Annotated in this window: 45 protein-coding genes and 1 pseudogene (2 of these 46 cut by a window edge); 12 read left to right on the plus strand and 34 right to left on the minus strand. The window is 43.2% G+C overall.

What is annotated here, in order from left to right; all coding sequences use genetic code 11:
• On the minus strand, positions 1-305 hold the start of the coding sequence (locus tag AABM38_RS22090) for a sugar ABC transporter substrate-binding protein (RefSeq protein WP_423408306.1). 961 nt of this gene lie to the left of the window's left edge; only the first 305 of its 1,266 coding nucleotides appear in the window; the start codon lies at positions 303-305; its stop codon lies off the left edge, out of view.
• 460 nt (positions 306-765) lie between these two features.
• Between AABM38_RS22090 and AABM38_RS22095 the strand changes: the two genes are divergently transcribed.
• The 5 genes and pseudogenes from AABM38_RS22095 to AABM38_RS22115 all read left to right on the plus strand — a co-directional run bounded on the left by AABM38_RS22095 (position 766) and on the right by AABM38_RS22115 (position 10,243).
• Positions 766-2,937, plus strand: coding sequence for a glycoside hydrolase family 3 N-terminal domain-containing protein (locus tag AABM38_RS22095; RefSeq protein WP_423408307.1), 2,172 nt, complete (start codon positions 766-768; stop codon positions 2,935-2,937).
• A 320-nt stretch (positions 2,938-3,257) separates the two neighbouring features.
• A complete protein-coding gene (locus AABM38_RS22100) occupies positions 3,258-6,584 on the plus strand; it encodes a GH36-type glycosyl hydrolase domain-containing protein (RefSeq protein ID WP_423408308.1) in 3,327 nt (1,108 codons plus the stop codon).
• Positions 6,585-6,635: 51 nt separating this feature from the next.
• Positions 6,636-8,246 (plus strand): glycoside hydrolase family 13 protein, encoded by a 1,611-nt coding sequence (locus AABM38_RS22105; RefSeq protein ID WP_423408309.1) that lies wholly within the window; start codon positions 6,636-6,638, stop codon positions 8,244-8,246.
• Between the two features lie 61 nt (positions 8,247-8,307).
• Positions 8,308-9,272: pseudogene (locus AABM38_RS22110) on the plus strand (LacI family DNA-binding transcriptional regulator).
• A 218-nt stretch (positions 9,273-9,490) separates the two neighbouring features.
• A complete protein-coding gene (locus AABM38_RS22115) occupies positions 9,491-10,243 on the plus strand; it encodes an AAA family ATPase (protein WP_423408310.1) in 753 nt (250 codons plus the stop codon).
• A 72-nt stretch (positions 10,244-10,315) separates the two neighbouring features.
• Here the strand turns inward: AABM38_RS22115 and AABM38_RS22120 are convergent, their stop codons facing one another.
• Complete coding sequence (locus AABM38_RS22120) at positions 10,316-11,437, minus strand: plasmid pRiA4b ORF-3 family protein (RefSeq protein WP_423408311.1); 1,122 nt, start codon at positions 11,435-11,437, stop codon at positions 10,316-10,318.
• A 163-nt stretch (positions 11,438-11,600) separates the two neighbouring features.
• Entirely contained in the window at positions 11,601-12,260 is a 660-nt protein-coding gene (locus AABM38_RS22125) for a hypothetical protein (protein ID WP_423408312.1), read from the minus strand.
• 495 nt (positions 12,261-12,755) lie between these two features.
• On the opposite strand from AABM38_RS22125, the gene AABM38_RS22130 reads away from it, so the two are divergent.
• Positions 12,756-19,589: a pullulanase gene (locus tag AABM38_RS22130; protein ID WP_423410818.1), complete on the plus strand. Its 6,834-nt coding sequence runs from the start codon at positions 12,756-12,758 to the stop codon at positions 19,587-19,589.
• Positions 19,590-19,871: 282 nt separating this feature from the next.
• The gene (locus tag AABM38_RS22135) at positions 19,872-20,660 is read left to right on the plus strand and encodes an alpha/beta fold hydrolase (RefSeq protein ID WP_423408313.1); all 789 of its coding nucleotides are present in this window, start codon (positions 19,872-19,874) and stop codon (positions 20,658-20,660) included.
• Between the two features lie 52 nt (positions 20,661-20,712).
• Here AABM38_RS22135 and AABM38_RS22140 read toward each other — a convergent pair whose 3' ends face one another.
• From AABM38_RS22140 to AABM38_RS22180, 9 genes are all read right to left on the minus strand, one after another.
• Entirely contained in the window at positions 20,713-21,366 is a 654-nt protein-coding gene (locus AABM38_RS22140; protein ID WP_423408314.1) for a class II aldolase/adducin family protein, read from the minus strand.
• Between the two features lie 14 nt (positions 21,367-21,380).
• Positions 21,381-22,655, minus strand: a complete 1,275-nt coding sequence (locus AABM38_RS22145; RefSeq protein ID WP_423408315.1) for a TRAP transporter large permease — start codon at positions 22,653-22,655, stop codon at positions 21,381-21,383.
• Positions 22,655-23,143 (minus strand): TRAP transporter small permease, encoded by a 489-nt coding sequence (locus tag AABM38_RS22150; RefSeq protein ID WP_423408316.1) that lies wholly within the window; start codon positions 23,141-23,143, stop codon positions 22,655-22,657. The genes AABM38_RS22145 and AABM38_RS22150 overlap by 1 nt, the downstream gene beginning before the upstream one ends.
• 97 nt (positions 23,144-23,240) lie before the next feature.
• Positions 23,241-24,260 (minus strand): TRAP transporter substrate-binding protein, encoded by a 1,020-nt coding sequence (locus AABM38_RS22155; RefSeq protein WP_423408317.1) that lies wholly within the window; start codon positions 24,258-24,260, stop codon positions 23,241-23,243.
• A gap of 31 nt (positions 24,261-24,291) precedes the next feature.
• Positions 24,292-25,314 (minus strand): zinc-dependent alcohol dehydrogenase, encoded by a 1,023-nt coding sequence (locus AABM38_RS22160; RefSeq protein WP_423408318.1) that lies wholly within the window; start codon positions 25,312-25,314, stop codon positions 24,292-24,294.
• Positions 25,315-25,344: 30 nt separating this feature from the next.
• Positions 25,345-25,995 (minus strand): GntR family transcriptional regulator, encoded by a 651-nt coding sequence (locus AABM38_RS22165; protein ID WP_423408319.1) that lies wholly within the window; start codon positions 25,993-25,995, stop codon positions 25,345-25,347.
• Between the two features lie 20 nt (positions 25,996-26,015).
• Positions 26,016-27,374: a four-carbon acid sugar kinase family protein gene (locus tag AABM38_RS22170; protein WP_423408320.1), complete on the minus strand. Its 1,359-nt coding sequence runs from the start codon at positions 27,372-27,374 to the stop codon at positions 26,016-26,018.
• A gap of 15 nt (positions 27,375-27,389) precedes the next feature.
• Positions 27,390-28,658, minus strand: coding sequence for a ribulose-bisphosphate carboxylase large subunit family protein (locus AABM38_RS22175; RefSeq protein ID WP_423408321.1), 1,269 nt, complete (start codon positions 28,656-28,658; stop codon positions 27,390-27,392).
• 415 nt (positions 28,659-29,073) lie between these two features.
• Complete coding sequence (locus AABM38_RS22180) at positions 29,074-29,889, minus strand: REP-associated tyrosine transposase (protein ID WP_423408322.1); 816 nt, start codon at positions 29,887-29,889, stop codon at positions 29,074-29,076.
• A gap of 329 nt (positions 29,890-30,218) precedes the next feature.
• On the opposite strand from AABM38_RS22180, the gene AABM38_RS22185 reads away from it, so the two are divergent.
• Complete coding sequence (locus AABM38_RS22185) at positions 30,219-30,419, plus strand: hypothetical protein (protein WP_423408323.1); 201 nt, start codon at positions 30,219-30,221, stop codon at positions 30,417-30,419.
• A 47-nt stretch (positions 30,420-30,466) separates the two neighbouring features.
• Here the strand turns inward: AABM38_RS22185 and AABM38_RS22190 are convergent, their stop codons facing one another.
• Complete coding sequence (locus AABM38_RS22190) at positions 30,467-30,922, minus strand: chemotaxis protein CheX (protein WP_423408324.1); 456 nt, start codon at positions 30,920-30,922, stop codon at positions 30,467-30,469.
• 232 nt (positions 30,923-31,154) lie between these two features.
• On the opposite strand from AABM38_RS22190, the gene AABM38_RS22195 reads away from it, so the two are divergent.
• Entirely contained in the window at positions 31,155-32,795 is a 1,641-nt protein-coding gene (locus AABM38_RS22195; protein WP_423408325.1) for a C39 family peptidase, read from the plus strand.
• Between the two features lie 58 nt (positions 32,796-32,853).
• Here AABM38_RS22195 and AABM38_RS22200 read toward each other — a convergent pair whose 3' ends face one another.
• The 9 genes from AABM38_RS22200 to AABM38_RS22240 form a co-directional block, all read right to left on the minus strand.
• Complete coding sequence (locus AABM38_RS22200) at positions 32,854-33,534, minus strand: N-acetylmuramoyl-L-alanine amidase (protein ID WP_423408326.1); 681 nt, start codon at positions 33,532-33,534, stop codon at positions 32,854-32,856.
• 183 nt (positions 33,535-33,717) lie between these two features.
• On the minus strand, positions 33,718-35,484 hold the full coding sequence (locus AABM38_RS22205) for a methyl-accepting chemotaxis protein (protein WP_423408327.1): 1,767 nt from the start codon (positions 35,482-35,484) through the stop codon (positions 33,718-33,720).
• 249 nt (positions 35,485-35,733) lie between these two features.
• Positions 35,734-37,308, minus strand: a complete 1,575-nt coding sequence (locus AABM38_RS22210; protein ID WP_423408328.1) for an S-layer homology domain-containing protein — start codon at positions 37,306-37,308, stop codon at positions 35,734-35,736.
• Positions 37,309-37,595: 287 nt separating this feature from the next.
• Positions 37,596-38,339, minus strand: coding sequence for a DeoR/GlpR family DNA-binding transcription regulator (locus tag AABM38_RS22215; RefSeq protein ID WP_423408329.1), 744 nt, complete (start codon positions 38,337-38,339; stop codon positions 37,596-37,598).
• Positions 38,340-38,356: 17 nt separating this feature from the next.
• Complete coding sequence (locus AABM38_RS22220) at positions 38,357-39,277, minus strand: ribokinase (protein ID WP_423408330.1); 921 nt, start codon at positions 39,275-39,277, stop codon at positions 38,357-38,359.
• 16 nt (positions 39,278-39,293) lie between these two features.
• Entirely contained in the window at positions 39,294-40,265 is a 972-nt protein-coding gene (locus AABM38_RS22225) for an ABC transporter permease (protein WP_423408331.1), read from the minus strand.
• Entirely contained in the window at positions 40,262-41,767 is a 1,506-nt protein-coding gene (locus tag AABM38_RS22230; RefSeq protein WP_423408332.1) for a sugar ABC transporter ATP-binding protein, read from the minus strand. Before AABM38_RS22230 ends, AABM38_RS22225 begins: the two co-directional genes overlap by 4 nt.
• Before the next feature lie 76 nt (positions 41,768-41,843).
• On the minus strand, positions 41,844-42,926 hold the full coding sequence (locus AABM38_RS22235; protein WP_423408333.1) for a substrate-binding domain-containing protein: 1,083 nt from the start codon (positions 42,924-42,926) through the stop codon (positions 41,844-41,846).
• A 75-nt stretch (positions 42,927-43,001) separates the two neighbouring features.
• Positions 43,002-43,931, minus strand: a complete 930-nt coding sequence (locus AABM38_RS22240) for a sugar phosphate isomerase/epimerase family protein (protein ID WP_423408334.1) — start codon at positions 43,929-43,931, stop codon at positions 43,002-43,004.
• Positions 43,932-44,187: 256 nt separating this feature from the next.
• Between AABM38_RS22240 and AABM38_RS22245 the strand changes: the two genes are divergently transcribed.
• Positions 44,188-44,403 carry a DUF1659 domain-containing protein gene (locus AABM38_RS22245; RefSeq protein WP_423408335.1) on the plus strand — a complete coding sequence of 72 codons (216 nt, stop codon included), beginning with the start codon at positions 44,188-44,190 and terminating at the stop codon, positions 44,401-44,403.
• 36 nt (positions 44,404-44,439) lie between these two features.
• Complete coding sequence (locus tag AABM38_RS22250; RefSeq protein ID WP_423408336.1) at positions 44,440-44,658, plus strand: DUF2922 domain-containing protein; 219 nt, start codon at positions 44,440-44,442, stop codon at positions 44,656-44,658.
• Between the two features lie 143 nt (positions 44,659-44,801).
• Here the strand turns inward: AABM38_RS22250 and AABM38_RS22255 are convergent, their stop codons facing one another.
• On the minus strand, positions 44,802-45,005 hold the full coding sequence (locus tag AABM38_RS22255; protein ID WP_335376647.1) for a hypothetical protein: 204 nt from the start codon (positions 45,003-45,005) through the stop codon (positions 44,802-44,804).
• Between the two features lie 283 nt (positions 45,006-45,288).
• Between AABM38_RS22255 and AABM38_RS22260 the strand changes: the two genes are divergently transcribed.
• Positions 45,289-46,161 carry a hypothetical protein gene (locus tag AABM38_RS22260; RefSeq protein WP_423408337.1) on the plus strand — a complete coding sequence of 291 codons (873 nt, stop codon included), beginning with the start codon at positions 45,289-45,291 and terminating at the stop codon, positions 46,159-46,161.
• 129 nt (positions 46,162-46,290) lie between these two features.
• Here AABM38_RS22260 and AABM38_RS22265 read toward each other — a convergent pair whose 3' ends face one another.
• The 11 genes in view from AABM38_RS22265 to AABM38_RS22315 are tightly spaced (at most 53 nt apart) and all read right to left on the minus strand, a layout consistent with a single transcriptional unit that may run on beyond the window.
• On the minus strand, positions 46,291-47,637 hold the full coding sequence (locus tag AABM38_RS22265; protein ID WP_423408338.1) for a hypothetical protein: 1,347 nt from the start codon (positions 47,635-47,637) through the stop codon (positions 46,291-46,293).
• Between the two features lie 53 nt (positions 47,638-47,690).
• A complete protein-coding gene (locus tag AABM38_RS22270; RefSeq protein ID WP_423408339.1) occupies positions 47,691-48,773 on the minus strand; it encodes a tartrate dehydrogenase in 1,083 nt (360 codons plus the stop codon).
• A 12-nt stretch (positions 48,774-48,785) separates the two neighbouring features.
• Positions 48,786-49,547 (minus strand): SDR family oxidoreductase, encoded by a 762-nt coding sequence (locus AABM38_RS22275; RefSeq protein ID WP_423408340.1) that lies wholly within the window; start codon positions 49,545-49,547, stop codon positions 48,786-48,788.
• A gap of 17 nt (positions 49,548-49,564) precedes the next feature.
• A complete protein-coding gene (locus AABM38_RS22280) occupies positions 49,565-50,521 on the minus strand; it encodes an NAD(P)H-dependent flavin oxidoreductase (protein WP_423408341.1) in 957 nt (318 codons plus the stop codon).
• Positions 50,518-50,931, minus strand: a complete 414-nt coding sequence (locus AABM38_RS22285; RefSeq protein ID WP_423408342.1) for a PaaI family thioesterase — start codon at positions 50,929-50,931, stop codon at positions 50,518-50,520. The genes AABM38_RS22280 and AABM38_RS22285 overlap by 4 nt, the downstream gene beginning before the upstream one ends.
• The gene (locus AABM38_RS22290; RefSeq protein ID WP_423408343.1) at positions 50,928-51,938 is read right to left on the minus strand and encodes an NAD(P)-dependent oxidoreductase; all 1,011 of its coding nucleotides are present in this window, start codon (positions 51,936-51,938) and stop codon (positions 50,928-50,930) included. Before AABM38_RS22290 ends, AABM38_RS22285 begins: the two co-directional genes overlap by 4 nt.
• A gap of 29 nt (positions 51,939-51,967) precedes the next feature.
• Positions 51,968-53,158, minus strand: a complete 1,191-nt coding sequence (locus AABM38_RS22295; protein WP_423408344.1) for a thiolase family protein — start codon at positions 53,156-53,158, stop codon at positions 51,968-51,970.
• A 3-nt stretch (positions 53,159-53,161) separates the two neighbouring features.
• Positions 53,162-54,322 carry an acyl-CoA dehydrogenase family protein gene (locus AABM38_RS22300; RefSeq protein WP_423408345.1) on the minus strand — a complete coding sequence of 387 codons (1,161 nt, stop codon included), beginning with the start codon at positions 54,320-54,322 and terminating at the stop codon, positions 53,162-53,164.
• 16 nt (positions 54,323-54,338) lie between these two features.
• Positions 54,339-55,118, minus strand: coding sequence for an enoyl-CoA hydratase/isomerase family protein (locus tag AABM38_RS22305; protein WP_423408346.1), 780 nt, complete (start codon positions 55,116-55,118; stop codon positions 54,339-54,341).
• A gap of 12 nt (positions 55,119-55,130) precedes the next feature.
• Positions 55,131-55,976, minus strand: coding sequence for a 3-hydroxyacyl-CoA dehydrogenase (locus tag AABM38_RS22310; RefSeq protein ID WP_423408347.1), 846 nt, complete (start codon positions 55,974-55,976; stop codon positions 55,131-55,133).
• On the minus strand, positions 55,973-57,671 hold the 3' portion of the coding sequence (locus AABM38_RS22315; RefSeq protein WP_423408348.1) for a TRAP transporter permease. It continues 287 nt past the right edge of the window; only the last 1,699 of its 1,986 coding nucleotides appear in the window; the start codon falls outside the window, past its right edge; the stop codon is at positions 55,973-55,975. Before AABM38_RS22315 ends, AABM38_RS22310 begins: the two co-directional genes overlap by 4 nt.

The raw sequence follows: 57,671 nt of genomic DNA on the forward strand, positions 1-57,671 counted from the left end.
ATTTGCACAACATCAGGACCTTTTTTCGAAGCAACCGCTGTTAAAAGCTTATCATGCGCCTGATCCCAAGGAATCGCCTGCACCTTTACATCGATATCAGGATTTTCTTTTTCAAACTCGTCCGCAATCTTTGGAAGAGTCTTCGCTTCTTCCCCCATGCCCCATACAGTGATGACTTTCTTGCCGTCTTTTCCAGAACCTGAATCAGAAGAACATCCTGCTAGTGCACCAGATACAACCAATGTACCTACCATTGCTGCAGCTGCAAACTTCTTGCTGAATACATTAAACATTTTTCGGCTCATTCGTAAAACCCCCAAAATAATTTAATAAGTTCTTGCATTTACGTTTCCCGTTATAGCAAATCATTACTATATAACTCACGAACATCTACCCAAAATGGCACTTCGTTTGCGAAAACCCCCTCGCAGTGAAACGTTTCGAAAACAGTTAAAAAAATAATAGGTTAAAACTTGAGAAACGATTCAAACATTCTGGTCTCTTTTACCGAAAAGAAATGTTGGAAGCGATTGAAACGTTTCGATAGGGCTATTATATTTCATGGTGTAATCGTTTTCAAGTAAAAAATTGAGCTTGATTTTACTTTTTTTCTAAAATCCTTGCCATTACTGGTTTCGCTTTCATTTATCAATAGAAACGTTTCGATAATTCGTTGACTCTGAAAAAGAAAGCGCTTATAATGCAGTTGTATCTTTATTCGAAACGTTTCTATTACTTCAATATATTTCGGGGAGGTTCACCCATATGAACAGTCAGAAACTTACTTCTTTATTAAAAGAAATGACGCTTGATGAGAAAATCGCACAATTACTTCAATTAGCTACACCATTTTTCGAAGGCTCCAGTGATGAAGGACAAATTACCGGTCCCCTTGCTTCTATGAACATAACTGAAGAAAAGGTTCGCAATACCGGATCGGTCCTCGGAGCTTCAGGTGGAGCGAAGGAAGCGATCTGCATTCAGGAAGCCCATATGAAAAAGACCCGATTAGGCATTCCTCTATTATTCATGGCGGATGTCATCCACGGTTATAAAACGATTTTCCCTGTACCTCTGGCAATTGGCTGTTCGTGGGATTTGGACAAGGCCGAGCAGAGCGCTGAAATTGCAGCAAAAGAAGCTGCGGCTGCAGGCGTCCATGTGACCTTCGCACCAATGGTTGACCTAGTTCGCGACCCTCGCTGGGGACGCGTAATGGAATCGACTGGTGAAGACCCGTATTTAAATAGTGAATTTGCGAAGTCGTTTGTACGCGGTTTCCAAGGGAAAGACTTGAAAAATAATAAAGAATCAGTAGCTGCTTGTGTGAAGCATTTCGCTGCATACGGCGCTGGTGAAGGCGGCCGTGATTACAATACCGTCAATATGTCGGAACGCCAAATGAGAGAATCCTATCTCCCAGCCTACAAAGCAGCGCTCGACGAAGGCTGTGAAATGGTCATGACGGCATTCAATACAGTCGACGGCATCCCGGCAACTGGCAATGTAAAACTTATGCGCGACCTGCTCCGCGATGAGTGGGGCTTCGATGGCATCCTCATTTCCGACTGGGGCGCGGTAAAAGAAATGATCCCGCACGGCGTTGCAGAGGATGAAGCGGAAGCTGCCTACAAAGCGATCCAGGCCGGCGTCGACATCGAAATGATGACTTCTTGCTATGTCGATCATTTAAAAGCTCAGGTTGAAAGCGGAAAAGTAGATGAGAAGCTGATTGATGAATCCGTTATGCGCATTCTGGCTTTGAAGAATAAATTAGGATTATTTGAAAATCCATATCGCGGTGCGGATGTGGCGCTTGAGCAAGAGCTGATCATGAGCGATGAACATCGAGATGCTGCCAGAGAACTGGCTGTGAAGTCTTCTGTTTTATTAAAAAATAACGGTGTTCTTCCTATTAATAAAGAAAAGAAAATCGCGCTGATCGGCCCATTCGCGCAAAGCGGCGATATTTTAGGACCATGGTCATTCCTTGGTTCAAAGGAAAAAGCGGTTCAATTATATGACGGCCTGCTGGCGAAGCTGGACTCTTCCCTTCTTTTAACAGCAAAGGGCTGTGAAATTGAAACTGGTTCTGAAGAACAGTTAGCGGAGGCTGTAAAAATGGCTGAGGAAGCGGATGTAATCGTGCTTGCGCTTGGAGAAGCTTCCGAAATGAGCGGTGAAGCTGGCTGCCGTGCGGATATCCGCCTGCCAGTGGTTCAATTGGAGCTAGCCGCTAAAATGAAGGATCTTGGCAAACCAATCGTGGCGGTATTGTTCAACGGACGTCCGCTCGACCTGCACGGAATCTGGGACGAAGCCGATGCGATTTTAGAAGCATGGTATCCAGGAACAGAAGGCGGAAACGCTGTGGCTGACATCGTGTTTGGCGATGCGAACCCATCCGCGAAACTGACGATGTCCTTCCCTTATTCAGTTGGACAGGTGCCTGTTTACTACAACCATTTCAACACTGGCCGCCCTCAAGGGGCTCCGGATGCACAGGAACGATATGTATCACAGTATTTAGATATCCCGAACGAACCTTTACTTCCGTTCGGATTCGGGTTGAGCTATACGAGCTTTGAATATAGCGATGTAAAATTGTCCGATGGGACGATGTCTGCGACCAAGCCATTGACCGTTTCCGTAGAGGTTGAAAACACTGGCAAGATGGCCGGAGAAGAAATCATCCAGCTATATGTCCGCGACATCGCTGGTGAAATCGTAAGACCGATGAAGGAACTAAAAGGCTTCAAAAAAGTCGCTTTAGAGCCTGGTGATAAAGTGACAGTTACGTTTGAAATTACAGAAGAGCATTTACGCTACTACTACTCTGATTTAAGTTTCAAGAGCGATCCAGGAAAATTCATCGCTTTTGTTGGCCCTAACAGCAGGGATACGGTTGAATTGGGGTTTGAACTTGCTGCTGAGTGATTTTTGACTGAAAAAAGTTGAATTTCATTATGGTTTTGGCGATTAAATTTCAGTTGAAATCAGTTTAATATCAGTTCGGGGGGACCTTTAATACGAGGTGGGGTTTATTAACCAGTTTGGAAGCACTTTAAAAGCGGTTGATTGGAATAATGCTGGCTGAACACCATTTATTCACGGTTGAACCAACCTTATCACCAGTGGGGATTTTTTATGAGGTTAACCGCAATAAATGACTGAAATCCACTTTATACAGTTCACATTTTATAAAGATAACAATAGATCAGGTAATGACAATCCTAAAAGGAAAGAAGTTGACACCGATGACACAGTCAAAGTTCACCATTCAGGCAAATGACCTAAGCTTTACGTTTTTAAATAGCGGCGATGTGTATGAAATCGCCAACAAATCGACGATGATCAATCAGTGGCTATCGAACGAAATCGACGGCTCTTTAAATAACTTATTTTTACGCATTCATGGGGAAAAAGGAATTCAATTCTATCCCCTGCTTGGTTCGAAATCAGCAAGCACTGTCAGCCACAGTGACAATCAGGTTTTCTGGAAGGGTGAAGCTGCCGGCCTTAAGTATATGGTCACATTCTCACTTACCGAAACCGTTTGGTTCTGGGATGTAGAAGTGGAAGGAAACGGTGCTGAGATCGATGTCATTTACGGGCAGGATATGGGCCTTGCTGACAAAGGCGCTGTCCGCACGAATGAAGCGTATATGTCACAGTACATTGACCACAATGCTTTTAACGACGCGGAAAAAGGCTATGTGGTCTGCTCCCGCCAGAACCAGCCGATGAGCGGCGGGTACTTCCCTTACGTTCAACAGGGTTCGCTGACAAAAGCAACTGGCTTCTCAACTGATGGCTACCAATTCTTCGGCCTTTCTTATAAAGAAACGGACGTCCCTGAGATTCTAGCCAAGCAAACTCTAGCAAATGAAATCTATCAATATGAATTTGCCTATACTGCCCTTCAGTCGGAAAAAGTAACCCTGGATGGCAAAGCACAATTTGTATTCTATGGCATTTTTAAAGAGAATCACCCAACAGCGATTACGGAGCTGGAATTTACTGATGAAGTAGCGGCAGCATGGGAGAAAGTTCAGTCCCTTCAAGCCGATCAAGCTAATGACTTACCGCAACTTCAGCTTTCTGCTAAAATCGGCAAGCCATTAGAAACACTATCGATGACAAAAGAAGAAATTAACGAGCTGTTCCCGAATCGTCACCAGGAAGAGACAGTTGGGGATGCATTGCTGTCATTCTTCACGGAGCAGCATGAGCATGTTGTTTTAAAAGAAAAAGAACTGCTGGTTGAGCGTCCGCACGGCCATATTCTCATGACCGGTGGCAATGTCGATAACATCAAGAACGTTCTGACGACAACTTTATATATGTACGGAATTTTCAACTCGCACATCGTTGTTGGCAACACTTCGTTCAACAAGATGCTGACGAATGCGCGTAATGCGTTGAATGTAATGAAGACTTCCGGACAGAGGATTTATGTTGAAATCGAAGGCAGCTACCATCTGCTAACGATGCCATCGATGTTTGAGATGGGCTTCAATTATGGCCGCTGGTACTACAAAACGAATGATGACCTGATCGTCATCACGACTTACAGTTCTGTAGATTCGCCACAATTGCGACTTGAGGTTCGCTCCGCTAACGGAAAAGCGTACCGCTATCTCGTTACCAACCAGGTATCAATGAACAATAACGAGTACGCGCTGCCTTTCAATATGGAGCAGGACGGAAATGTCCTTACTTTTACCGCGGGTGAAGGAGCGGATAGCTCAAGCGTATTCCCTGACCTAAGCTACTGCATGCAAATCAATGGCAGCGAATTTGAAGTCAAAGATTCAAGCATGTTCGGTGAGAACATCGAAGCAGATACTGCATCGTTAGTGGTTTTAGAACTGAACGTGGCAACACAGTGGAGCATGGCTGTCCAGGGTCTGCTTGATGGAAAAGAAATTCCTTTCGCACATGAAAATGCACAAACCGAAATCGAAAAGTACCGCGAATTTTTCGCATCGACAATGAACGGGTTCAATTTGACGCAAAATGGTGCAACTACTGAAGAGTTAAGCAAGGTTAACGCGCTTGCATGGTGGTATACACACAATATGCTCGTCCACTACTCTGTGCCTCATGGCCTTGAGCAGTACGGCGGCGCTGCCTGGGGAACACGTGATGTGTGCCAGGGTCCGACCGAATATTTCATCGCCACGCAAAAATATGAAAATGTGAAAGACATCATCAAGACGGTCTACTCACATCAGTACTCTGATGACGGTAACTGGCCGCAGTGGTTCATGTTCGACAACTATTACAAGTTCCAGCAGGAAGAAAGCCACGGCGACATCATCGTATGGCCGCTGAAGGTCATCGTTGAGTACCTAAAAGCAACGAATGATTACTCAATTTTAAGCGAAGAGCTTCCTTATACTGAAAAAGGCAGTTTTGAATTTACTGAGGAAAAAGTGAGCCTGCTTGACCACGTGAAAAAGCAGTTGCAATATATCAAGGATCATTTTTTACATGATACGTACTTGTCATCCTACGGCGATGGCGACTGGGATGACACGCTCCAGCCGGCGAACGCGCAGCTTAAGCAGTATATGGCAAGCAGCTGGACGGTTGCGCTGACGTATCAGGTCGTAAGCCACTTCGCATCGCTTTTACAAAAAGAAGATGCTCAGCTTGCTGATGAGCTAAGCACGATGGCAGCAGGAATCAAGGAAGATTTCAATAAATATATGCTTTCTACAGAAACAATCCCTGGATTCGTTTTCATGGAGCAGTCAGACAAACCTGAATTGATGGTTCACCCTACCGATACAAAAACAGGAATCCAGTACCGCCTGCTTCCGATGACGCGCAGTATGATTGGCGAACTGCTGACGCCGGAGCAAGCGGAATCGCACTACGAAATCATTAAAGAGCGCTTGTACCATCCGGACGGCGTGCGTTTGATGGACCGCCCTGCTACTTATGCCGGCGGAGTCAGCACGAACTTCAAACGCGCTGAGCAGGCAGCGAACTTCGGACGTGAAATCGGATTACAGTATGTCCATGCACACATCCGTTTCGTTGAAGCGATGGCCAAGCTAGGTAAAACAGGTGAGGTTTGGAAAGGCCTGCAGACGATTAACCCGATCGGCATCCAGAAGGTCGTTCCAAACGCTGAGCTAAGACAGAGCAATGCGTACTTCAGCAGCTCTGACGGCAAGTTCAACACTCGCTATGAAGCAGCGGAGAACTTTGAGAAGCTGCGTGATGGTTCCGCACCTGTAAAAGGCGGCTGGCGCATTTACTCAAGCGGACCTGGAATCTATATGAATCAGCTGATTTCTAACGCCTTGGGCATCCGCCGAGATGGACAGGACCTCGTGATCGACCCTGTTCTTCCTGAGGAAAAAGACGGTCTGGAGTTCCAGTTTGATATTGATGGCAAACAAGTTACCTTCGTTTACCGTTTTAACAGTGAAAGCGGCGTGAAGATTAACGGTAAAGAGGCTAAAGCAGACAAGATTTCCAACCGTTATCGTGAAGGCGGCTACCGCATTAGCGCCGACGAGCTTGAGATGCTCACTGCTGAGAACAATACAATCGAAATTTATTTGTAAAATTGAGCGGCCTATTCGGCCGCTTCCTTTTTAAGAATTGGGGGTAGAAAAATGGACAGCAAATGGTGGCATAAAAGTGTGGTTTACCAGGTGTATCCTCGCAGCTTCCAGGATTCGAACGGCGATGGAATTGGCGATTTGAAAGGGATCATTTCGAAGCTTGATTATATTCAGGAGCTTGGCGCGGACATAATCTGGCTTTGCCCGGTCTATGCGTCGCCGAATGATGATAATGGCTATGACATCAGCAATTATTATCAGATTCATCCGGAGTTCGGGACGATGGAAGACATGGACCAGCTCATTTCAGAGGCGTTAAAACGCGGGATTGGAATCATGATGGATATCGTCGCGAATCATACTTCCGATGAGCATCCGTGGTTCATTGAGTCCAGGAGCAGCAAGGAAAACCCTTATCGTGATTATTATATTTGGCGCGATTCGGCAGATGGTGGGCCGCCGAGTGACCTGAAGTCTATTTTCAGCGGCAGCGCCTGGCAATTTGACGAAACGACTGAGCAATATTACTTACATATGTTCAGTAAAAAACAGCCTGACCTGAATTGGCATAACCCCTCCGTTCGCGAGGCAATGTACGATGTGATGCGCTTCTGGATTAAAAAAGGGATTAAAGGCTTCCGTTTTGACGTCATCGATTTGATTGCAAAGGAACTCGAGCAAGGAATCATCGACAACGGTCCCCTTCTGCATACGTATCTAAAGGAAATGCATCGTGAAGTCCTTGATGGTGCGGACATTGTTACGGTTGGCGAAACCGGTGGAGCTGATCTGGAAAAAGCGATTCTTTTCACAAGCCCTGAACGAAAAGAACTCGACATGGTGTTCTCATTCGAGCACATTGCTTTAGATGAACAAAAAGGCAAGCAGAAGTGGGATTTAAAGCAGCTGGAACTGTCCGATTTAAAAAGAGTGCTGTCAAACTGGCAAACAGGACTTGCCGGCAAAGGCTGGAATAGCTTATTCTGGAGCAACCATGACCAGCCGCGAATCGTTTCGCGCTGGGGAAATGACCAGGAATTCCGTTACGAAAGCGCGACAATGCTCGCTTCCCTTCTACACTTGATGCGCGGTACGCCGTACATTTACCAGGGGGAAGAAATTGGGATGACGAATGTGCAGTTTGCTGAATTGGACTTCTATCGCGATATCGAAACCATCAATATGTACAATGAGCGTTCAGAGCAAGGCTTTGCCCATGAAGACATCATAGAATCGATTTATGTAAAAGGCCGTGATAACGCGAGGACGCCGATGCAGTGGATTGCGGAATCTAACGCCGGTTTTACAGCTGGTGAGCCCTGGATTGAAGTTAATCCGAATTACTCAGCGATTAATGTTGAGCATGATAAAAATAGTGACAAGTCCATCTTTCAATTTTACAAGAAGCTGATTGAGCTGCGTAAAGCAAATGACCTGATTGTGTATGGCGATTACAAGCTTCTGGACAGTGAGCCGGAGATTTTTGCTTACGCACGAACCTATGAAAATGAAGAATGGCGTGTTATCTGCAATTTTACCGACAGAGAGGTTGAAAGTGAGCTGGTATGTGACGGAGAAATCGTCATCCATAACTATGACACCCCTGGTAAAAAATTGCGGCCATACGAGGGGATCGTCTATAAACTAAAAAATTCACTATAGATGGAAACGCTCACAAGGTATAATAGCAGTAGAGTTTACTGAAGAGACGGGAGAGAGAATCGTGGCAGGAATTAAAGATATTGCAAAGCGGGCAGGTGTCTCGATATCCACTGTTTCCTATGCATTGAACGGCAGCCCGAAGGTGACAGAAGAGACGGCAGCGAAAATCCTCGCGATTGCCAAGGAACTGAACTATGTTCCGAACGCGGCAGCCCGTTCTTTGAAAAAAGGGAAACAAAGATCATTGGTGTCTTCCTGACCAATTACGGCGGTGCCTTTTACGGGCAGCTCCTCCAGGGCATCCAGGACGCCCTCAGCAGCAAGGGATACGAGATGATTGTCTGCGGCGGGAAGGAATCGCACCGCTTTATTCCAGAACGGATGATTGACGGGGCCATCGTCCTCGACTTCTATTTTTCAAGCGAAGAGCTGCTAAAGCATGCGGAGGCCGGACATAAAATTGTCGTCATGGACCGGGAACTTGATCACCCTAATATCAATCAAGTGTTATTGCACAATACATCAGGCGCCACACTGGCGATCGACCACCTGATTGAAAAGGGCCACCGGAAAATCTACGCGGTAACGGGACCTGAGAGCTCATATGATGCGACGCAGCGGATCAGTGCAGCACGCCAGGCAGTTAATCGCTATACAGATATTGATTATCGTGAAATCCCAGGTGATTTTAACAAGCCTTCCGGCGAAAAAGCCGCCGAGCAAATCGTCAGCGAATACACCGAGCCAGTGGCCGTCTTCTGCCTGAACGACGAAATGGCCATCGGCATGTACAATTACATCGCAAAAACAAAATACGAGATCGGCAATCACATCCACATCATCGGATTCGACAACATCGAGCTCTCACAATACACAAACCCAAGACTCGCAACCATCGACTACTCCGAACAAAAATGGGGCGCTGTATCAGCAGAACACCTATTAAAACTGCTAGCCAACGAACCAGTCGAACACGAACGGATTTATGTTACCCTGATCCCTGGGGATTCCGTAGGAGAAGCATAGGGACGTTTCTTCTGCTTCATGATGGAGCAAGGGGACGTTTCTTCCGCTTCATGATGGAGCATGGGGACGGTTCTCCTGCTTCCTTCAGTCACCCATGCTAACCTTCCGTTCGGGGACTTAAGATAAGGTAAAGCAACAGACAGGCAACTTCCAAAAATCTGGATGACGCCTGTCTTTTTTATGTTATGATATTAAAAAACTTATCCGAGGTCATGACCATGAGCTACCTGAGCTGGCAGTATGTTAGACGTGTGAATTTAAAGCGTGAGGAAATCTCCTCTTTCAGGCACTACCCTTTCAATCTTCCTGCTCTAAAGACGTTTGAGGAGCTTGAATTGCATCCGAAGGTCACGTTTTTCATCGGGGAAAACGGGATGGGGAAATCGACATTGCTGGAGGCGATTGCGGTTGCACTGGGATTCAATCCTGAAGGCGGGTCGCTGAACTTTAATTTCTCGACCTTCAATTCGCATTCGGAATTGGCAGACTATCTTAAAGTCATTAAAGGGATTGAAAAACCGCGTGATGGATTTTTCCTGCGGGCGGAGAGTTTTTACAATGTGGCATCGAATATTGAGGAAATGGATCGAGAACCAGGGGGACCAAAGATCATCAACTCATTTGGCGGTAAGTCACTGCATGAGCAATCGCACGGAGAGTCCTTTTTTGCCACATTTATCCACCGGTTCCGCGGAAATGGCATCTACCTCCTCGACGAACCGGAAGCTGCCCTCTCGCCTTTGCGCCAGATGTCGATGCTCACAAGGATTCACGATCTGGTCAGCGAAAACTCCCAGCTCATCATCGCCACCCACTCGCCGATCATCATGGCCTATCCCGACGCAAAAATCTACGAGTTCAGCGTGGATGGCATTCATGAACGAAAGCTGGAGGAAACGAATCATTATATGATCATGAAGCAGTTTTTTGACGACCGGAAGCGGATGATTCATCGGCTTCTGGAGGAGTAATTGGAGCCAAGTAGCGGCTCCTTTTTTTCACAATAACTCCATGTAAAAAAGCCTACGTAATTAGCAGGCTTTTTACTTCAACAATCGATTAACCATCTCAATATCAAATTTCCGACGGCCCTGCATTTGTGCCCAACGACTTATTTCCCGATGCTCCGGATGCCCCGGGTCATTGATCACCTTAAGATACTCCGAGTAACCAGGTCTTCCCCCAACATCCTCGGGAGGAGTGTCCCCTTCGCCTTCAAGGCAAACGGGATGATAGGTATCATAATCACGGATGGCCTTCTCAACCTCGATGTAATGCTCCCAATTGTCTCCGAAATCGTAGACATATTTAAGATGCGTGACTCCCGGGATATACTCTGATAGTTTTACATGATGTTCAAGACGCCTCTCCATATCGACCGGGACGAGCAACGCTTCAGGACTGCCCACGATATTCAATATTGGCTCATAGCCTGCTTCGTGATAAGCAGGGTGATTAGGAGAAAGCTTCTTTTTGGTTTTTGGATTATATAAGTAAAAAGAATGCAAATGCTGATAACCCCAGCCGAATGAATGTTTAATCACCCCATGAAGCTCTTCGAACGTATTATTAAGCGGCACGATCACTCTGCGCCAACAAGGATGGTCATCCAGCTTTAATGAAATTTTCAGCTGAACAGCCTCTGTACCAAAAATCCTTCCATCTGTTAGGTTTTCAAGCTCTTTGAACATCTCTCTATAAGGATAGATATACTTATTCTTCCCTGCTCCAACAAGATCGCGGCTGACTTTCAAGCTAAGCTCCGTGTTTATGAGTGTAGTTGGATCAATATATTCTTCCAAAAAATAAACAAAATCACATGCTCTATTTAACCTTGAAACAGAAGAGCGGTCCTTCGATTTTGTAAAATTTACTTCTCCAGCAGCAGAAAGATATCTCTCTATCACATCTTCCTTTATCCCTTCAGCCAGCCAGATTTCACGAAGCCCATCCTTAATGAGCTCACCCAATCGCTTAAAATCTTTCGCCTTAAGCCCATACAAAATCACGGCATACCGATTTAAATTGTTTACGGCCACCACCATTTTTTTACGCTGAATCGTAAGCACATGCGCACTCCAGGAGAAAAGCGGCTCTTCTGCCAGCTCAGGGTCCGGTTTGATTTTCAGTTCATCTAAAAGCTTTTTTGAGCAGTGGATTAGCATGTTACTAAACTCCTAACAAGAACATAGGGACGGTTCTCATGTTCCACTTTTTTGAGACGAGAGAACCTTCCCCATGATACTTTTTGATTTAATAATAGTATTAAAACCAAGAATTTTCTAAATTAATAATGAGGTGCAGCAAACACCTCTTTTCCATTGCCCATTACCAGGACAACACAATCCACCCATTCTCTTTTTTGCTAATAGAATAAGCCTCATAACGATCAAATTCGACCATGACCTTAGCTCCGTTCTTATTTACAAAGTCGATATTCTCTATAACTCCCTCATATAAAAAGCCCTCACCGGAGTACAACTCTTTTAGCATCTCAACGTATTGCGGGTTGGCTGATACCACACCGGTACTCTTGCTGATGACCATTTCTTTTCCTTTAAAATAAGCAAATAAATCCGTACGCGGGACTGCATATAGCTCCGTTCCATACTTTTTGGCGATTTTAGCCTGACGCTGATATTTTGGTTCATCCATAATGTTGACATACAGCGAGTCTCCGTATTGAATGGTATTTTTTGATTTGGCAATTTCCTTTTTGGTTTTAACCTCTTCTTTTGGCTCAGTCACTTGATTCTTTGATTCAGTGGCTTCTTTTCCCGATACAACAGCGGCCTTATCTTCCGATTCAACACTTTCATTCATTAACTCTTCTTCACTATTAACCTCTTTAAGCGATTCAGCCTCTTTCTCAGCTATGTACGTTTTCCCAGAAGCCCCAGCTTCCTCAGGAGCTCCTTCATAGTAAAATGCACCGGCCGTGGACAAAAACAGGGCACCGAAGATTACATAAGCAAGTTTCGTTTTCATTTTGTGTGACTCTCCCCTACTTTTTACTATTTAGACGAAACTATGTTGGGAGAAGTTTATTTTTCATGAAAATTCGTTCCGGAAATATAACAGGAGTTTGTCACCTTTTAATTTAAATCAATAATCTGCTAATCCGCTATAGGCACCTTCCAATTCCACCAGGAGGCAACTATAACTATTTCAACATTTCGACACACAGAATGCATTGCCGTATTTCTCAAAATATTGTAAAATTGAAAAGTAACACTATTGCAACCGCTTGCACTTTTGAGTGAATATTTTTTTACCAATTTGTGCAAACGATTTCATTAATAGAATCACAGAAGAAACCTGCACCACATTAAAGCTTCACTGCACTGGGGGTCAGACCCCCGGCGCACTGATGCGTTAAAGCTTTAACTTGGCGGGGGTCTGACCCCCATCGCTTTGCAGTGATAAAGCAGAAACTCCTTCTGTGGTTCTATTGAACTAATAAATAAGGGGGAAAGTATGTCTATGAGTAGGAAGTCTAAGCGTAGTTTTTCTATTTTCATGACGGCGTTGATGCTTTTGAGTTTGTGGCTGCCTTTTGTGCCGGCTCAAGAAGCATCGGCTGAGGGTTCTTCGACTGGAGAATCGACTGCAGCTTCGTCTGATCGCAAGTTACGTTTTACCTACATTCGTGAAGACCAGAACTTTGGCGAATGGAATATCTGGACGTGGAATACTGGCGTGGCTGATGGCCAGGTTGATTTCACAACCAAGGAAGGCACTAAGGCAGTAGTTGACATCCCGGTTAGTGCCGCAACGACCCAAATGGGCTTCGTTCTTCGCAGTACTTATGACTGGAATACTGCACAGAAGGAATTCGGAGATCGTTTTATTCCGATTAATAAAAACGACACCCTCACCAAGGCTTACATAACAAGCGGTGTCGAGCAAATCCGCGTCGTTCCGGACGGATCTGCACCCGTAATCGATAATGGAAATGCAACTTTCTACTATCGTGATAAAGCTCTTTTCGCAAACGACCAAATGGACACAATCCAGAAGGTAGATTTGAAGTTTAACAATGAAATAACATCAATGACGTATGAGCCAGAGAATGAGAGATTCGTAGCGACTTACGAGAACATTCCTAATGGCAAGACGCCATATACGTATGTTGTAACCATGAAAGACGGCACGACTTCTGAAGTGAATGACCCTTACAACCCAGCTTCAGAAATCGACTTCCAAAAAGCAGAACTGACTGTTTCAGGAACCGTTACACCAGCAGCGATTGACTATAATGAAAACGCTGTCTTAAAGGTTGATATCCAAGGCTTGACTGAAAACGTGAAAGTCAGCAAAATCACTGCAGACATTTCTGGGCTTGGCGGATCTGACAAGCTTGAAGTCGATCCTTCTTTAAAAGCAATCACAATTGCAGTGGATTACAATGTTACAGCTGGAACGAAAGAAATCCCTGTGACTGTAGTAGATTCATATGGAAATTACTACAACGGAAAAGCATCAGTAGAGGTAAAAACTCGCCAGGCTGTCGGTGAAAATGATTTCGACTGGGATGAGTCGATCATCTATTTCATGCTGACAGACCGTTTCTTTGATGGCGATTCATCAAACAACGACCCTTACAACCAGAACTACGACGCTAAAAACGACCGCGGCACGTACCAGGGCGGCGATTTTAAAGGTATCACGCAAAAATTGGATTATCTGGACAAGCTAGGCGTGAACACAATCTGGATCTCTCCAATCGTAGAAAACATCAAGTATGATGTACGCCACGACAACCCAGAAGGACATTCATACTACGCTTACCACGGCTACTGGGCGAGCAACTTTGGTGCGCTGAACCCACACTTCGGGACAATGGAAGATTTCCATACACTGATTGACGCTGCCCATGAAAAAGGTATCAAAATCATGGTTGACGTGGTATTGAACCACACAGGATATGGCCTGAAGGATATCGATGGAGAAGCAACAAACCCTCCAGCCGGTTACCCAACTGACGCTGAACGCAGCACTTTCAGCAGCCTGCTTCGCCAGGGTTCAAATGTCGGCTCTGATGAGGTTGTTGGTGAATTAGCTAACCTTCCTGACTTAAAAACGGAAGATCCAGCAGTCCGCGAAACAATCATCAACTGGCAAACAGACTGGATTGACAAAGCCAAAACAGCTAAAGGAAACACGATTGACTACTTCCGTGTCGACACTGTGAAGCACGTTGAAGATGCAACATGGATGGCATTCAAAAATGTCCTCACTGAAAAAATGCCGACACACAAAATGATCGGTGAAGCATGGGGAGCAAGTGCCAATAACCAACTTGGATACCTGGAGACGGGTATGATGGACTCCCTGCTTGACTTCGACTTCAAAGGCATTGCGCACGATTTCGTGAACGGCCAGCTGAAGGCAGCAAACGATGCCCTGACTGCCCGCAACGGTAAAATTGACAACACTGCTACTTTAGGTTCGTTCTTGGGCAGCCATGACGAAGATGGTTTCCTATTTAAAGAAGGAAATGACAAAGGCAAGCTTAAGGTCGCTGCTTCCCTGCAAGCAACATCAAAAGGCCAGCCAGTCATCTATTATGGTGAAGAGCTTGGCCAAAGCGGAGCAAACAACTATCCGCAATATGATAACCGTTATGACCTTGCATGGGACAAAGTTGAAAACAACGACGTCCTTGAGCACTATACAAAGGTTCTGAACTTCAGAAGTGCTCATTCAGACGTGTTCGCGAAAGGTGAACGCGCAACGATTGGCGGTTCTGACGCTGATAAGTTCCTTCTTTTTGCTCGTAAAAATGGAAACGAATCAGCTTACGTCGGCTTGAATGTTGCTGACAAAGCAAAAGACGTCACGCTGACAGTTCCTGCAGGTGCGATTGTAACTGACCACTATGCAGATAAAACTTATACTGCATCAGAAGCTGGCGAAATCACATTAACAATTCCAGCAAAAGCTGATGGCGGTACTGTTTTACTAACGGTTGAAGGCGGAGAAATCACAGCTGCTGCAGCTGCTGGCTCTGGCGACGGAGATGGAACGGTAGAACCAATCCCTGCCAACCACATCCGCATCCACTACAAACGCGATGACAACAATTACAATAACTACGGTGCATGGCTCTGGAACGACGTAGCTTCCCCTTCTGCCAACTGGCCGACTGGCGCTACAATGTTCGAAAAAACAGACAGCTATGGTGCTTACATCGACGTAGAACTTAAAGAAGGCGCAAAGAATATCGGCTTCCTCGTGATGGATATTACAAAAGGTGATGGTGGTAAAGACGGCGGCGATAAAGGCTTTGCGATTTCCACACCTGAAATGAATGAAATTTTTATCAAACAAGGTTCTGACAAGGTTTACACTTACGAACCAGTCGACCTTCCAGCGAATACTGTCCGCGTCCATTACGTACGTGACAACGCTGATTACGACAACTTCGGTATTTGGAACTGGGGCGACGTAGTTGCGCCTTCTGACGGCTGGCCTGCAGGTGCAGCATCATTAACAGGTACGGACCGATACGGTGCTTATGCTGATATCCAGCTAAAAGAAAATGCCAAAACAATCGGCATGATTACCTTGAACAAGACAAATGGAGAAAAAGACGGCGGCGACAAATCCTTCAACCTGCTGGACAAATACAATCACCTTTGGGTAAGACAAGGCGATGACAATGTATACGTTTCTCCATACTGGGAGCAGGCAACAGGAATCACCAACGCAGAGGTTATCTCTGAAGATACAATTCTACTAGGTTTCACGATGACAGATGGCTTAACGCCTGACTCATTAAAAGACGCTCTTGAAATCAAAGACGCAACAGGTGCAGCAGTTGCCATCGAAAGCGTTGAAATCACAAGCGCAACGGCTGCAAAAGTAAAAGCAACATTGGATTTAGAAAAGCTTCCATTATCTGTAACATACTCAGGCAGAACGGTTTCAGCTTCTACTGGCTGGAGAATGCTTGATGAAATGTACGCTTATGATGGAAACGACCTTGGTGCGACTTACAAGGATGGAGCAGCAACACTTAAATTATGGGCTCCTAAGGCTAGCAAGGTTGTCGCTAATTTCTTTGATAAAAATAATGCCGCAACACAAATCGGCAGCATCGAGTTAACGAAGGGTGAAAAAGGTGTCTGGTCTGCAGACGTCAAACCTGGCGACCTAGAAAACGTAACCGATCTTGAAGGTTATTTTTACCAATATGATGTAACAAATGACGGCGTAACTCGCCAAGTGTTAGATCCTTATGCAAAATCAATGGCAGCCTTCACTGTAAATACAGAAGGCAATGCTGGTCCTGACGGAGACACTGTTGGTAAGGCGGCAATTGTTGACCTTAGCGGTACAAACCCTGAAGGCTTTAGCCACGCTAAAATCGATGGCTATAAAAAGCGTGAAGACGCAGTGATTTACGAAGCACACATCCGTGACTTCACGGCCGACCCTTCAATCGAAGGCGATCTGAACGCAAGATGGGGTTCTTATAAAGCGTTCATCGACAAGCTGGATTACTTAAAATCTCTTGGCGTCACACATGTTCAATTGCTTCCTGTAATGGCTTGGTATTATGGCGATGAAACGAAGATGGGTCAAAGAGAGCTTGAATATTCAGCTGGCGGAAATGAATACAACTGGGGCTATGACCCGCACAGCTACTTCTCTCCAGATGGCGCATATTCAGAGGATGCAACTAACCCTGAACAGCGCGTAAAAGAGCTGAAACAGCTAGTTGACGCAATCCACGATGCTGGAATGGGTGTCGTCCTTGACGTTGTTTACACTCATATGGCAAAAGCAAGCCAGTTGAATGACATTGTTCCAAACTACTACGCGTTCCAGGACGACAAAGGAAACTTCCTTGGCGGCTTCGGAAACAACCTGGCAACAAGTCACACAATGGCAGAAAAATTAATGGTCGATTCAGTGAAATACTGGTTTGACGAATACAAGATTGATGGTATGCGCTTTGACATGATGGGTGACGCAACCTACCCTTCTATCCAACATGCATATGACGCAGCAGCTTCCGTAAATCCTGATGCAATCTTCATCGGTGAAGGTTGGAGAACATTTGCAGGCCACCTTTCCGACCCAGCACTTAAAGGCATGGGCGCAGACCAGGATTGGATGGATAAAACAGACAACGTGGGCGTGTTCTCTGATGAGATCCGCAACGAGTTAAAATCAGGCTTCGGTTCTGAAGGTGAGCCTCGCTTCATTACTGGCGGAGCACGCGATATCAACACCATTTTTAACAACATTAAAGCACAGCCAGGAAACACGGCTGACGACGACCCAGGCGATATGGTTCAATACATCGCAGCGCACGATAACTTGCCGCTTCACGATGTTATTGCACAATCAATCAAAAAGGACCCATCAGTTCCTGAAAATGAGTTAGAAATTCACAAGCGCATCCGCCTTGGAAACTCGATTATTTTAACATCCCAGGGAACTGCTTTCCTTCACTCTGGCCAGGAATACGGCAGAACGAAGCAATGGTTAGGTGAAGGCGTACCAGAGCAAAAATACACTGAGTTTAAAGACGAGGACGGAAATCGATTTGGATATTTCATACACGACTCTTATGACTCATCTGATGCCATCAATAAATTCGATTGGCAGAAGGCAACAAACAAACAGTTAAATCCTGTTAACACAACAACTCAAGCCTATACAAAAGGTTTGATTGAGTTAAGAAAATCAACGAATGCTTTCCGCTTAGGCGAAAAAGACTTGGTTGACTCGAATGTCACACTGCTTAACATCCCTGAAATCAAGTCTACTGACTTAATGATCGCATACGAAAACGTATCAACAGACAACACTGGCAATTACTATGTGTTTGTGAATGCTGATAACAAAACTCGTACATTGACTCTAGGAGACTATAACTTCTCTGGCGGCAAGGTGCTTGTCGACAATGATGAAGCTGGGGTAAAACCGGTAGCTGAAAGATCTGGCTTCCAGTTAACAAGAGACATATTGACAATTGACCCACTAACTACTGTGGTCATTAAGCTCGACAGAAAAGCAACAGACGCACCAGGTAACGGTGAATCTAACCCAAACCCTCCTGCCCCGCCAGCTGGTGAGAAGCCTCACACAATTGAGCTTCCAGCATGGGCTGCAGAGGTGGTAAAAGAAAAGAATCCTTCTGGCATGGTTGAAGTCGTAACAAAGGTTGCTGCTGACAAAGTAGCAGAGATCGTAAAAGCCATCACAGCTGACAAGCACAACCTGGCAGTCAAGCTAGAAAAGCCAGCTGCTGGCGAGAAGGCAAAAGCACAGCTGCCTGCAAACTTATTTACGGAAGCATTCGCTAAAAATAAGCAAGCAACAGTTGAAGTGGTAACAGAAAACGCAAGCTACACGCTTCCTGTATCAGAAGTGAATTTGGCAGAACTTGCGAAGAAGCTTGGCGTATCACCAAGCGATGTTCAGATCACGGTTTCTGTGAACGTGGTAAAACCAGATACAAAGCTGAAACTGAAATCAGCAGTGGTTGATTTTACAGTTGAAGCAGTAGCCGGAGGCAAGAAGGCAGAAATCAAGGAATTCAACACATACGTTGAACGCGAAATCCTTGGCGGCGCTAACTTCAACGCTTCTAGAGCAGTAGCTGTAAAACTAAATGCAGATGGTTCATTCAGTGCAGTACCAACATTGTTCGACGGCAAGACAGCTACGATCAAGTCATTGACGAACTCAACGTACGCAATCGTTGAGAACGATGTAACCTTCTCTGACGTCAACAACGGCAAAGACTGGGCTGAAAAGTATATCGAAACATTGGCATCCAAGTACATCATCAAAGGTAAAGGCAACGGCACATTCGGCAGCGCAAGCCAACTGACTCGTGCTGAATTCACAGCATTGCTCGTTCGCGCACTTGGACTTCCAGGCGCGAAATACGACGGACGCTTCAAGGACGTCAAAGGCAATGAGTGGTTCAATGACAACAACGCCCTAATGGCAGCCATCGAATACGGAATCATCCAGGGCAAAGGCAACAGCACATTCGCACCTGGCGAAAAGATCACACGTACCGAAGCAGCAGCCATGATCGGCCGCGCGATGAAACTAGACTTCATTAACTACGATTTATCTGGACTGGATAAATCCAAGAAATTAGCCGACTTCAAAGACGCAGGATCCATCGGCAAATGGGCCAAATCAGACGTAGAAACAGTGTACCAGGCAGGCATCATCAGCGGAAAAGCAAAAGACAAATTCGCACCAGCCGGCAACACACAACGCAACGAAATGGCCAAAATATTAGCCAACTTCCTAGTCAAAGCAAAGCTAATGAACTACTAAGTGGAACATGGGGACGGTTCTCGTGTTCCAAAATGGAACATAGGGACGGTTCTCACGTCTCACCATCAAACTCAACAGGCACCTCCTTTTTCAACCGGGAGGTGCCTGTTTTTTTGAAACATAGGGACGGTTCTCGCGTTTCAAAATTACCACCCCACTGGCAGCACCCTCTTCTCTAAATGTTTTTTTCAAAGTATATTCCAATATTCTTGTAAGGGTTTACTAGAATCAGCACCAAGGGTATCATGTAGTTATCAACTAGACCGACATAAGGAGATTTTAATGCTAGATTATAAGTTATATAAGGGGAACGGCTCGGAGTACGTTGTATTGCTGCACGGGATCGGCGGCAACTCTAAAATTTTTTTCAAACAAATTAAAGCCTATTCAAAACACTTTAATGTCCTGGCCATTCATTTACCAGGCCATGGAGATTCCCCAGACATAGATTCCTATAAAGAAAAGTTCTCGTTTGATTTAATCGTTAAAGAGATTGCCAAAACACTGGACAAACTTGCGATTCATAAAGCACACTTTGTCGGCATTTCACTAGGGTCAATCATCCTCCATCAATTACTCAAAACAGAACCGGGCCGAGTGAGGTCTGCTGTATTAGGAGGAGCAATAACGAGCTTGAATAGGATGGCAAAATTCCTTTTAAAAATAGCAGGACTGATAAAGGGAGCGATTCCATTTATGTGGTTGTATCGCATCCTGGCACTGATTCTCATGCCAAAAGACAACCATAAGCACTCTAGACGATTCTTCATCCATGAAGCACAAAAAATGCTGCGGAACAATTTTCTTGGATGGTATCAACTCGTAGCTGAAGTTGAAACAATCTATACCAATGTCCAAAATGTAAAGATTCCTAAACTTTATATATCAGGCGCCGAAGACCATATGTTTGTGAGCGAGTTAAGAGCTGACCTCCACGGTGACGACCACTGCGAGCTAGTCATCCTTAACCAATGCGGCCATGTATGCAATATCGAAAAAGCCGAGGAATTCAACCAGCTATCCTTGGAGTTTTTGCGTAAACATACACTGAAAAAAGCTAAGATTGTTTAGGAAAATGAGAAACTAAAGAACCGTCCAATGTCTCTGGGACGGTTCTTAAACTTTACCATTTCCTTCGAGGTTTATAAGCGGCATTGACCAGAAAGTCTTTCACTGCTTCCTCCGCCAAACCTTCCAACTCAATATTCGCACCTTTTGCAGTTACAAGCATTTTGCATGCCATTTCTAATGTCTGTAAGGCCATCCTTGCTTCTTTTAGACTTGTATCGTAAACTAGCACACCATGATTTTCAAGCAGCAGAATATTGGCCTCCCCTGCTTTTTCAGCGACAGCCTCTCCTAATACCTGACTGCCGGGATGACAATAAGGCACTCTCTCTATTCTCTCCAAATAGTACATGGTCTCGACAAACCAATTTGAAGGAATTTCAATATTTGAGCAGGCAATCAATGTACTGTAAAATGGCGATGCATGTAGTACAGCGTTAATCTCAGGACGCTTTTGATATATCGCCTGGTGCATAGGTGTTTCCTTTGAAGGTTTTTTCCCATAAGACTCTGACTGGCCTGAGACAGAGCACCTAACGAGGTCCGATGGTTCCAATTCGCCAAGGAACGTACCGCTAGCTGTAATCAGATAGTGATCCTCATTTGCCCTGGCACTTATATTCCCAGCATTCCCCCAGGCTAATCCATATTCCATCATAAACTTTCCGGTCTTAATTAGTTCTAGTTTAATATCTTCATAGTTTTGCAAGGGAAACTCATCCTTTACTTAAACAAATTTACCAAACCGATTGATAAGGCAGGAATAAAGGTAATTAACATTAATGTAACTAGCAGTACTCCATAGTAAGGGAGCATCCCTTTTGATATCTGGTCGAGCCTTATTTTGGCTATCTGTGATGATATAAATAGGTTGACCCCTAGAGGAGGTGTACACATTCCCAAAGCCAGGTTAACAATCATGATAATTCCAAAGTGCACCGGATCAATGCCGAGTTGTGTTGCTACTGGTAATAATAAAGGTGCCAGAATGATAATTGATGCATTTGTCTCCATAAACATTCCGACAATGATTAAGAATAAATTGACTAAAAGCAGGAAGATGATCGGATTTTCAGAGATATTAATAAAGAATTCTGCAACCATTTGAGGAACATTCGCCCTTGTCATAATCCAGCCAAATAATCCTGCACTTGAAATGATAAACATGATAGTAGCTGTAGTTACAGCAGACTGGGTAAAAATCTTCGCGAGTTCTCTAAGCTTGATCTCTTTGTAAATCAATACCCCTACAATAAACGCATAGCCAACAGCTACACCGGCAGCTTCTGTTGGAGTAAAAATACCGCCGTAAATGCCGCCTAAAATGATAACTGGCATCAACAGAGCTAGGAAAGATTCCTTAAATGCCTGAATGATTTCCTTAAAAGATTTCCTAGGTTCACGCACATAGTTATGTTTCTTCGAGATCACATAGACTGTTAAAATCAATGCAAATCCAATGAGAATTCCAGGCACAAACCCTGCCATAAATAAATCACCAATTGACACAGATGCGGTTACACCATATAAAATCATCGGTATACTTGGAGGTATAATAACTCCTAGTTCACCGGCAACTGCTTGAGTGGCACCTGCAAACTTTGGATCATAGCCCCTTCTAATCATCCCTGGTATAAGCATACTGCCTAGTGCAGCTGTTGTTGCGGCACTTGATCCGGAGATTGCAGAGAAAAACATTGCCGTAACAACCGTTACAATAGCAAGTCCCCCTGGCAAGTGGCCTGTAAAAGCATTCGCTAGATTGATTAACCTCTTCGATATCCCTCCAAATTCCATTAATGTTCCCGCCAAAATAAAGAAAGGAATAGCCATTAGCGGAAAAGAATCTATGGATGTAAAAGAGCGCTGTACCAAAACAATGAGAGGCGTTCCACCTTCCCACCATAGAGCCACTGCAGATGCAAGGCCGATGGAAACCGCAATAGGTACACTTAATCCGAAAAGTATTAACATAACTACCATTAAAATTGCAGCCATTAGATTTCCCCCTCCTGCTTATTTGATAATTGATCCAGAATTACAGCGAGGGAATTTATCGCAAGGACGAAGGAACCAATCGGGATTGAGGCGTACGGAATTGACATAGATAGTTGGAGACCAGGTGATGATTGCATTTTAACCATACCCAGCATATCGATCCCCTGCTTAAACAAGATTGCAAAAAATATGATAGAAATAATCATCACTAGAATAATAACTACTTTTCTTTTGTTTCCTGACAATGATTCTGGTAAAAGTTCAATCGAGATCAGATTATTATGCCTCATAGCTAAGCCAGCACCTAGAAAGACAATGTAAATCATTAAATATCGGGATAGCTCCTCTGACCAGGTCAAAGGAAAATTAATTACAAAACGGCTTATGACTTGTAATATGATAAGAATTGACATAACACCAAGCATTAACGAAAGAAGAATGCCAACTACCCTATTTATAGAATCTATAGCTTTAATAACTTGTTGCATGAGATAACTCTCCTTTTACGACATTAATCGTAATCTTTTTAAAAAGAGGAGGGCACTGAGCCAATAATGACTGGTACCCGCCCCCTTTCTAAGCATTCTATTTTGTATTTACAATACTGTCATAAAGCTCTTGTGCTTCAGGAGACTTTTTAGCAAATTCACCATGGACTGTTTTTGCTTTTTCCATAAATGGTTCAGTATCCACATCTACCACTTCCATACCTGCAGAAGTCAGCTTTTCTAACAGTTCCTTTTCTTGCTCATAAACGATCTTATTTTCATATTCAGTTGCTTCTTTTGCTGCCTCTTCAATTGCTTTTTGCTGATTTTTCGAAAGTTTCTTGTATGTGCTGTCACTCATTGTAAGCATGACATAACCATAAACGTGGTTAGTGTTGATCATATACTTTTGTACTTCATTCAACTTTGTACTTTCAATTAAGGCAACTGGATTTTCTTGTGCATCGATTACACCTGTCTGCAAAGATGAATATACTTCACTGAATGCCATCGGAGTTGGCGTTGCACCCATTGCTTTCCAAGCTGCAATTGATGCTGGAATTTCAGGGACACGAATCTTGATTCCCTCTAAATCAGCTGGGCTTGTAATCTTTTTGTTTGCAGTTAATTGGCGTGGAGTTCTTTCCCAGAACTCAAGACCTCTTACTTGTGTATTAGCCAGAAGATCTTCCTTCAACTTATCTCCAACTTCACCGTATAATACACTTTGCATATGCTCGCGATCGCGGAATAGATATGGAAGTTCCAAAATAGCGTAAGGCTCATAGAAATTGGAGAGAACACCCGCTACAAGTGCGAAATCTACAGAACCTAATTGCATACCCTCAATCAAATCGCGGTCATTTCCTAATGTAGAGCTGGCATAAAGATCAATTTCAACTGATCCATTCGTCTTTTCCTTTACCAGTTCGGCAAACTTTTTTGCACCAAGGTGCCAAGGATCATTTTCTGCTGCAATATGGCCAAGCTTTAATTTCACTGGTTTGTCTGAACCTCCTGAAGAACCGCTCGCACTTTCAGTTGTATCCTTTGCTCCGCACCCCAACAAAGCGAAACTCAAAATAAAAGTCATCATAATCAACCATACTTTTTTCATCTTTCATCTTCCCCTTTGTTTGTTTTATAGATTAAAACTCTACAAGAACCTTTAAAGATGAATCTTCTTTCTTATCAACCAGTTCAAATCCCTTGGCTGCCTCATGATAACTAAGTTTATGCGTGATGAGGGCATCCTCATTGACATACCCAGCTGCGAGTAAATCAATTGCCGCCAATGTATCCTCCCTTGTATATGTCATGCAGCCGATAATTTCTTTTTCCCCCTGCTGTAAATTAACAATGTCAAAAGTTTGGGTGCCATGAAACATGGCGATTGTTACACATTTCCCCCCTTTCCTGAGCAATGAAATAGAATTGTCTATGATGCCTGGTACACCTACAGCAACTAGAACCTTATCAAACTCGCTGCCTATGAGAGTTTGAGCTTCAGAAACCCATTCTTTTTTATTTAATATATTTAAAGAATGTGTAGCCCCCATTTTTTCAGCGCCTTCAAGTGCATAATCCATGATATCCGTGACAAGGATCGTTGTAGCTCCTGCAGCTTTAGCAGCGGATACAGTTAAAAGCCCAATTGGACCTGCACCTAAAATGGCCACTTTGTCCCCTAGCTGGATATCGGCTTTTCTTACCGCGTGAACTCCAACGGCAAAAGGTTCGACCAAAACCCCCTGATCATACGTCATACCATCAGGCAATTTGAACACTGTTTCCTCTGGCGCTGCAAAATACTCAGCCATTGCCCCATACCAGCCTTTAATTCCAGGTGCTTTTCGATTTTGGCAATAGTTTACTTTCCCGGTCAGGCAGCTATCACATTTTCCACAGCCAGTTTGCGGTTCTACCGTAACCCTATCTCCTACCTTAAAATTCTCAACATGGCTGCCTACCATAACGACTTCCCCAGCAATTTCATGACCAATAATGACTGGAGGCTTTCTAAAAAGGTGCAGCCCCTTATACGTATGGATATCCGATCCGCAAATACCAGCGACTTTGGTTGCAATCAGCACTTCATTGTTTTCAATCTCTGGCAATTTAACATCCTTTACAACTACCTTATAGGCATCCTCAACATAAACCGCTTTCATTTTTCGTCAACCTCCTACTTCCCAACGAACTTAATCCAATAGTTTTTGCTTAGACGTTTGCAAATGGTCTGTTATAAGTTCAACAGCCCTTTGATCTCCACTTTTTAAACTTTCATAGATTTCAACATGCTCCTGATAGAATGTGTGCATGCGATGAGGATCCTTCTTTAAATGCCTTAGAGTGATTCTATGGAGGTGGTCCTGATAATTCAGCAGCACACGGTAGATTTCCCGATTTCCGGAGAATTCGCATAAAAGCAAGTGAAAAGCATGATCTTCGCTAGTAAATCCTTTAATGTCCAGGTGCTCACACTTCGTTGCAGTATCAGAAAGATTTTTTTCAAGAAGCCTGCATTGCTCTTCAGTTAACTTTCCTGAGATTTGATTGCAATTATAGGTTTCTAAAGCGATTCGAAGATTATAAATATCAATAATCTGATCAATCGAAAGCGGATTGATGATAATTCCCTGCTTTGAGGAAACAGTCACAAAACCTTCTGTTTCGAGCCGTACAAGTGCTGATTTAATTGGTGTCTTGCTCATTTGCAGAACTTCTATTAATTCTCGTTCGGATAAAAATGATCCTGGAGCAAAGCTTTCATCCAATATTCGTTCTTTTATTTGCTGATATGCTACATCTTTTAAAAGAGGAGCTGCAGCTGTTCTAGTTTTAGTTTCCATTCGGTTACCACCCTACCAATTTACTCAGCGGCCCTTACATCAGAAAAATAACTAAGACCGCCTAATTGACCTCCTTTTAAGGCCAGTTCAAAACCGTTCATTTTCTCATCTGAGGAGAATGCTTGACATAATGGAGCACCCGGTGAAATCTGGCGGAACACTTCCAAACCATATATCCCTAATTCTCTGGTTACAAATCCAGAGGTATCTCCTCCAGCAACAATCCCTCGTGTAATCCCAGTAGCTTTTATAATTTCCTTACTCCACCGGCCAAGTTGTTTGCCGATGATTTCTCCGGAGTGAAACTCTGAAACTCCTTTTTTAGCGAATAAATTCCGGGTCTTTAGAATAGAAGGATCATCCGGTCCCAATGCCGTATAAAAAACAACGCTATTTTCTTCGTTAATCAGATTAATCGCTTGATCAATCAGCTCTAACGGCATTGAGTTTCTTTCAGTGATCTGTTCCGGGGTTACCCTTATTCCATAGAATCCATCTTCGATTGCGTTCGTTATTTGCTTTTGAGTAACTGGAGAGGCACTGCCAGAAACGGCCAGGACAGGCTTTCTGGCATTACGGTTTTGTGATTCCACCTTTTGAGCCTTATTTTGCAAGTCAGCGGTTTTCCAATGGGCAGTCAGTGCATAACCCACTCCAGAGGATCCAACGACAAACAGTTTTTCCTGAACTGCCTTCTCCCAAATGAGCTGCCCGCTCACTTTCAGTTTCTCATCATCCAATACATCAAAAAGCAGCATTCCCTTGTCAGCGATTTTATTTTGAAATTGCTCTCTTACCTTTTCAATTGGCCCCTCCAAGTCCAAAATGCTCATTAAACCTACTTTTTCTTTAGTCTGTCCAGATAGGTGGAGACGGAGGTCTGCCTCATCCATCGGAGTAACTGGATGCCTTGACATGACAGGATGCCGGTCCAATCGATAGACTTCGTTTTGCATTCTTGCAAAGTGATTTCCAAATAAAGTATATCTTCCAAGCGGAGGAGCTCCGACCAGCAGAGGAATGGCCTTCTGTTCTGTAAAATAGTCCCTGGCCACTTCTACCGCTTTTCCAATACTTCCTACCTGAGGACTAGAATCAAATGTCGAACAAGTTTTATAATGAGTAACTTTAGCTCCTATCTCGGCAAATCGGTCAAATACCGGACGGAGTTCAGCTTCCATTTCCTCAGGTGCCTTGGCCCTGCTTGTACCTGCAACTCCAATACATTGAAGTCCCTCAAATTTTTTGAGCATTTCCCCGGAAGGTGGCTCCAGGAATAAAACTGTCCGATACCCACTTGAGGATAGTGATTCCATTGCATCAGTGGAACCGGTAAAATCATCCCCATAAAAAGCGAGAAGTAATTTTGTTTCCTCCATTAATCCCACCCTATTCTATTTTTTTGTGAATTTCTGAATGGCTTGAGATAATTCCGGATGGCTTTCTGCATACTCTTCTAATGGCAACCCTTTGACCGCTGCCTCCCAGCCTTGCCTCATACTGAGAACGCCTGCTTCAATGCCCGATGGATGAGCCAAAATTCCGCCCCCGGCTAAATGGATCACATCCGTTGTTGAGACAGCATTATAGGTTGGAATCGCACTCGCAGCCCATTGTGCAGATGATAAAACCGGCATAACTTCATATCCGCCCATGAAAGGTTTTAAGCAATCTTTTATAGCCTGAATGACTGTTTTATTGTCCTCAGAGAACTTATTATCGATGCCATTGGTATGTAAATGGTCTACCCCTGCCAATCTGGATAGCTTTTGAAACACGGTGAAACTCATTCCCAGCAACGGACTTCTTGACATTGCTCCCCACTGGGTTCGATGGCCATGAATAGGCAGCTTTGAATATTTCCGTAAAAACGCTGTGCCGGCAAACCCGACACTGTTAATGCACACCATTACGCATGTGCCTCCCGCCTCTAAGACAATGTCATGATTCCTGCGAAGTTCCTCAATATCCCCAGTGATATTAAAGGCATACATCAATTTTTTACCGGTCCTGTCAGCTGCCCGCTCAATTTCCTCCATAATGACTTTCACTCGTTGTTCTAAAGGGGCAAAAGATGGATTTGCGCAGAGTTCATCATCCTTGATAAAATCAATTCCAGCCTCAGCCAGCTGCCTTACTAACGGTCTGTAAGCTTTGGTGTGTAAACCTATGCTAGGCTTTATGATTGTGCCGATAAGAGGGCCCTTTTCTACACCTGTCAGCTTCCTCGTTCCTTCTATTCCGAATTGAGGACCTGGATACCTATCCGCAAATTCATCAGGCAGCTCCAAATCTATTAACTTCAGACCAGAAAACTCCCCTAATTCATATAAGTTTCCCGCTACAGTTGACAGCAAATTTGGAATTGAAGGCCCAAAGTTGTCGAATGGAAATGAGAGAACAACGATTGCTTGACGGTATTGATTCCCATCTCCTTTTGGAGCGCGTGATCCGGGGAGCGAAGGCTTTGTAACAGATCCTAATTCCGTAATTTTCACAACCCTGGCCCCATGCTTTTCCTTTAATTCCGGGGTCTCACCAGGCACTTTTACAAAGGTTCCTGTAGATTGTTCCCCTGCCATGACCTCAGCAGCATAATCAAGAGGATACGCAGTTTCAATTAGATAAGTAGCCAGCACTCTTTTGCTCTCCAATTTACTCACCTCACTCTCGCAATCTAACTTATATCCAACATAAATCTATGTTAGATTTCTTGTGTTAAGAATATTTAAAAGCGCTTACAAAGTCAACACAATTTTTTGATTAATTTTACTATTCAGACATTAATTCTATACTGGTAAAACAATATACAGATGCAATCACAAATCAAGACAAACCTTAGCAACCCGAAACATTATACTAATCTACTAAAAAAATTGAACATGGGGACGGTTCTCGTGTTCAAAAAAATTCAAAAAGGCACTTTCCGCATATTGGAAAGTGCCACTTTTCTTGTATTTTTAGCAATGACGTATTTTTCGCCAACTATTCATGAAGCAAACACATTAACAATCTACCATTTAACTCTCCAAAACTAAGTCTCTAATGCACTATAGCATCCAAATATACACTAGGGATTCAATTTGGAACACAGGGACGGTTCTCGCGTTCCTCCCCCCAAACCTTATTAATCAAACTAGTAGACACCCCCAATATCCTCCCCGCCTGCCGCTGTGTAAGTCCTTCAATTAATTTTACCTTCCGAAGAACTTTCCATCGCTCTAGCTTGGGCAAACTCTTCACATGGGCAATCGACACATTCCCCAGCAATAGATTAATCTCTTCCCTCGCCGCTTCATCCGTCAGCCTTCTCCTTCTCCATCCTACATCCATGCATTCATCATCACTATTTTGCTCATTGAACTCCCTGAACTTTTCCCTGGCGACTGATACATCATCGGACATCATTTTAAAGACCTTCTCACTAGAAAGCAGCTCACATGCATATGATTTCTGCCCATAATAAGCAGCACAGCTGCTCCAACGCCAATCGCTGACCTTACTGACAATCCCAGCCTTCACCGGATTTTGGTGTATGTATCGGATCACTGTCAGGAAATAGCGCCTGCTTTCCACACTCTCACTCCTAAAACGATCCTGAAAAAGATGCCCGGTCGTTTGATACTTCCAGTTGTAATAAGAAACATAGCTTACACCAATCCGCTTCATTGTAGTAGACAGGTCTTCATTCACCTCTCTAACAAGAAGATGGACATGGTTATTCATCAGGCACCAGGCATACACTCTCATTCCAGACTCCTCTTTATATTTCTTCAAAATATCAAGGAACTTCATATTATCCGCATCATCATGGAAAATCTCCAGTTTGTTCGCGCCTCTTAGCATCACGTGATAGACACCGTTTTTACTTTTCATTCGGGCTGTACGTGGCATTTTTCTTGTCACTGCCTTTCATTTTTTTGGGGGGAATTTTAATAAAATTAAAAAAATGGGGTGGGTAAAAATAATTGGGAGTTTATTTAAGTGAAAAAAAGGGAGTGGCCGATTTCTGAGAAGGTTTGAGAGGTTAATTTCCGGCTATCGTGGAGAGCTAACTATTCTTTAAAAAACAAAGGAATTTAATCAGAGGAAGATGCTGAAGGATACGAAGAGTTACTTTGGAGCTAATTAAGCTACCGAAGTTCAAGTGGTTTATTCCATTCTAGTATATCCCACTTTGATAAAAATGAAATTATTTCTTTTGTGAAAAGGAATCAAAAAACATGTGGCTGTATCGGATTCTAACGCTGATTCTAATGTTTGTGAATGAGTTAAGAGCTGACCTGCGTGAGGATGAAATTTCTGAACTAGTGATTCTTGGCCAATGCGGCCATGTGTGCAATATCGAAAAAGCAGACGATTTTATTCAGATTTCTTTGGGTTTTATGAGCAAGCATAAAACGAGGGCAAAAAAAGTCATATAAAATAATCAAGTCACCACTTGAGCTTAACTCATGGTGACTTTTTTTAATCAATCATGTAAAAAATATACTTCTATCTGGCTATTATTCATAAATAGAGTTTTGATCAAAATGCCAGAGCGATACCCTGATATCCTGGCACTCCCCTGTAAAATCGTTGGAGCAGTAATATCAATAGGAATATTGTTTTTTGAAAGTTCAATGGAGAAATGACCGCCAATCATATTTCCAATCTCTCCAGCAAATGACTCAAGCATCGCTCCCTCCAGCCTCATTCCGTACATCATTTCACTGATTCCCTGAAAGGTTGTCTCCAGTCCCGTTAAAACCAGCTTCCCGCTAAAACTTCCGGTAATGCCGATGATGATTCCCATTGCAAGCTCAATAGAAGGTCCACTTTCTTTTATTAAAACTGTTTCAGCCACACCTGGAACAACCGTTTTCACAGCCTGCTGCAGCAGTTGAGCATGTTCAAGCATTCGCAAATCCTTTTCAATAATCGTCACGACAGTACTCCTTTGTGGTTTTTATAAAACCCGTACTTAAGTACTATTAATATCGTACAGATACGCAAAATCTTTAGTAGCATTGGAACACGGGCATTGGAACACGTTCCAGTTGGAACACGAGAACCGTCCCCATGTTCTACAAAAGATAAATTTTTGCTGAATTGCTTGGTTTTTTGTTGAATTATCTGGAAGGTTTCCATAGATTTAAGATAGGAGGTTGATAGTTTAGATGAAAAAATACATGTTGGTCTTGCTTTCTATTATTTTATTTCTTTCGTTTGTAAGTCCGTATATTGGTACGGCAGCGGGTGTGGACACTCTGGCCGTGGAGGAGATTGGGCCTGATTATGTAAAGGGGTTATATACTGGCACTTCAGCAATCACCTTGTACGTTGGGGACAAGCTGATTGGCCAGGGAAATGCAGTGAATCAGCGGTTTGAGATTAAACTGACTCAATCGATACCTGCAGGAACGGCGTTAGTTTTAAAGGCAGAGGCTGACGGCCAGCAAATGGCCATAAGCTATAATCCACCCGTCATCAACCCTGTGGACGAAGCTTCCCAAACCGTATCAGGCAAGGTACCTGCAGGAGCAGCAGTAAGCGCTTCAGTCGATGGGCAGATGCTTACATTAAAAAGCATCGTCAACGGAGCGTTTGAATTCCAGCCATCATCACTTCTTACAGCAGGAAAAGTCGTTCAGGCGGCTTCTGAACTGAACGGTGTGAAAAGCATCGCCATTCAAACCGTGAGCAGTGCGGATGCCCCGGAGAAACCTTTCGTCTATTTCATTTCCAATATAAGTACAGCGCTAAAAGGTACTACCGAGCCCAACAGCACTGTAAACATAGGAATTAGAACCAATACATATATCGTTACAGCGGATGCAGCAGGACGATTTATTTTTCCGCTTCCAAATAACAAACCTCTGGCTGCCGGAACTAGGATTTCAGTGTATGTCACAAACACTGCCGGAAAAAGCGAGACAGCAACAGTCACCGTTGCGAATCGAATCGCGCCAGCAGCTCCACAGGTCAATAAAATAACCAACAAATCGCTATTAATCAGCGGGAAAGCCGCCCCTAATTCAACCTTGGTTGTTTTGAGAAACACGAAGACCTTCCGAACAATTAAAGTCAGCTCACAAGGAATCTTTTACATAGGAATGCCGCTGCAAGCTGCGAATACAAAGTTTGAGTTTTATGCGAAAGATGCCACCGGCAATGCAGGCGCACGAACAACAATCGTCGTTGGGCACCAAAACCGTCCAGCCTCAAAACTGATGTCCGCCCCTCTTGTAAAACAAATGCCAGAACTGCCGCGCGGCTGCGAGGTGACAAGCCTGACGATGATGCTGAACTATGCAGGGAAAAAGGCGAACAAGATGACGCTTGCCAAGCAGGTAAAAAAGGACCCGACCCCGTACAGATACGTAGACGGGAAAAGGTACTTCGGGAATCCGCATGTCGGATTCGTCGGGGATATGTACTCCTTCAGCAAGCCAGGATTCGGTGTGTTCCATCGCCCAATCGCAGAGCTGGCGAACACCTATATGCCAAATCGGATTGTCAATTTCTCAGGCCAATCGTTCGAGTCTGTTCTTGACTACGTAGGAGCAGGCCGTCCAGTATGGGTAATTACGACCAGCACATTCAACTACGTGCCAGGCAAGTACTGGCAGACCTGGTACACACCGCAAGGACAAGTCCGGATCACCTATAAAGAACACTCCGTCCTGATCACAGGCTACGACAGCAAGTACATCTACTTCAACGATCCACTTGACGGAAAAAAGAACAAAAGACACCCGAAAAGCCAGTTCATCCAAGGCTGGAACCAGTACGGAAAACAAGCAATCAGCTATTTTTAAAACATGGGGACGGTTCTTGCGTTTCATTCTGAAACGCGAGAACCGTCCCCATGTTCCATTATTGAATAATCCTTCCCCAATCAAACAGGCTGCCTGGGTCAGTTTTCCGCCCAGTTGCATATTCGTCGTGGCCGATGATGTGGGTTCTGTTTCTTTTTATTTTGGGGTTCCGTGCTAGTATGTCGTCAATAAGCAGATTGAGAGATTTATATTGGGCTTCAGTGTAGCCGATGTGTTCCTGCGGAATCTTTTTATAGTCTTCAGAAGGAATGATTGACTGCATTTCAGCTTCTGTTCCGATTGCCATGAGTTCGATCCCGATGGAAAAATCGTTCAGGTGATCCTTGTACTCTGGGTAACCTTCCAAGTCGCCTTTACCGGCATGCCGCGCCACCCTGTTTTCCGGCAGCATATAGTAGATAACCCCATTTCGGTCGATCATATAATGAGGTGAAACATCGTACTCTTTAAAAATCCCCCTGATATCTTCATAGACATAAGGGTCCTCTGGGTTCAATGCAGCATTGCTGGTAAAATGAAGGACCACATGCGTTTTGCTCTCTTTTCTCTGCTCAAAATCAAATTTCTGCAGAAAGTCTTTAATGACAGGCACCTCTATCTTTGTCTGAATAACCTCCGCCTTTTCAGGTTCCCCCTTGGCCACAGCCATCTCATCCGAGCAGCCCCCAAGCCATAGCAACGAACAGCCAAGCAACATCAGTATTAAGTACTTTTTCATCCTTCTCCCCCAACACCCTGTGCATCTATATATATAAATAATTCGATTAGATGTGGTAAATTCCTTTTCCTCCTAATGCCAATTTCACAGTATAAAAAAAAAGACCAATGAATGGCCTTTTTGAAACATGGGGACGGTTCTCGTGTTTCAGTTTGGAACGCGAGAACCGTCCCTATGTTCACATTAGATTTTAAACTTCCCAACCATCTCTCTAAGTTCTTCTGCCAACCTAGCGAGTGAAGCGGAGGATGTTGCGACTTCGTCCATGGAAGCCAGCTGTTCTTCTGTCGCAGCGGCGATTTCTCCTGTGCTGGCGACTGAGCTGCGTGCGATCCTTGTAACCTCTTCAATGGAGGCATTTACCTGCTGGACGCTTGCTGACATTTCTTCTGAAATCGCGGATACTTCCTGAATTTCGGAGCTGACGTGCTCGATCGACCTCAGAATTTCGTTGAAGGTCCTGCCGGTCTCTTCGACTAATTGTGTTCCTGTGGAAATCTCGACTGTTCCTTTGTTCATCATTCCCACTACACGCTGAGTATCTTTTTGAATGACCTCAACCAATCCAGAAATCTGTCCTGCTGATTGCCTGGATAGCTCTGCCAACTTCCTAACTTCATCGGCTACAACCGCAAATCCTTTGCCGTGCTCACCGGCTCTTGCTGCTTCAATCGCTGCATTCAAAGCAAGCAAATTAGTTTGATCGGCAATCCCCGTGATGACTTCAATAATCTTGCCAATTTCAGCTGATTTTTTATCCAGATCTTTAATGACTGCATTCGTTTCATTTGTTGATTGGTTAATGGATTTCATCTGGTTGATCACTTTTTCAAGCGACTCATGACCAGCCAACGCTTGTTTCGACGTATCCTGAGCGGACTCAGCGACAGTGGAGGTCGTTTCCGCTACACGCTGAATTCCAATTGACATCTCGCTTACTGCCCTTTCACTTTCTTCCGTGTTTTTGCTTTGAGTTTCAGCGCCGCTTGCGACCTCCTGGATCGCCGTAGCAACCTGATTCGTCGCTGCATTCGTTTGGTCAGCACTTGCCATCATTTCTTCAGCTGATGATGCAACCTGTTCAGACGTACTGCTTACCTGAAAAATCAATTGGCGCAAATTGGCGGCCATCGTATTGAAGGACGCTGCCAGCTCACCGATTTCATCCTTGTTTTTCACATTGATTTTCTCGACTGCAAGGTTCCCATTCGCCACTTCTTCTGCAGCACGTGAAACCAACTGAACCGGCTTCGAAATCACCCTGCTGATGAACATCGCAATCCCAATCCCGATAATGAAAGCAGCAACGCTAATCGCAATGATGACCACTGATACTGTCCCAACATTACCAGTCAGAGTTTCAATCGTTCCCTGCAAAGTATCTTGCTGATACTCCATTGCATCCTCAGTAGCGGAATTCAGCTTAAAAATGGCCGGGTTTCCTTTTTGCTGCATTAACAGCCTGACCTTCACAGTTTGCTCGTCTCTTATTAAAGTAAATGCCTCTGAAGCAATCTCATAATATTCCCTCTCAGCCGCTACAAGTGCTTCCCCAACCTTCTTGCCCTCGGCAGACCGTGTCACTTCTAAATATTTCTTTGAAGATTTAGCAAAGTTTTCAACCGCACCTTCAAATTCAATCAGGCTTTCACCATCGCCATTCGCCATATACTTGTATAAAGCTCCCTGCTCCTTCATGACAGCATCTTTCATTTTCACAATCAAATCCATCTTCTCCATCCGGTCATCGATGGATGAAGAATACTGGTTATTAACATGGCTAATTTCAAAATTTGTAATGATTGCCACCAGCGCCAATAACGCTAAAACCGAGAAAAACCCTGTCATTAATTTCGCCCTTACAGAGAAATTCCGATTAGACTTCTTATTGGGCTTCGATTTCATTTTCTTACCGGCTTTCAGTTTGAAGTTCAGCTTCTTCAATTTCATCGTCCGCTCCCCTGTCCTGTATACAGTCTTTCTATTTATTTCGGATAAAAAAGAAAAAAATTTAGAATTTGTCGAAAAATAAAACATAGGGACGGTTCTTGCGTTTCAGTTGAAACGCGAGAACCGTCCCTATGTTCTCAGTTCACATACGTAATAACTTTTTCTACTATACTTTTATTTCCTGGTGAATCCGTTACCTCAGGGACGGTTCTCATGTTTCATTTTGAAACATGAGAACCGTCCCTATGTTCACGAATCTGCCCGATAAAGAAATATTGCCATTTCTCCGCGGGTGATGGGTTGGTTGGTGCCGAATGTGGTTGGTGTTTTTCCTTTGGTGATGTCGTTTTTCAATAGTGCTTTGATGGCTGTTTCGTAACGTGGTGTTACGTCGGTGAATGGCAGTGTGACTCCGTCGCCTGATAGGTTATAGGCTTTTTGCAGCATTAGTGCCATTTCACCCCGGGTTACGTCGTCGTTTGCCCCGAAATAGGTGGTCGATTTCCCGTTGACGATTCCCGCCTTTTTCAATGCGTTGATGCTCCCCCATGCTCTTGGAGGTACATCCCAGAATGCGGTAACTGTTTCATTTGTTGTGTCCAACTCCAAAATTTTCGCCAGCCAGATTGCTGCGTCGACACGCTTAATTTTCAGCGCCGTTCCGAAAACATTCGTCCTTATTCCGGATGTTACCTCTTCTGATAATAAATACATAACCGCAGGAAGGTAACTGCTGGATACATCCATGAAATTCATTTTAGGAGGTGGAGGAGGCGTGCCTTCTGACCTGAGAGCCATTGTGTATACCCCTGTCTGCCATGAAACCCCAATCTCCGGTATAAAATAATACGTTCCTTTAGGTAATTTAATAGTCTTTGTAGTAGATTCAGGATGATCTAGATAGCCACTGCTAAAGTGCCTGCCGTATTGGGTATTCCCCTCGTCCATTACCTCATATCCGACATATTCCGAAGTAAAATCGATGGTTAAAGTCCCATCATAAAGCATTTCAATTTTATAATAATCACTATGATCGGTTTCACTCAAAAATCCAGTATGGACTGCCCCATCTGTAATCAAGGGAATAGCGGTCGCTCTCGTGTTATTCGGTTCCGCTTCTTTAGTGTTAGCCGGGATGAAAGATGCCCCGATATCATATAGACCCTGGTTAAACTCATTCCCAGCGACTCTAAAATAATAGGTACCCACTTCAAGATCCGCACGCTTCTTCCATTCTACGGTAAACTCACTCCTGTAACCTAAGGTGTCATGATAGATGGAATTCCCTTTTCCATCATACAATTCGAGAACTCCATTCTTCATGTCAGACTTGACATCCAGCCAAATACGTCCTGGCTCCGTTACGACTAATTTATAAAAATCGGTACTATCATTCCAGCTGATCAGCCCTTTGACTCGATCCCCATCCAACTGCAAGGGCATCGCTTGAGTCATTGTTTGATTGGGTTCAGTTTCATTGTTATTCGTTGGATCAAATGAAACATTCAGACTGTAATCTCCGTGCCCTGAATCTCTGACTTCTTTTACAAAAAGAGTATACACTCCTGGTTCAACATTCATTGCATTCGTCCAGGAAGTCGGATTTTCAGGACGGCCATTGTAAATCCAATTAGAATGCCCAACCAAATTGTTATTAGAATCTCTTAATTCAATTTGAACAGTATAATAATAGGCTTTCACATTGGTTGTAACCGTCCCCGCCTCAGGAACGGTAATCGTATAAGCATCCATCGGATCCTCAACTGAAATTGACCCTGATACCGTCGTATCAAATGGCAATACCGTATCCGCCTCAGCAGCCATAGGAAACCCCGCCGGAAAAACTAAGAGTAACGAAAAGATGGAAAATAGCAATTTGCGCAAAATGTTTGTCTCCTTCTATTAATATGTAAACATGGTAATTTTATCATTTACATAAAATGCATAATAGAAGTAATTAATGGAAATGGAACGTGGGGACGGTTCTTGTGTTCCCGAAAGGAACACGAGAACCGTCCCCATGTTCAAACTGTCCAAAAAAAGAGAGTGAATCAAGTTTCCTTGTTTCACTCTCTTTTCTTTAACAGTTAAAATCTAACATATATTCCTCTTTAGTCCGCAATAAAATGCTCTATTACGCCTTCAAGTGAAGGGATAGGCTTATTTGTAATAAGTGTACAGTCCTTAAGTTCAAAAGCTTTACATAGTGTACTTTTATTAAATTTCGAACTATCTGCCAATACATAGCATTGTCTCGAGTTTGTATTGGCGATTGTCTTTTTGCTAGCTTCACGGAAATCTGGGGTATTGATGCCCACTTCAAGTCCAAACCCGCTAGTACCCAAAAAGGCCCTGTCAAAGTTCATGCTTTTCAAAGCTGCATCTGTCAAAGGTCCTGAAATGGAATCCAAGCTCTTATTCACTTCCCCTCCGACGATTATGCAGCTTTCAATGCCGTTTCCGTTGATTTCATTTAAAACCTGAATATTTGAGGTTACTACCCTTATGCCTTTTGCTTTTATGTATTTAACCATGGCAGAACAAGTGGTACCTGAGTCAATATAGATGACTTCTTCGTCCTCTATAAGCGACGCAGCATATTTAGCGATTTTCTCTTTATCTTCTTTATATAGAAGCTTCTTGGTACCGACTGGTATTTCATATGCATCCAGCTTTAACTTTACCGCTCCACCCCTGAGGAGGACGATATAGTTTTCATCCTCCAAGGTTTTCAAATCCCGGCGGATCGTAGATTCAGAAACTCCATCAAAGATCTTTAAAAAATCTTCAATATACATAATTTGTTTGTTTTCAAGCTCATCCATGATTTTTTCGCGTCTAACATATGGAATCATATCTAAAACCTCTATAACTATTTATTTAAATTTCCCACTACATCACTCAAAGTTGGCATCGCTTCTTGAGCACCAATGTTCATAACCGTCCTGGAGCTCACCAATGCTGAAAACTTCCCCATGTCCTCATGAGACGTACCATTTATAATTGAATATGCCAGAGCACCAACGTAGGAATCGCCAGCCCCAGTAGTTTCTACTACATCCACCTTTTCAGGCTTAATCCTGTACATCTTAGTTCCATCATATAAAATACTGCCTTTTTCTCCAAGCGTAATGACCAATAAATCTTTCGCGTATTGTGACAACTCTGCACATACAGATTCGGCATCTTCGATTGAAGCAACATTTGTTCCAGCATAAAAGCTAGCTTCTGTTTCATTAACTACTAAACAATCAACCAGTTTTAAATGCTCCTCATCCAGTTCAATTGCCGGCGCAGCATTCAATATCACATAACAATCATGCTCTTTTGCCATTTTAATTGTATATTCAACAACCTCTTTTGGCACTTCCAATTGCAAAATAACAATTTTACTTTTTTTAATGGTTTCTTCAGCCTGATCGACATCCTCACTCGTAAGGCTATGATTGGCACCTTTGGATATCGTCGCGATAACGCTTCCATCTTCCAGAGCATTAACGACTCCAAGGCCAGTGTTCAAACCTTCTGCTGAAGATACATAATCGAGATTCACTCCATAGCTGCCAAGACTGGTTAGCATTTCATTGCCGAATGCATCATTGCCGACCTTGCCGACCATATGCGTCTCCAACCCTAATTTAGCACACTGTACCGCCTGATTGGCACCCTTTCCTCCGCCACAAAAGGAAACATGATCCGCAGAGTAAGTTTCCCCAAGGCGAGGAAGTCTCTTTTGTTTAAAAATGATATCGTAGTTTATGCTTCCTACAACGACAACAGCGTCATTTTTCATAATCAGCTACCATCCCCTATGCTGCTTTCTTTTTGGCAAACTTAATATTTTTGACTTTATCCTGGATTACTTCAAAGTAAGCTGCTATCACTATTATCGCACCTGTTGCAATATATTGCCAAAAAGTATCTACACCGACAACGACTAAACCAACCTTTAAGGTAGATAAAAGTATAGCACCAAGTAAGGTTCCAATCATCGTTCCTCTTCCACCAGCAAGGCTAGCACCGCCAATCGCTGCAGCAGCAATGGCATTCAATTCATAAGTTTGGCCAGCGGCAGGCTCCCCAGAACCAAGACGAGCCAATAACACCATTCCTGCAAGGGCTGCACCAGTTCCTGAAATCGCGTAAGCAAGCATTTTACTTCTATTAACATTGACACCAGATAAAATCGTCGCTTCTTCATTTCCGCCAATTGCATATATATATGTTCCAAGTTTAGTATATTTAAGGATAACATGACCCACTACAGCAAACGCCAGCAAAACAAAGATTGATACCGGAATGCTGCCCAAAAATTTCGAGTTGAAAATATCACGGAAGTTAGAAGGGATATCTAATACTGGCCAGCCTCCCGTTATGATGTATGCGACCCCTCTGTAAGCACTCATTGTACCAAGCGTAGCAATAAATGGCTGAAGTTTTAGCTTGGAGATCAAAAAACCATTGAACATGCCTAATAAAAAGCCAAGGCCGATCCCGCAAATGATCGCTAAAACAGGATTCATTCCTCTTACAAGCAAATCGCCAACGACGACAATCACTATGGCAAAAATAGAGCCAACAGACAGATCGATTCCACCCGTAAGGATTGCATACGTAATCCCAAGAGCAAGAAGGCCGTTGATAACACTTTGATCCATTATGTCGAGCAAGTTGCCAGTACTTAAGTAAACTGGCTGTATGATTGAAAAAACAATAACCATGATAAAGATCGCTGCTACTAAGCTGAGTTCACGATTTAAACTTGCTGATTTTAGCTTCATTGTTTTACCCCCATTGCATACTGAAGAATATCCTCTTCCGTAAGGTTTTCATTTATATATTCTTTCACTTTCCTGCCTTCGCGCATGACAATGATCCGGTCGCTTAGCCCAAGCACTTCAGGAAGTTCTGAGGAAACTACAATAATTGACTTGCCTAGTTCAAGCAATTCCTCAAGTACACGGTAAATCTCTGCTTTTGCCCCTACATCGACCCCCTTGGTTGGTTCATCCAGAATCAAAATGTCAGCATCGGATGATAACCATTTAGCGATGACAACTTTCTGCTGATTCCCACCGCTCAGGTTTACCGTCATATAATGAGGTTCTCTTGGCCGAAAATTGATTTCTTCAGCATATTGGATGCAGTTATCCGTTTTCTTTTTATGATTTAACAGGCCAAAACTCGTGAACTTTTCCATCTTTGTAAGGCCTACATTATTCGCATTATCAAAGTACTTAATGAAACCTTCTGTTTTTCGATTTTCCGGAATCAGCCCAATACCCAACTTGACTCCTTGTTCAGGTGAATTAATTTCTACCTGCTTGCCATTGATTTTGATTTTTCCTGCAGATTTTCGATTTGCTCCGAATATGGTTCTCACCACATCTGTTCTCTTGGCTCCAACTAAGCCAGCAAATCCAAGGATCTCTCCTTTTCTAAGATGGAAATTAATATCTTCAAAAACACCATTTACAGTTAAATTCTCTACTTCCAATACTTTTTCATCAGAAATCTGAAGCTTTTTATTCCGAACAGCATACGCAGAAACATCACGGCCAACCATTTTCTTAATTAATTCTTCTCTGGTTATATCTTTTATATTGAATGTGTCTATGTGCTTGCCGTCTCTTAACACAGTCGCACGATCGCAAATTTCAAAAACCTCATCGAGACGGTGACTGACATACAAAATCGTGATTCCGTTCTTCTTTAACTCCTTAATAATCGAAAAGAGTGAGCTAACTTCCTGGTTTGTCAGTGAAGCAGATGGCTCATCAAATGAGATCACCTGGGCATCATGGTATAACCCCTTTGCGATTGCAATCATTTGCATTTCTCCTGTGCTTAGCGTTCCAGCAATATCCTCACTCCTGAAATTGCATTTCATCTTTTTGAGGATTTCATTTGCTTCCTTATGAAGCGTTTTATAATCTATGAATATACCTTTTCGAGGCTCATTGCCAAGGGCAATGTTCTGTCCCACTGTAAGCTCGGGTATTAAACTGACTTCCTGGTGAACTTTTGAAATCCCATCTTTAATTGCTTCATTTGCATTTTTATAAGAAACAGCAGTTCCTCGGATTTCTACAGTACCTTCATATTGAGAATTGACCCCATGAAGGATATTTAAAAGCGTTGATTTTCCAGCTCCATTTTCACCTAACAGAGCATGAACCTCCCCTTTATCAATATTAAAGCTCACATTATCCAAAGCTTTAACACCGGGGAAAATCTTTGAAATGTTATGAAATTGAATGATGCTTTCCTTTTGATTTCCCATGATCGATTCCCCTTTTTAAAAACTATAGTCGAATCAATAGATCCGACTATAGTTTTAAGCAATTAATGATATTGATTTAGTTCCCTACTTCTGGATCTGACCATTTGATGATTTCTTCAGCCGGAACGTCAACATTTGTGCTGTCAATCAAGGCCTGAGGTGTCCAGATAACTCTCGGTAATTTCTGTCCGCCAAGTTGACGGAGAGCCATTTCCACTGCAATCTGTCCCTTATATAATGGGAAAGAGTCGATTGTAGCATCCATTTCACCTTTTCTGATAGAATCATAGGCTTCACCGATTCCATCAACTCCAACAACCAAAATATCTTTTCCAGATTCATTTACAGCCTCTTGCGCCCCTAAAGCCATCGTGTCATTATTTGCAAAAATTGCTTTTAAATCAGAGTGTTTCTTAATCCATGTTGCTGCAATATCTTTTGCTTTAGAACGATCCCAGTCAGCGTTCTGCTTTTCTGCGATTTCAATGTCAGGAGCATTTTCTTTCATCCAAGTTTCAAAACCTAATGTACGCTGTCTTGCAGCAAAAGCCTTTGGCATCCCTACAATAATAGCGACCTTTCCTTTACCATCAATCTTTTCAGAAACCCACTCGGCAAGCAATTCACCATTTTGATCTGCCTTTGGACCAACGAAGTTTGGTGCTTCTTTAATGATTCCATCATTCACGTTTATTACAGGAATATCTGCATCTAAAGCGCTTTCAACACCTGGAACAAGATTGCTGTCCGAAATAGGGGAAAGTAATAAAGCAGTGTATTTTTTGTTAATCATATCTTTTACAATCGATAATTGACCTTCTTCATCTGATTCCCCTTGTGGAGACTTCATATCGACTGACAAATTAAAGCCTTTATCGCTGAATTTCTGGGCACCTTTCTCCATACCTTCCTTAAGAGTTCTCCAGTATTCATTTTCAAAAGCTTTTGCAACTCCACCAAGCTTAATTTCATCCTGAACCATCGGAATAGCTCCAAGGCTATCCCTTACTTCTTCATAAGTCTTACCGTCTGCATTATCAGGGTTGAAAGATTGATCCTTGCTGCCACCACTTCCGCCTGTGCTGCTGCTGCATGCAGTCATTAGCAAAGAAAATGCCAAAGTACTTGTTACCAACAATTTTTTACTATTTTTCTTCATAACCAATCCTCCCATTTTCATCTTAAATATGTTTATAGATTGAAAAACTTCCTACTGGATATAGCAGACTCCTTCTTACCTCAAGCACTGGTAAAATAGTTCATTGACGGCAATGGCATCATTTTTACCTATTGTCTCCTGAATAGAATCAAGACCAATACTATCGACTAATTCACTAATTTTTTGGATGACCTTTACATTCTGGCGGATTTCAGCGATTGGTTCTTCCCTTATTGGGAACGTATCGAAATAGATGACACCCTGATAATCATACTTTTTCAGGTAGTAGATGAATTCCAATGTTTGCATGAAAGACACTGTTCCAACCATAAGGCCATCATCATGTGTTCCATAGCCATCATTAATGTGGACACCAAACAGTTTTCCTCGATCTGCCGCAAGGCTCAAACCATAAGCCGGGTTTTCCCGCTTCATCAACATATGACAATAGTCCACCGTCACCCCAACATTTTCTCGATTCACTTCGTTTACCATTAAGAGCGTGGTACCAATGCTGTCAATCAACGCGTAAGACCTTTCCTGATACGGCTTGTATTCAATGCTTATTTGCAGGTCTTGTGCATAGTCAGAAAGCGAAGCAACGTATTCCCTCACCTGATTCCATGCCTTCTGATAATCACTTTGAAAAGGATAATCGAACCCATCAAAACCTAACCACAGAGTGATGACCTTTCCACCAAGTTCACGGCAGGCATCCGCCGCTTCCTTGCATAGTTGATAAGCCTCTTCAGAAATTGACTGGTTGCTGTTCCCTAATTCACCGTTTATGAAATCCTTTCTGAACCTTAACGCCAAACCATTCACTTCTAAATTTGCAAGTTTCAAAGTTTCCTGAACTTCACTTACAGAGTACTGAGAAAAATGCTCTGGATAATTGAGATCCACATGAGTAATGCCTGAAATTTCAGATATTTTTTTCAATGCTTCTTTTATATCACCGTTAACTGTTGGCAAGATTGAATTAATCCTAGTTGCGAGTTTCATTGACAGCCTCCCTATGTAATTTTGACTTCGTAAATAGAATTTAACATCTTGGGAAACCGTTTTCAATACATTTTTTCATTTTATTTCATTTTTTTTTATTATTTTTCATATTTTTTCATTAAAGTTCATGAAAACATGGGGACGGTTCTCTTGTTCCACTTTGGAACGCGAGAACCGTCCCCATGTTTTTTCTTTCCCACCCTGTCCTTTTCACTCTCCCGATTGTATATAGAGTGTGAAAGGTGGTGAGGGAAAAATGGCAATGGCGATGCTGAAGGATTCATCAATCAGACTTGAGTTCGAAACTGGCATGAATGAGAAGGGCGAGCCGATCTACAAGGGCAAAACTTACTCAAATATCCGCAAAGAAGCAACTGCAGATCAGGTAGACCAGGCTGCTAACGCGCTAGGCGGTCTTAGCGCAAACTTGCTTAACTCTGTTGAGCGTAACGACAGCTTTGAAATCATCTAATCTGGCTTTCAACTAATCTAATAGGAGGTGTAAAACATGGCAAAAACACTTGAATTGCAATTTGTCACCGACCTTGGTAAAACAACCAAGCTGACGGTAGATAACCCAAAGGAGCCAATTGATCCAGCAGCAGTCAAGCTGGCAATGGAGCAAATCATCGCTTCAAACGCGTTCCAGAGCAATAACGGTACCCTTGTCAGCGTCGGCAGCGCCCGCGTTGTTGAGCGTAATGTAACTGAATATGAGTTAGTTTAATAAAAGAAATGAAGCCGGCCACCCTCTTGGGTGACCGGCTTTTGGTACATGGGGACGGTTCTCATGTTACAAAAACACGATACCGAATCAACCTCTGCAAACTGTTTATGCAGATTAGCTTCCTCGTTGTTTGGACCTGAAACTTACTTACCCTTTGATTCACTCTTCCCAACTTCAACCCCTATCGTGAAAATCTCAATAGAAAAGTCGCCTATCAACTCTTCGAAATATTCCATCGGGATATGGACCACCCCAAACTGGTTCAGCCAATCCACTTGCTTCTTAATCTCCAATAACACCTTTGTCGTCTTTACTCCCGCTAAAATAATACCTTCACGCTTGTTCATCTTCTTCATCCTTTCAACATTTAATAGGTGAGGAAATCATCCTCGGCCGTATAAACGTTTAGGGCCACTAAAAGGAGCAGCAAAAAGTTGATTTAGAATAAAAAATATTTTCAGCTCTGGTACTTAGAGAAAGTTCTTGTATCTCTGCCCCAAAATTTAAAACGTGAGAACCGTCCCCATATTCACAGTAATCTTTCACAAATCAGACACAACTATCTCCCTACCATCATGTCCTTTTTGTCTTCCTTTCCTTATATAGACTGTGAAAGGGTGGTGCAAAAAAATGACGATTAAATCGGGTGTCATTGAGGGCTTTGAAGGGTATTCGCAGTTTGCTGCGCTGGGGGAATTCAATAATCATCTTGAAATGTGGATGGTGGAGCATAAGAAGGATTTTACGAAGGGTGAGTTACTCGGCTTGAAACGCCTGGCTCGTTTTGCGGCTAAGATTCCGGGAGTAGCCAATGCGAAAATTGGAACCGTGCTAAAAGCGATTTATGAGGAATATGGGGAGATGGGGATGATTTCCCGTTCGACTTTTAAAAGAATGATCATCAAAGCTGGCAAACTTGGCATTTTTACAGTCTACGAAACGGAGCGTAAGAATGGCTCACAATCGAGCAACCTTTATGTATTCAATCGCTTTCCACTTAACGAACTACCGAATGAGGAAATATTGAACTACCATAATAAAACTATCATTCTTTCTAAAACTAACATTAAAAAGAATAATAAACGTGAAGATAGCCCTGTGAATGAAATACCAACAGATTCAGCTGAAAGAGAACTAGCAATTCAGCCAGCATCACTTACCGAAAAAGCACCTGAAGACCATCTTTTTGTTAGTGATCGAATCCCGAAGCAATTCACGGATTTAGTAAAATACTTCTTCCCGACAGCAATGGCAATCGAGGAATTCTGGAGAATGACGATGATCTCTGCATATCGCTATAACTGCGAAAACGAAGCTGAAACTCTATTAACAGTTTCGCTCAATTCATTCAAGCAGCTCGTTCGTAAGCTGAAGTCGACTGCAACAGTGAAAAAACCAATCGCTTACTATACCGGCATCTTGAACAAAAAGTTCCAGGAGCTATACTTTGGGGAGCTATTTGAGATGGGATTTGTGATTCATGGGGACGGTTCTCATGTTTAATTTGATCTAGGTATGAAACGCGAGTAGACACGGAGACGGTTCTTCCGTTTCATAAATTAATCCTAGATATTTTACAAAAAAGGAAACAAAAGAACCATCCTATGTTTTCCTATATAGAATTGGTGGCTCTTAAATCCAGCTCAATATATAAATATATACAAAAGCCATGATGGTTACGGATAGAAAATAGGTTCCATTCCATTTAAAAGCAACTGTCACGCCATTTTTTTGGACACATTGGCTAATGATGATATTCATTGCGTTAAGAGGGGAAATGGCGGAAGATAGCATCCAGGTGAAAATACACATGAAGGCTACGCTGACAACAGCAACATTTGGCATCTGGGCAAAATTCAAAGAGGTGAGGATCAGTGGAATAACAATTATTTGGTGTACCCCCAAAAAGGCCATAAGGGTCACAAACAGGATGATAAACACAAACAAAACACCTATAGATTGTGTTGCTGACCATTGCATGGATTGTTCCAAGAGCTGTTTTACAGGAGTATGCGAAATTGAATTACCGAATAATCCCGCACTCAAAAAAAGACAAATCTCCATTTTCTGAGATAAAATCTTGCTTTTATATAGGGAGAGTTCTTCCTGTATTAACTTCCTTTTTTTCCGTACGATGACCCATCCTGCTGGCACAATAATACAAACAATGCTTACTAATAACAGCATTGATTTTTGAAAGGCCTGCTCCATTACGATTAGAAGCAACACAAGTCCAAGCACGAATCCAATTAGAGCATATATATCCCTTTTACGACCAATATTCTGTACTGAAACCTCCATTTCCCCCTCCATTGCAGCTTCCTCTTTCAAAACTGATTCCGGGCGGAATAGAAAGATCCCCAATGCCATTTGCATAAGGGCGAAAAAAGCGCCTACAGCAACATAGGATAAGTAAGTGATGTCTAAATAAAAAAGAACAATTCCTACGGACGCAAAGAATGGCGACCACATTACCGCTGGGGTAAACCCTACATAATAGGATCTTGACAAATATTTTGAAGGGAATTGTATGCTTTCCACAAATCCATGTACAATCCTTAAGGCACCCATATTTAAGATAGGTGCCAATGTTAACATAAAAGAGCTTATGCCATAGAATGTATTTCTGGGATTGCTTTTCACCGTATTTAAATAGACAACTACTGTATCAATAACTCCTTCTCTTCTTAGAGGAACAGATAAAAGCGGCGCTAAAATGAGGATGGACAGCAGCGCAAGATTCTGAGTAATTCCCTCGATCAAATGAATACCAAGGTCTCCAACCATAAAGTGAATCATCATTCCGATACTAAACAAACTGAGAGTAAAAATTCTGCCCTTCAGCTCCAACAGTGGGAGCATGGCAAAAAATACAGCAACAGCCACAAGGTTAAAAATAACACTAAGATTTACGCTGGGGAAAAAAGCATCAAGAATATAAAACAGAACCATACTCATTACTAGAGAAAAACGTATCATTTTGCCCCTTCTCTCTGTCTTATTAACCTTTTTTAATACAATCCAAGATGCAGCTACTCAGTTATGCCACAAGGCGACTTACTTCTAAGCAATCTGATAAATTCTCTTCCGATTTGCTCGGTAGTAGCGCTACCGCCAAGGTCAGGAGTCAAAACTTCCTTGTTGGAGAGCAGTTCCTTCATAGTCTCCAGGATCGCACTCCCCCACTCCTCTTCCCCAAAGTAATCCATCATCTGGCTTACGGACCATATGGCCGCTAATGGGTTCGCCAGGCCTTTTCCAGCGATGTCGGGAGCAGAGCCGTGAATTGGTTCGAACATGGAAGGAAACTCACGCTCTGGGTTAATATTGGCTCCTGCTGCCAATCCAAGACCGCCTGTAATAGCAGCACCCAGGTCAGTCAGGATATCACCGAATAAATTGGAAGTAACGACAATCTCAAACCGTTCCGGCTGCAGGACAAAATAAAGACTCGCTGCATCTACGAGATAGGAGCTGGTTTTCACATCAGGATATTCCCTGCCTACTTCATCAAATACCTCATCCCAAAATACCATAGAATAATTAAGGGCATTCGCTTTGCTAATGCTTGTAAGTGTTTTTTTCTGTTTACGCGCTTCTTCAAAAGCATAACGAATGATACGTTCAGTACCCTTCCGAGAGAAAACGCCTGTTTGCAGAACCACTTCCTCCGGCTTTCCCTTAAAGAGCCAATCTCCTGCTCCGGCATATTCCCCTTCACTATTCTCCCTGATCACCAAAAAATCTATCTCTTTTTCATTTTTAAGAGGGGTTAATTCAGAGTTCAGTAGCTTAATAGGGCGAATGTTTACATACTGATCAAATTCTTTCCTGATTTTTAAAAGTAAATCCCATAATGAAATGTGGTCAGGAACGCCAGGGTATCCTACTGCTCCCAAATAGATTGCATCAAACTCTTTTAATTGTTCGATGCCGTCATCATCCATCATTTTTCCGTTATTTAAATAATATTCACAGCCCCACGGGAACTCAGTAAAAGAGAATGATAGACCAGGATCTAATTCCTCAATCATTTTTAAAACCTTCACACCTTCTGAAACGACTTCAGGTCCAATTCCATCCCCAGGGATGAGAGCAATTTTCCATTTTTTCATCTTGAATACCTCCTATGCCTTCGGTCCGCCGGCAACATATAAAACCTGTCCACTTATAAAGGAAGACGCAGGGCTTGCGAAGAAGCTGACAGCGTGTGCGATATCGTCTGGCTTCCCCGCCCTATGGACCGGAATTTGTTTTACTTTGGCTTCAATTAGTTGATCAAATGAAATTCCGAGCCGTTCAGCTACGGCTTTTGTCATATCTGTCATAATAAAACCTGGTGCAATCGAGTTAACCGTTACATTATATTTTCCAAGCTCGATGGCCAGTGTTTTTGTAAAACCCTGTATACCTGCTTTAGCAGCTGCATAATTAGCCTGCCCTCTGCTGCCTAAAGCTGAAACTGAGGATAGATTAATAATTCTTCCATACTGATTTTTAACCATTAAATTCTGGACATATTTACTGCATAGGAAAGTGCCTTTCAAATGGACATTCATTACGTTATCCCAATCGTCAAGACTCATCTTATATAAAAGGTTATCGCGAATAATTCCGGCATTATTAACCAGGATATCTGCCTTCCCATGCTTCCCTTCCACTCCGGCAAAAAGTCTTTTAACATCCTGTTCATTGGTGATATCGACAACCACTGCCTCAACAGAAAGGTGTATGCTGGCCAATTCATCGCAAGTTTCATATAATGCACTTTCATTAATATCCACTAAATATACATAAGCGCCTTCCGAGGCAAGCCTTTTGGATATTGCCTTTCCAATCCCCCTGCTTGCACCAGTGACAATGGCTACTTGATTTTCCAGGCTATACATAACCTCGCTCCTATCTATTAATAATTTTTGTACAATAGCTCAAGCTGCAGTTCGTATTCCTTCACGATATCTTGAATAATGTCTTTTGCACTTTCAATTTCATTGATCAGACCGATTGTCTGCCCCAATGAAATGACACCAGAGTTTTCATTACCGGTATTTATAAATTTCTGATACGATTCACCGCTAATATAGGGAAAAATGTCCTCTAGCGCAGCTCCTGCTTCTTCCTTTTTCAATAGCTCGATTGCACGTTCTGTTTTCATAACCCTCATTGTTTTTCCAATTGATTTCTTTACTAGAATAGTATCCGTTTCCTGTAAATCTTTTAATTTATCTTTAATCGATTTATGCAGGTTCACTTCCTTTGAAGCTAAAAACCTTGTACCCATCTGTACACCCTGGGCCCCTAAAGCAAAAGCAGCCAGAGCAGATTTCCCTGTTGAAAATCCTCCTGCTGCAATGACAGGTATTGAAAGCTCCGCAACGGCCTTCTGAATTAAAGTTAAGCTTGTTACATCGTCTCTGCCGGGATGGCCACCGCACTCATATCCGACCACAACAACTGCATCACATCCGATTGACTCAGCTTTTTTGGCAAACCTTACGGATGGAACCACATGAATCACTTTAATCCCATTTGCTTTTAAACTCTCCATATATTTTTCGGGATTGTTACCTGAGGTAAAGACAGCCGGAACTCGTGCTTCTATGGCACCTTCAACAAATTCATCCATCGGCTTGCGGATTCCAATCGCAATATTTACGCCAAAAGGCTTTGAGGTAAGCCTTCTCGCCTCCTCAATATCTTTCATCATCTCTTCCTTGGAAGAAAAACTGCCGGCTGTTATAAGTCCAAGTCCTCCTGCATTGGATACAGCTGAGACAAGAGGAGATGTTCCAAGCCCTTGCAGCCCCCCTTGAATTATAGGGTATTGGATGTTTAACATTTTTGATATTGCTGTATTCCTCATGATCCTTCACCTTTAGAAATCTTAAAAGTTCCTGTGCAATGGCCAAGAAGTTCACCGTCTTCATTCTTAAGCCTTCCTTCTATGAATACCGTATTCCGATTCTGATGGATAATCTCTGCCTCTGAATAAACCATCCCATCAAGAACCGACTTTAGATATTGGAGGTTTAAATGCAGTGTGGCTACCCCATTAAATCCTAATGGCCTGCCAGCCATGCCCATAGCTGTATCCAGCACGGACGCATAAATGCCCCCATGGACTGAGTTTCTTACATTAATGAATTCCTGCTGGATTGGAAGTGCCAATAAAACATATCCTTCTTTTAGTACTTTTAGTTGCAACCCAATAAAATTCCAAAATGGGCTACTTTCAAAATCTGCTCTTACTTTCTGCAATTTTTCTGCTGTCATGAAAAAGTCCCCTTTTCTGTTTCTGCAAGTTCATCTTGATTGGCAATAACAGAAAGCTTTTCCCCATTTATCACACGCAAAAGATTTTCTGCAATCAGGATGGAGGTTTGTCTTGCTGCCTCAAGACTGATTCCGCCAATATGCGGACTCATCGTTACTTGCTTAAGCCGAAAAAATGGATGATCAGCAGGAGGCGGTTCATCTGAAAACACGTCAATCCCTGCACCAAGAATTTGATTTTGACTCAATACTTCCGCTAAATGCAACTCATTGATAATACCGCCACGGGCAGTGTTAATGAGCACTGCCGTTTTTTTCATAAGCGACAGCAATTTATAGTTAACAAGCTTATCTGTTTCTTTGCTTAATGGTATATGTATGCTCACGGCGTCACTTTCAGAGAAGATTCTTTCCAAAGAAGTGGTTAACTCCACCCCTATACGGTCGGCTGCTTGCTGTTTTTCTTCATTGATTCTTCTGACATAAGCCAAAGCTCTCATTCCGAAACCATGGACTAAAATCCTGGCCGCTTTTTGTGCTATGCTGCCAAAGCCGACGAGGCCCAGTTGCTTACCTTTCAGTTCAGAAGTATAGGCTCCATCCCTTGACTGAAAGTTCCCGCTTCTTGTTTCCCTGTCAAAATAGGCGGTTTTTTTCATAACTGCTAAAAGAAGGCTCACCGCATGTTCTGCCGTTGCCGTACTATTAAGCTTTGGAGCATGCAAAATAGGAATCCCTTTTTTTGTGGCATAAACTACATCGATATTATCAAGTCCCACTCCGGCTCCTGAAATAGCTTTTACTTGATGGCATCTGTCCAAAATAGCAGGCGTGATCCTGGCTGGAGCCCTAAGGATTATTCCATCGACCTTATTATTCTGAAGGTAATCGCATACTTCCGTCTCTTTAAATTCAGTAAACATCTTCACTTCGGCATGTTTGTTCAGGATATCCTCCCCATCAGGATGATACATGGGGAGAATTTGAACAATATGAGGCTTCGTCATATCAACACTTCCTTTTTTGGCGAAATCAATTAGGCTTGAAGGTTTTCGATAATAGTCGATATTCCCTGGCCGCCGCCAATACAAAGCGTGACTAGTCCATACTTTTCGCCTCTGCGTTCCATCTCGTGAAGCAGTTTGGTCATCAGGATCGCTCCTGTAGCCCCAATTGGGTGACCTAAAGCAATGGCTCCGCCGTTTACATTCACTTTGTTGATATCCATTCCAGATTCACGGATTACTGAAAGGGCCTGAGCTGCAAATGCTTCATTGAGCTCAATCAGCCCAATATCATTCATGGACAGGCCGCATTGCTTTAAGGCTTTAAATGTAGAGGTCACAGGACCAATCCCCATAATTTCCGGAGAAACTCCGCTCACAGCCTGCGCTATGATTTTTGCTTTTGGCTTTAAACCATATTCATTTACTTTATCCTCATTCATCATCAATACTACTGAAGCTCCATCATTTCGGCCGCTTGCATTCCCCGCTGTCACAGTGCCGTTTTCCTTGAAAACAGCCTTCAGCTTTGAGAGTTTTTCGATTGTTGTGCTGCGCGGATGTTCATCCACGCTGAATAGTTGGGTTTCTCTTTTTTGCTTATATTCAACCGGGACGATCTCCTTCTCCAAACGGCCAGATTCAATTGCTGCATGTGCAAGCTCCTGGCTGCGCAGCGCAAATTCATCCTGTTCCGTTCTTGAAATATTATATTTTTCTGCAAGGTTTTCTGCAGTCAGACCCATTGTCAGATTTCCATATTTTTCGATTGGCTGGGAACAAGGCTGGCTTTCCGTATTAGGATCAAGGATTTGCGCATTCCCGACTTGAAAACCATAACGTGCATTTCGGATATAGTAAGGGGCTGTGCTCATACTTTCAGCGCCACCAGCTACTACCACATCAGAGTAACCAAGCCTGATTTGCATATCGGCATTATTAATGGCTTGAAGGCCGGATCCGCATTGGCGGTGTACCGTATACCCTGTTACCTCAATAGGCAGCTCCGCCCTTAATGCAGCAAGACGGGCAAGATTGGAGGTATCCGCACTTTGCTTAGCCTGGCCAAGAATAACTTCATCAACTTCCACTTCGGAATGGGAGCGATTCAAAACTTCCCGTATCACTTTCTCTGCAAGGTGGTCTACCGGCACATCTTTTATCGTGCCACCCATTCTTCCAATAGCTGTCCGAACAGATTCAACAATATATGGCTGATTCATGTCTTACACCCCCACATAGGAAGATTCGCGCTTAAGTTCATTTGCAATGATATTGCGCTGAATTTCAGACGTTCCTTCATAGATCTTTGTAATTCTCGCATCGCGGAAGTAACGTTCAATTGGATAGTCTCTCATATATCCAATTCCGCCATGAATCTGTACCGCTAAATCGGCCACCTTGTTATAGACTTCTGAAGCAAATAATTTCGCGATGGCAGCTTCCTTAACAACCCTCATTTTTTGATCGGTCATCCATGCAACGCGATAAGTCATAGATCTAAGAACCTCGATCTGCATGCTGATTTCAGCCAGCATATGCTGTACTGCCTGGACTTCAATAATCGGCTTTCCGAATTGCTCCCGTTCCTGGGTATATTGCAGGCAGTGCTCCAGGAGTTTCACACATGATCCCAGATTTCTTGCAGCCAAACCAGCGCGGCCATTTGCGAGGATTTTTAGAGCATTGATATATCCCTGCCCTTCAGCCCCAAGGACATTTTCTGCCGGAACCTCCATATTTTCAAAGAACAGCTCAGCAGAATGGGAGCCTCTTAAACCCATCTTTTGTTCTACGTTTCCAAGAACAAAGCCAGGAAAATCTTTTTCTACAATAAAGGAAGTAATACCTTTTGCTCCCTTAGCACGATCTGTTACAGCCATCACGGTAAAAACATGTCCGTCAACTGCATTTGTAATATAATGCTTGGAGCCATTCAGAATGTATTTATCACCTTTCCTTACGGCGGTGGTTTTCAATGCTGCTGCATTTGAGCCAGCGCTCGGCTCCGTTAAGGCAAAAGCCCCTATCCATTCTCCTGTCGCCATTTTCGGCAAATACTTTTGCTTTTGTTCTTCCGTTCCCAGCTCAACGATTCCGACAGATCCGATTCCAGTGTGTGCCCCGATCAATGTTGTATAGCCATTGTGCGTTTTTCCAAGCTCTTCATATATTGCACATTTTCCGACCATATCGAGCCCAAGGCCGCCGTACTCTTCTGGAATGCTTAAACCGAATAATCCCATTTCCTTTGACATCTCCACCAGCTTTTCAGGTATCATGTCCTTTTCTTCAATCTCCATTGCTAACGGTTCTGCTTCTTCTTTTACAAACCTGCGTACATTTTCTCTTAAAAACTGAATATCTTCTGAAAAACTAAAATCCATTTCTATCTCTCCTTTTTTATTGATTGCTAAATTCTGCTGGTCTCTTTTCCAAGAATGCTTGAGTTCCCTCTTTTTTATCGTCTGTTCCAAACGCAACAGCCTGTGCAAGCTTTTCAATCAGCATGGCAGTCTCAAGATCTGCGTCATAGCCTTTGTGTATCGCAAGCTTTGCCAGTTTGATCGCGACAGGTCCCTTTTTCATCACTTGAAAGGCAACCTCTTCTGCCTTTTTCTCCAATGCATCTTCCTCTGCAAGATAAGAAACAAGTCCGATTCTTTCTGCTTCTTCCCCATCAATAATTTTGCCGGTAAGGACCATATCTAGCGCTCTCCCTTTGCCGACAATCCTGGACAAACGCTGTGTTCCGCCCGCTCCAGGAATAATGCCAAGGTTTAATTCAGGTAAACCGAACTTTGCTTTTTTAGTGGCGATGCGAATATCACAGGCCATGGCAAGCTCACACCCTCCACCCAGCGCATAGCCCTTTACAGCGGCAATTGTTACTTTGTCTAATTGCTCAATTTTTCTATAGAGTCCCTGCATGCCTGGTACGAGAGCCTCTAGCATCTTTCTTTCATGCAGCTGCTTGATATCAGCTCCAGCTGCAAAGGACTTCTCTCCTGCTCCTTGAATGAGGATGACTTTCACCGCTTGATTGGCTTCAGCCCATTGAAAAGCATCGTCAAGCTCCTGAAGTGTTTCCTGATTTAAAGCATTTCGGTATTCAGGACGATTGATCGTCAGCCACATAGTCCCCTGTTCGATTTGAACAAGGAGATTTTCATATTGATCCACTTTCACGCCTCCCTAGGAATATTTGTAGAAACCACTGCCGCTCTTTTTCCCTAACCGCCCGGCTTTTACATACTTGCTTAAAAGCGGGCATGGACGATATTTTTCACCGAGCGTTTCGTATAGATACTCCATATTCCGTAATCGAGTATCCAAACCTACCAGGTCTGCCAGTTCCAGAGGTCCCATAGGATGGTTGAGCCCCAGCTTTAGCGCTTTATCAATATCTTCTGCCGATGCTACACCCTCCATCAGCATGTTCATGGCCTCGTTGCCAATCAGGCAATTCATGCGGGAAGTAACAAATCCAGGAAACTCATTCACTTCAACTGTTTCCTTCTTAAGCTTTTCTCCAACTTCCTTGACAACGCGTACCGTGTCATCAGAGGTTTCCAGACCGCGAATGACTTCGATCAGCTTCATTTTGTGAACCGGATTGAAGAAGTGCATCGCAACTACTTTATCCGGGCGGGAGGTTTGAGCCCCAATCTCCGTTGGACTCATGGTTGACGTATTAGTGGCTAAGATCGTTTCAGGAGAACAGATACCGTCCAGCTTTTTGAAGATATCAATCTTCAACTCTATTTTTTCAAGAACGGCTTCAATGACTAGATCAGCATCTTTTGCTGCAGTCTCCAAATCTGTTTCAAAAAAGAGATGATCCTTTACTTTTCCGTATTGCTCCTCACTTATGAACCCCTTTTGAAAACTGTTATCCAGAAGAGCGAAGATATCATTCTTCGCTCTTTCCAATATTTCTGCATTAATATCATTCAAGTAAACTTGAAACCCTGAAACGGCACAGGTATAAGCAATCCCCTTTCCCATTACACCCGAGCCTACTACTGTGATGGTTTTCATCCTGTTCCCCCTGAGTTTGAAATAGTATTTTCCACTGTTGCACCTTTAGGAATTAACTTTTGATATAAAAACACTGCTGCCAGGATAGCGAATCCAATTAAATCTGATACGATCCCCGGATTGACCATTAATAGAGCACCGATAAAAAGGACTACCCTTTCATACCAATATGAATGGCGGAACAGCCAGCCTTCTACAGCCCAGGCGACACCAATGATCCCAATGATGGATGTTACTACAGATAGAATAATATTCGGAACATCTCCAACAAGAAGCAAGGTCTCCCCATAAACGAACATATACGGAACAATAAATGCCGCAAGGCCAAGTCTTACTGCTGTTAAACCCGTTTTCATTGGATCGGATCCAGCAAGTCCTGCTGCAGCAAACGCAGCAAGTGCTACTGGCGGTGTAATCGCTGATAAAGCTGCAAAATAGAATACAAACATATGTGCAGCGAGTGGCGATACACCCAGCTCTATCAATGCCGGAATCGTAAGCGGAACCTGAACAATGTATGCAGCAACAGTTGGCAAGCCCATTCCGAGAATGATGCTTGTAATCATTGTAAAAATAAGCGTAATGATTAAAATGCCTCCCGATAAATCAATGATTAAACTGCTAAATTTTAGACCAATGCCAGTCAGTCCAATAATCCCAATGATAAAGCCTGATGCCGCACAGGCAATTGCCGTTTCAATTGCTGCCCTGGCTCCTAGATCAAGTGCCTTAAAGATTTTAGAGAATGAAAGTCTTGTGGCACTTTTTAAGGCAGCAACCACTATTGTTATGCCAATAGAATAGAGCCCTGCCTTCATAGGCGAGGAACCCGAACCAAGCATGACTACGATCACCACAAGCGGGATAAAGAACATGAATCCGCTTTTCAAAACACTCGAAACTTTTGGAAGCTGCTCTTTCTTTAAGCCAACCAGCCCTAAACGCCTCGCCCTCATATCGACTTGGAAATACAAGCAGAAGTAATAAAGGACTGCCGGAATAATAGCCGCTATCGCTATGTCCATATAAGGAACACCCAAATAGGATGCAATGATAAATGCAGATGCGCCCATGATCGGAGGCATAATTTGGCCGCCTGTAGAGGAAACCGCTTCAACTGCTGCTGCAAAGTCGGGCTTATAGCCGGTTTTCTTCATTAATGGAATAGTAAAAGCGCCAGTTGTCACAGTGTTGGCGACAGCACTCCCCGAAATGGTTCCCAAAATGGAGCTGGCCACAATGGCGGTTTTGGCTGGACCTCCACGGTATTTCCCCATGCCTGCTACAGAAAGGTCGATGAAAAATTGCCCAGCTCCTGAAACCTCAAGAAACTTGCCGAACAATATAAAAAGAAAAATAAATGTTGCTGATACACCAAGAGGAGTACTGAAAATTCCTGTCACTGTATAGAAGAGGTGATCGACAATCCACATGATTGTAAATTCACGATGGGAAAGGGAGCCAGCAACCAGGTGTCCCCACACACCGTAAACAATACAAATAAAAATAATAATCACAAGTGTATTGCCAATCACACGCCGTGTGGCTTCGATTAATAACAAGCCTGACACGATTCCAATCGCAATTTCCATTGTTGTCAGCGGTTCAATATAACTCATCCGAGACGAGATGACCTGAGAATTCATGACGTAATACGAGTAACACATGATCGACAAAATCATAAATAACCAGTCA

Source organism: Heyndrickxia sp. MSNUG (assembly GCF_049532715.1).
GTDB lineage: Bacteria > Bacillota > Bacilli > Bacillales > Cytobacillaceae > Mesobacillus.

Bases quoted from the DNA above. Each gene is read 5' to 3' on its own strand.
- AABM38_RS22095 (WP_423408307.1), top strand. From the start codon at position 766: ATGAACAGTCAGAAACTTACTTCTTTATTAAAAGAAATGACGCTTGAT.
- AABM38_RS22100 (WP_423408308.1), top strand. From the start codon at position 3,258: ATGACACAGTCAAAGTTCACCATTCAGGCAAATGACCTAAGCTTTACG.
- AABM38_RS22105 (WP_423408309.1), top strand. From the start codon at position 6,636: ATGGACAGCAAATGGTGGCATAAAAGTGTGGTTTACCAGGTGTATCCT.
- AABM38_RS22115 (WP_423408310.1), top strand. From the start codon at position 9,491: ATGAGCTACCTGAGCTGGCAGTATGTTAGACGTGTGAATTTAAAGCGT.
- AABM38_RS22120 (WP_423408311.1), bottom strand. From the start codon at position 11,437: ATGCTAATCCACTGCTCAAAAAAGCTTTTAGATGAACTGAAAATCAAA.
- AABM38_RS22125 (WP_423408312.1), bottom strand. From the start codon at position 12,260: ATGAAAACGAAACTTGCTTATGTAATCTTCGGTGCCCTGTTTTTGTCC.
- AABM38_RS22130 (WP_423410818.1), top strand. From the start codon at position 12,756: ATGAGTAGGAAGTCTAAGCGTAGTTTTTCTATTTTCATGACGGCGTTG.
- AABM38_RS22135 (WP_423408313.1), top strand. From the start codon at position 19,872: ATGCTAGATTATAAGTTATATAAGGGGAACGGCTCGGAGTACGTTGTA.
- AABM38_RS22145 (WP_423408315.1), bottom strand. From the start codon at position 22,655: ATGGCTGCAATTTTAATGGTAGTTATGTTAATACTTTTCGGATTAAGT.
- AABM38_RS22150 (WP_423408316.1), bottom strand. From the start codon at position 23,143: ATGCAACAAGTTATTAAAGCTATAGATTCTATAAATAGGGTAGTTGGC.
- AABM38_RS22155 (WP_423408317.1), bottom strand. From the start codon at position 24,260: ATGAAAAAAGTATGGTTGATTATGATGACTTTTATTTTGAGTTTCGCT.
- AABM38_RS22160 (WP_423408318.1), bottom strand. From the start codon at position 25,314: ATGAAAGCGGTTTATGTTGAGGATGCCTATAAGGTAGTTGTAAAGGAT.
- AABM38_RS22165 (WP_423408319.1), bottom strand. From the start codon at position 25,995: ATGGAAACTAAAACTAGAACAGCTGCAGCTCCTCTTTTAAAAGATGTA.
- AABM38_RS22170 (WP_423408320.1), bottom strand. From the start codon at position 27,374: ATGGAGGAAACAAAATTACTTCTCGCTTTTTATGGGGATGATTTTACC.
- AABM38_RS22180 (WP_423408322.1), bottom strand. From the start codon at position 29,889: ATGCCACGTACAGCCCGAATGAAAAGTAAAAACGGTGTCTATCACGTG.
- AABM38_RS22185 (WP_423408323.1), top strand. From the start codon at position 30,219: ATGTGGCTGTATCGGATTCTAACGCTGATTCTAATGTTTGTGAATGAG.
- AABM38_RS22195 (WP_423408325.1), top strand. From the start codon at position 31,155: ATGAAAAAATACATGTTGGTCTTGCTTTCTATTATTTTATTTCTTTCG.
- AABM38_RS22200 (WP_423408326.1), bottom strand. From the start codon at position 33,534: ATGAAAAAGTACTTAATACTGATGTTGCTTGGCTGTTCGTTGCTATGG.
- AABM38_RS22205 (WP_423408327.1), bottom strand. From the start codon at position 35,484: ATGAAATTGAAGAAGCTGAACTTCAAACTGAAAGCCGGTAAGAAAATG.
- AABM38_RS22210 (WP_423408328.1), bottom strand. From the start codon at position 37,308: ATGGCTGCTGAGGCGGATACGGTATTGCCATTTGATACGACGGTATCA.
- AABM38_RS22215 (WP_423408329.1), bottom strand. From the start codon at position 38,339: ATGATTCCATATGTTAGACGCGAAAAAATCATGGATGAGCTTGAAAAC.
- AABM38_RS22220 (WP_423408330.1), bottom strand. From the start codon at position 39,277: ATGAAAAATGACGCTGTTGTCGTTGTAGGAAGCATAAACTACGATATC.
- AABM38_RS22225 (WP_423408331.1), bottom strand. From the start codon at position 40,265: ATGAAGCTAAAATCAGCAAGTTTAAATCGTGAACTCAGCTTAGTAGCA.
- AABM38_RS22230 (WP_423408332.1), bottom strand. From the start codon at position 41,767: ATGGGAAATCAAAAGGAAAGCATCATTCAATTTCATAACATTTCAAAG.
- AABM38_RS22235 (WP_423408333.1), bottom strand. From the start codon at position 42,926: ATGAAGAAAAATAGTAAAAAATTGTTGGTAACAAGTACTTTGGCATTT.
- AABM38_RS22240 (WP_423408334.1), bottom strand. From the start codon at position 43,931: ATGAAACTCGCAACTAGGATTAATTCAATCTTGCCAACAGTTAACGGT.
- AABM38_RS22245 (WP_423408335.1), top strand. From the start codon at position 44,188: ATGGCAATGGCGATGCTGAAGGATTCATCAATCAGACTTGAGTTCGAA.
- AABM38_RS22250 (WP_423408336.1), top strand. From the start codon at position 44,440: ATGGCAAAAACACTTGAATTGCAATTTGTCACCGACCTTGGTAAAACA.
- AABM38_RS22255 (WP_335376647.1), bottom strand. From the start codon at position 45,005: ATGAACAAGCGTGAAGGTATTATTTTAGCGGGAGTAAAGACGACAAAG.
- AABM38_RS22260 (WP_423408337.1), top strand. From the start codon at position 45,289: ATGACGATTAAATCGGGTGTCATTGAGGGCTTTGAAGGGTATTCGCAG.
- AABM38_RS22265 (WP_423408338.1), bottom strand. From the start codon at position 47,637: ATGATACGTTTTTCTCTAGTAATGAGTATGGTTCTGTTTTATATTCTT.
- AABM38_RS22270 (WP_423408339.1), bottom strand. From the start codon at position 48,773: ATGAAAAAATGGAAAATTGCTCTCATCCCTGGGGATGGAATTGGACCT.
- AABM38_RS22275 (WP_423408340.1), bottom strand. From the start codon at position 49,547: ATGTATAGCCTGGAAAATCAAGTAGCCATTGTCACTGGTGCAAGCAGG.
- AABM38_RS22280 (WP_423408341.1), bottom strand. From the start codon at position 50,521: ATGAGGAATACAGCAATATCAAAAATGTTAAACATCCAATACCCTATA.
- AABM38_RS22285 (WP_423408342.1), bottom strand. From the start codon at position 50,931: ATGACAGCAGAAAAATTGCAGAAAGTAAGAGCAGATTTTGAAAGTAGC.
- AABM38_RS22290 (WP_423408343.1), bottom strand. From the start codon at position 51,938: ATGACGAAGCCTCATATTGTTCAAATTCTCCCCATGTATCATCCTGAT.
- AABM38_RS22295 (WP_423408344.1), bottom strand. From the start codon at position 53,158: ATGAATCAGCCATATATTGTTGAATCTGTTCGGACAGCTATTGGAAGA.
- AABM38_RS22300 (WP_423408345.1), bottom strand. From the start codon at position 54,322: ATGGATTTTAGTTTTTCAGAAGATATTCAGTTTTTAAGAGAAAATGTA.
- AABM38_RS22310 (WP_423408347.1), bottom strand. From the start codon at position 55,976: ATGAAAACCATCACAGTAGTAGGCTCGGGTGTAATGGGAAAGGGGATT.